The organism is [Mycoplasma] cavipharyngis (assembly GCF_042984175.1).
In the GTDB taxonomy this organism is placed as follows: domain Bacteria; phylum Bacillota_I; class Bacilli_A; order Mycoplasmatales; family Mycoplasmoidaceae; genus Mycoplasma_N; species Mycoplasma_N cavipharyngis.
The window spans coordinates 403,701-461,371 of record NZ_CP155569.1; the positions used below are offsets into that span (position 1 = coordinate 403,701).

At 25.6% G+C, this 57,671-nt stretch carries 61 protein-coding genes, 3 tRNA genes and 1 other RNA gene (2 of these 65 cut by a window edge); 56 read left to right on the forward strand and 9 right to left on the reverse strand.

Annotated features, from left to right (window positions below; genetic code table 4):
* The 27 genes from rplB to lon all read left to right on the forward strand — a co-directional run.
* Positions 1 to 719: the 3' portion of a 50S ribosomal protein L2 gene (rplB, locus tag MCAV_RS01595; protein ID WP_391592141.1), read on the forward strand. It extends 139 nt beyond the left edge of the window; the window shows 719 of its 858 coding nt (coding positions 140-858); its start codon lies beyond the left edge, outside the window; it ends in the stop codon at positions 717 to 719.
* A 27-nt stretch (positions 720 to 746) separates the two neighbouring features.
* A complete protein-coding gene (gene rpsS, locus MCAV_RS01600) occupies positions 747 to 1,019 on the forward strand; it encodes a 30S ribosomal protein S19 (RefSeq protein WP_391592142.1) in 273 nt (90 codons plus the stop codon).
* A gap of 25 nt (positions 1,020 to 1,044) precedes the next feature.
* Positions 1,045 to 1,512, forward strand: coding sequence for a 50S ribosomal protein L22 (gene rplV, locus MCAV_RS01605; RefSeq protein ID WP_391592143.1), 468 nt, complete (start codon positions 1,045 to 1,047; stop codon positions 1,510 to 1,512).
* A gap of 1 nt (position 1,513) precedes the next feature.
* Positions 1,514 to 2,308: a 30S ribosomal protein S3 gene (gene rpsC / locus MCAV_RS01610; RefSeq protein WP_391592144.1), complete on the forward strand. Its 795-nt coding sequence runs from the start codon at positions 1,514 to 1,516 to the stop codon at positions 2,306 to 2,308.
* A 19-nt stretch (positions 2,309 to 2,327) separates the two neighbouring features.
* A complete protein-coding gene (gene rplP / locus MCAV_RS01615; RefSeq protein ID WP_391592145.1) occupies positions 2,328 to 2,774 on the forward strand; it encodes a 50S ribosomal protein L16 in 447 nt (148 codons plus the stop codon).
* The gene (rpmC, locus tag MCAV_RS01620) at positions 2,774 to 3,130 is read left to right on the forward strand and encodes a 50S ribosomal protein L29 (RefSeq protein ID WP_391592146.1); all 357 of its coding nucleotides are present in this window, start codon (positions 2,774 to 2,776) and stop codon (positions 3,128 to 3,130) included. The genes rplP and rpmC overlap by 1 nt, the downstream gene beginning before the upstream one ends.
* A complete protein-coding gene (gene rpsQ / locus MCAV_RS01625; protein ID WP_391592147.1) occupies positions 3,130 to 3,423 on the forward strand; it encodes a 30S ribosomal protein S17 in 294 nt (97 codons plus the stop codon). The genes rpmC and rpsQ overlap by 1 nt, the downstream gene beginning before the upstream one ends.
* 35 nt (positions 3,424 to 3,458) lie before the next feature.
* Positions 3,459 to 3,827, forward strand: a complete 369-nt coding sequence (gene rplN / locus MCAV_RS01630) for a 50S ribosomal protein L14 (RefSeq protein ID WP_391592148.1) — start codon at positions 3,459 to 3,461, stop codon at positions 3,825 to 3,827.
* Between the two features lie 17 nt (positions 3,828 to 3,844).
* The gene (rplX, locus tag MCAV_RS01635) at positions 3,845 to 4,168 is read left to right on the forward strand and encodes a 50S ribosomal protein L24 (protein WP_391592149.1); all 324 of its coding nucleotides are present in this window, start codon (positions 3,845 to 3,847) and stop codon (positions 4,166 to 4,168) included.
* Between the two features lie 29 nt (positions 4,169 to 4,197).
* Positions 4,198 to 4,758: a 50S ribosomal protein L5 gene (gene rplE / locus MCAV_RS01640; protein WP_391592150.1), complete on the forward strand. Its 561-nt coding sequence runs from the start codon at positions 4,198 to 4,200 to the stop codon at positions 4,756 to 4,758.
* A 5-nt stretch (positions 4,759 to 4,763) separates the two neighbouring features.
* Positions 4,764 to 4,949 carry a type Z 30S ribosomal protein S14 gene (locus MCAV_RS01645; RefSeq protein WP_391592151.1) on the forward strand — a complete coding sequence of 62 codons (186 nt, stop codon included), beginning with the start codon at positions 4,764 to 4,766 and terminating at the stop codon, positions 4,947 to 4,949.
* A 27-nt stretch (positions 4,950 to 4,976) separates the two neighbouring features.
* Positions 4,977 to 5,390: a 30S ribosomal protein S8 gene (gene rpsH, locus MCAV_RS01650; protein ID WP_391592152.1), complete on the forward strand. Its 414-nt coding sequence runs from the start codon at positions 4,977 to 4,979 to the stop codon at positions 5,388 to 5,390.
* 50 nt (positions 5,391 to 5,440) lie between these two features.
* The gene (rplF, locus tag MCAV_RS01655) at positions 5,441 to 5,998 is read left to right on the forward strand and encodes a 50S ribosomal protein L6 (protein WP_391592153.1); all 558 of its coding nucleotides are present in this window, start codon (positions 5,441 to 5,443) and stop codon (positions 5,996 to 5,998) included.
* Between the two features lie 9 nt (positions 5,999 to 6,007).
* Entirely contained in the window at positions 6,008 to 6,364 is a 357-nt protein-coding gene (gene rplR / locus MCAV_RS01660; RefSeq protein WP_391592154.1) for a 50S ribosomal protein L18, read from the forward strand.
* 10 nt (positions 6,365 to 6,374) lie between these two features.
* Positions 6,375 to 7,094 carry a 30S ribosomal protein S5 gene (gene rpsE, locus MCAV_RS01665; RefSeq protein WP_391592155.1) on the forward strand — a complete coding sequence of 240 codons (720 nt, stop codon included), beginning with the start codon at positions 6,375 to 6,377 and terminating at the stop codon, positions 7,092 to 7,094.
* A gap of 21 nt (positions 7,095 to 7,115) precedes the next feature.
* Complete coding sequence (rplO, locus tag MCAV_RS01670) at positions 7,116 to 7,568, forward strand: 50S ribosomal protein L15 (RefSeq protein ID WP_391592156.1); 453 nt, start codon at positions 7,116 to 7,118, stop codon at positions 7,566 to 7,568.
* 221 nt (positions 7,569 to 7,789) lie between these two features.
* Positions 7,790 to 9,301 carry a preprotein translocase subunit SecY gene (gene secY, locus MCAV_RS01675; protein WP_391592157.1) on the forward strand — a complete coding sequence of 504 codons (1,512 nt, stop codon included), beginning with the start codon at positions 7,790 to 7,792 and terminating at the stop codon, positions 9,299 to 9,301.
* Positions 9,302 to 9,403: 102 nt separating this feature from the next.
* Entirely contained in the window at positions 9,404 to 10,051 is a 648-nt protein-coding gene (locus MCAV_RS01680; protein ID WP_391592158.1) for an adenylate kinase family protein, read from the forward strand.
* 122 nt (positions 10,052 to 10,173) lie between these two features.
* The gene (map, locus tag MCAV_RS01685) at positions 10,174 to 10,935 is read left to right on the forward strand and encodes a type I methionyl aminopeptidase (RefSeq protein WP_391592159.1); all 762 of its coding nucleotides are present in this window, start codon (positions 10,174 to 10,176) and stop codon (positions 10,933 to 10,935) included.
* A 62-nt stretch (positions 10,936 to 10,997) separates the two neighbouring features.
* The gene (gene infA / locus MCAV_RS01690) at positions 10,998 to 11,219 is read left to right on the forward strand and encodes a translation initiation factor IF-1 (RefSeq protein WP_391592160.1); all 222 of its coding nucleotides are present in this window, start codon (positions 10,998 to 11,000) and stop codon (positions 11,217 to 11,219) included.
* Positions 11,220 to 11,417: 198 nt separating this feature from the next.
* Positions 11,418 to 11,531, forward strand: coding sequence for a 50S ribosomal protein L36 (rpmJ, locus tag MCAV_RS01695; protein WP_391592161.1), 114 nt, complete (start codon positions 11,418 to 11,420; stop codon positions 11,529 to 11,531).
* 98 nt (positions 11,532 to 11,629) lie between these two features.
* On the forward strand, positions 11,630 to 12,088 hold the full coding sequence (locus MCAV_RS01700) for a 30S ribosomal protein S13 (protein WP_391592162.1): 459 nt from the start codon (positions 11,630 to 11,632) through the stop codon (positions 12,086 to 12,088).
* Positions 12,089 to 12,097: 9 nt separating this feature from the next.
* On the forward strand, positions 12,098 to 12,469 hold the full coding sequence (rpsK, locus tag MCAV_RS01705; RefSeq protein ID WP_391592163.1) for a 30S ribosomal protein S11: 372 nt from the start codon (positions 12,098 to 12,100) through the stop codon (positions 12,467 to 12,469).
* A gap of 50 nt (positions 12,470 to 12,519) precedes the next feature.
* Positions 12,520 to 13,506 carry a DNA-directed RNA polymerase subunit alpha gene (locus MCAV_RS01710; protein ID WP_391592164.1) on the forward strand — a complete coding sequence of 329 codons (987 nt, stop codon included), beginning with the start codon at positions 12,520 to 12,522 and terminating at the stop codon, positions 13,504 to 13,506.
* Positions 13,507 to 13,537: 31 nt separating this feature from the next.
* A complete protein-coding gene (gene rplQ / locus MCAV_RS01715) occupies positions 13,538 to 13,897 on the forward strand; it encodes a 50S ribosomal protein L17 (RefSeq protein ID WP_391592165.1) in 360 nt (119 codons plus the stop codon).
* Between the two features lie 221 nt (positions 13,898 to 14,118).
* On the forward strand, positions 14,119 to 15,009 hold the full coding sequence (locus MCAV_RS01720; protein WP_391592166.1) for a hypothetical protein: 891 nt from the start codon (positions 14,119 to 14,121) through the stop codon (positions 15,007 to 15,009).
* A 456-nt stretch (positions 15,010 to 15,465) separates the two neighbouring features.
* Complete coding sequence (gene lon, locus MCAV_RS01725) at positions 15,466 to 17,940, forward strand: endopeptidase La (RefSeq protein ID WP_391592167.1); 2,475 nt, start codon at positions 15,466 to 15,468, stop codon at positions 17,938 to 17,940.
* Between the two features lie 159 nt (positions 17,941 to 18,099).
* Here the strand turns inward: lon and rnpB are convergent.
* An RNA gene (gene rnpB, locus MCAV_RS01730) (RNase P RNA component class B) lies at positions 18,100 to 18,515 on the reverse strand.
* A gap of 277 nt (positions 18,516 to 18,792) precedes the next feature.
* Here rnpB and dnaK point away from each other — a divergent pair.
* The 7 genes from dnaK to MCAV_RS01765 all read left to right on the forward strand — a co-directional run bounded on the left by dnaK (position 18,793) and on the right by MCAV_RS01765 (position 25,971).
* Positions 18,793 to 20,646, forward strand: a complete 1,854-nt coding sequence (dnaK, locus tag MCAV_RS01735; protein ID WP_391592168.1) for a molecular chaperone DnaK — start codon at positions 18,793 to 18,795, stop codon at positions 20,644 to 20,646.
* A complete protein-coding gene (locus tag MCAV_RS01740; protein WP_391592169.1) occupies positions 20,630 to 20,941 on the forward strand; it encodes a hypothetical protein in 312 nt (103 codons plus the stop codon). The genes dnaK and MCAV_RS01740 overlap by 17 nt, the downstream gene beginning before the upstream one ends.
* A gap of 405 nt (positions 20,942 to 21,346) precedes the next feature.
* Positions 21,347 to 23,341, forward strand: a complete 1,995-nt coding sequence (pepF, locus tag MCAV_RS01745) for an oligoendopeptidase F (RefSeq protein WP_391592170.1) — start codon at positions 21,347 to 21,349, stop codon at positions 23,339 to 23,341.
* Positions 23,342 to 23,391: 50 nt separating this feature from the next.
* Positions 23,392 to 24,318: a type I phosphomannose isomerase catalytic subunit gene (locus MCAV_RS01750; RefSeq protein WP_391592171.1), complete on the forward strand. Its 927-nt coding sequence runs from the start codon at positions 23,392 to 23,394 to the stop codon at positions 24,316 to 24,318.
* Between the two features lie 248 nt (positions 24,319 to 24,566).
* The gene (rplM, locus tag MCAV_RS01755) at positions 24,567 to 25,010 is read left to right on the forward strand and encodes a 50S ribosomal protein L13 (protein WP_391592172.1); all 444 of its coding nucleotides are present in this window, start codon (positions 24,567 to 24,569) and stop codon (positions 25,008 to 25,010) included.
* Positions 25,011 to 25,050: 40 nt separating this feature from the next.
* Entirely contained in the window at positions 25,051 to 25,470 is a 420-nt protein-coding gene (rpsI, locus tag MCAV_RS01760; protein ID WP_391592173.1) for a 30S ribosomal protein S9, read from the forward strand.
* 42 nt (positions 25,471 to 25,512) lie between these two features.
* Entirely contained in the window at positions 25,513 to 25,971 is a 459-nt protein-coding gene (locus MCAV_RS01765; RefSeq protein WP_391592174.1) for a hypothetical protein, read from the forward strand.
* A 119-nt stretch (positions 25,972 to 26,090) separates the two neighbouring features.
* Here the strand turns inward: MCAV_RS01765 and MCAV_RS01770 are convergent, their stop codons facing one another.
* Positions 26,091 to 26,651: a ferritin-like domain-containing protein gene (locus tag MCAV_RS01770; protein WP_391592175.1), complete on the reverse strand. Its 561-nt coding sequence runs from the start codon at positions 26,649 to 26,651 to the stop codon at positions 26,091 to 26,093.
* A 322-nt stretch (positions 26,652 to 26,973) separates the two neighbouring features.
* On the opposite strand from MCAV_RS01770, the gene MCAV_RS01775 reads away from it, so the two are divergent.
* The 3 genes from MCAV_RS01775 (at position 26,974) to MCAV_RS01785 (ending at position 30,948) form a co-directional block, all read left to right on the forward strand.
* The gene (locus tag MCAV_RS01775) at positions 26,974 to 28,506 is read left to right on the forward strand and encodes a sugar ABC transporter ATP-binding protein (protein ID WP_391592176.1); all 1,533 of its coding nucleotides are present in this window, start codon (positions 26,974 to 26,976) and stop codon (positions 28,504 to 28,506) included.
* 5 nt (positions 28,507 to 28,511) lie between these two features.
* Entirely contained in the window at positions 28,512 to 29,924 is a 1,413-nt protein-coding gene (locus MCAV_RS01780) for a sugar ABC transporter permease (RefSeq protein WP_391592177.1), read from the forward strand.
* Positions 29,925 to 30,048: 124 nt separating this feature from the next.
* Entirely contained in the window at positions 30,049 to 30,948 is a 900-nt protein-coding gene (locus tag MCAV_RS01785) for an ROK family protein (RefSeq protein ID WP_391592178.1), read from the forward strand.
* 99 nt (positions 30,949 to 31,047) lie between these two features.
* Here the strand turns inward: MCAV_RS01785 and MCAV_RS01790 are convergent.
* Positions 31,048 to 31,139: transfer RNA gene (locus tag MCAV_RS01790), tRNA-Ser, on the reverse strand.
* Positions 31,140 to 31,301: 162 nt separating this feature from the next.
* On the opposite strand from MCAV_RS01790, the gene MCAV_RS01795 reads away from it, so the two are divergent.
* Positions 31,302 to 31,377 (forward strand) — tRNA-His (locus MCAV_RS01795).
* Positions 31,378 to 31,441: 64 nt separating this feature from the next.
* Here the strand turns inward: MCAV_RS01795 and rplI are convergent.
* Positions 31,442 to 31,891 (reverse strand): 50S ribosomal protein L9, encoded by a 450-nt coding sequence (gene rplI / locus MCAV_RS01800; RefSeq protein ID WP_391592179.1) that lies wholly within the window; start codon positions 31,889 to 31,891, stop codon positions 31,442 to 31,444.
* A 357-nt stretch (positions 31,892 to 32,248) separates the two neighbouring features.
* On the opposite strand from rplI, the gene MCAV_RS01805 reads away from it, so the two are divergent.
* Together MCAV_RS01805 and MCAV_RS01810 are read left to right on the forward strand one after the other, a co-directional pair.
* Positions 32,249 to 33,100, forward strand: a complete 852-nt coding sequence (locus MCAV_RS01805; protein ID WP_391592180.1) for an NINE protein — start codon at positions 32,249 to 32,251, stop codon at positions 33,098 to 33,100.
* A 54-nt stretch (positions 33,101 to 33,154) separates the two neighbouring features.
* Positions 33,155 to 33,228: transfer RNA gene (locus MCAV_RS01810), tRNA-Thr, on the forward strand.
* A gap of 63 nt (positions 33,229 to 33,291) precedes the next feature.
* Here the strand turns inward: MCAV_RS01810 and MCAV_RS01815 are convergent.
* From MCAV_RS01815 to MCAV_RS01835, 5 genes are all read right to left on the reverse strand, one after another.
* Positions 33,292 to 33,711, reverse strand: a complete 420-nt coding sequence (locus tag MCAV_RS01815; protein ID WP_391592181.1) for a hypothetical protein — start codon at positions 33,709 to 33,711, stop codon at positions 33,292 to 33,294.
* A 268-nt stretch (positions 33,712 to 33,979) separates the two neighbouring features.
* The gene (locus MCAV_RS01820) at positions 33,980 to 35,647 is read right to left on the reverse strand and encodes a hypothetical protein (protein WP_391592182.1); all 1,668 of its coding nucleotides are present in this window, start codon (positions 35,645 to 35,647) and stop codon (positions 33,980 to 33,982) included.
* Between the two features lie 276 nt (positions 35,648 to 35,923).
* Entirely contained in the window at positions 35,924 to 37,414 is a 1,491-nt protein-coding gene (locus tag MCAV_RS01825) for a hypothetical protein (RefSeq protein WP_391592183.1), read from the reverse strand.
* Between the two features lie 238 nt (positions 37,415 to 37,652).
* Positions 37,653 to 38,321 (reverse strand): hypothetical protein, encoded by a 669-nt coding sequence (locus MCAV_RS01830; RefSeq protein ID WP_391592184.1) that lies wholly within the window; start codon positions 38,319 to 38,321, stop codon positions 37,653 to 37,655.
* 379 nt (positions 38,322 to 38,700) lie between these two features.
* Positions 38,701 to 40,578 (reverse strand): P68 family surface lipoprotein, encoded by a 1,878-nt coding sequence (locus tag MCAV_RS01835; RefSeq protein ID WP_391592185.1) that lies wholly within the window; start codon positions 40,576 to 40,578, stop codon positions 38,701 to 38,703.
* An 823-nt stretch (positions 40,579 to 41,401) separates the two neighbouring features.
* Here MCAV_RS01835 and MCAV_RS01840 point away from each other — a divergent pair.
* The 16 genes from MCAV_RS01840 to MCAV_RS01915 form a co-directional block, all read left to right on the forward strand.
* Entirely contained in the window at positions 41,402 to 42,082 is a 681-nt protein-coding gene (locus MCAV_RS01840; RefSeq protein WP_391592186.1) for a hypothetical protein, read from the forward strand.
* A gap of 62 nt (positions 42,083 to 42,144) precedes the next feature.
* On the forward strand, positions 42,145 to 43,275 hold the full coding sequence (locus MCAV_RS01845; RefSeq protein ID WP_391592187.1) for a hypothetical protein: 1,131 nt from the start codon (positions 42,145 to 42,147) through the stop codon (positions 43,273 to 43,275).
* Between the two features lie 86 nt (positions 43,276 to 43,361).
* Entirely contained in the window at positions 43,362 to 43,931 is a 570-nt protein-coding gene (locus MCAV_RS01850) for a hypothetical protein (protein WP_391592188.1), read from the forward strand.
* A gap of 20 nt (positions 43,932 to 43,951) precedes the next feature.
* A complete protein-coding gene (locus MCAV_RS01855; RefSeq protein WP_391592189.1) occupies positions 43,952 to 44,497 on the forward strand; it encodes a hypothetical protein in 546 nt (181 codons plus the stop codon).
* Positions 44,478 to 44,711 (forward strand): hypothetical protein, encoded by a 234-nt coding sequence (locus tag MCAV_RS01860; RefSeq protein ID WP_391592190.1) that lies wholly within the window; start codon positions 44,478 to 44,480, stop codon positions 44,709 to 44,711. The genes MCAV_RS01855 and MCAV_RS01860 overlap by 20 nt, the downstream gene beginning before the upstream one ends.
* A 157-nt stretch (positions 44,712 to 44,868) precedes the next feature.
* Positions 44,869 to 45,606: a hypothetical protein gene (locus MCAV_RS01865; RefSeq protein WP_391592191.1), complete on the forward strand. Its 738-nt coding sequence runs from the start codon at positions 44,869 to 44,871 to the stop codon at positions 45,604 to 45,606.
* A 437-nt stretch (positions 45,607 to 46,043) separates the two neighbouring features.
* Complete coding sequence (gap, locus tag MCAV_RS01870; RefSeq protein WP_391592192.1) at positions 46,044 to 47,051, forward strand: type I glyceraldehyde-3-phosphate dehydrogenase; 1,008 nt, start codon at positions 46,044 to 46,046, stop codon at positions 47,049 to 47,051.
* 30 nt (positions 47,052 to 47,081) lie between these two features.
* The gene (locus MCAV_RS01875) at positions 47,082 to 48,314 is read left to right on the forward strand and encodes a phosphoglycerate kinase (protein ID WP_391592193.1); all 1,233 of its coding nucleotides are present in this window, start codon (positions 47,082 to 47,084) and stop codon (positions 48,312 to 48,314) included.
* A 59-nt stretch (positions 48,315 to 48,373) separates the two neighbouring features.
* Positions 48,374 to 49,345: an aldo/keto reductase family protein gene (locus MCAV_RS01880; protein ID WP_391592194.1), complete on the forward strand. Its 972-nt coding sequence runs from the start codon at positions 48,374 to 48,376 to the stop codon at positions 49,343 to 49,345.
* 194 nt (positions 49,346 to 49,539) lie between these two features.
* Positions 49,540 to 50,628, forward strand: a complete 1,089-nt coding sequence (locus MCAV_RS01885) for an aminopeptidase P family protein (protein ID WP_391592195.1) — start codon at positions 49,540 to 49,542, stop codon at positions 50,626 to 50,628.
* Positions 50,621 to 51,850, forward strand: a complete 1,230-nt coding sequence (locus MCAV_RS01890) for an aminotransferase class V-fold PLP-dependent enzyme (RefSeq protein ID WP_391592196.1) — start codon at positions 50,621 to 50,623, stop codon at positions 51,848 to 51,850. Before MCAV_RS01885 ends, MCAV_RS01890 begins: the two co-directional genes overlap by 8 nt.
* Before the next feature lie 383 nt (positions 51,851 to 52,233).
* Entirely contained in the window at positions 52,234 to 53,418 is a 1,185-nt protein-coding gene (gene tuf / locus MCAV_RS01895; RefSeq protein ID WP_391592197.1) for an elongation factor Tu, read from the forward strand.
* A 331-nt stretch (positions 53,419 to 53,749) separates the two neighbouring features.
* On the forward strand, positions 53,750 to 55,201 hold the full coding sequence (locus MCAV_RS01900) for an FAD-dependent oxidoreductase (RefSeq protein WP_391592198.1): 1,452 nt from the start codon (positions 53,750 to 53,752) through the stop codon (positions 55,199 to 55,201).
* Positions 55,202 to 55,324: 123 nt separating this feature from the next.
* Entirely contained in the window at positions 55,325 to 56,020 is a 696-nt protein-coding gene (locus tag MCAV_RS01905; protein ID WP_391592199.1) for a chromate transporter, read from the forward strand.
* Positions 56,021 to 56,111: 91 nt separating this feature from the next.
* Entirely contained in the window at positions 56,112 to 56,810 is a 699-nt protein-coding gene (locus MCAV_RS01910; RefSeq protein WP_391592200.1) for a chromate transporter, read from the forward strand.
* Between the two features lie 246 nt (positions 56,811 to 57,056).
* Positions 57,057 to 57,671, forward strand: the beginning of a protein-coding gene (locus MCAV_RS01915; protein WP_391592201.1) for a CTP synthase. 1,002 nt of this gene lie beyond the right edge of the window; 615 of the gene's 1,617 nt are visible here — the first part of the coding sequence; the start codon lies at positions 57,057 to 57,059; its stop codon lies off the right edge, out of view.

The following is a 57,671-nucleotide window of genomic DNA, read 5'->3' on the forward strand; positions in this document are numbered from 1 at the left end:
CAGGTAAAATTACAACACGACATCATGGTGGTGGACATAAACGAAAATATCGTGAAATTGATTTTTCATACAATAAAACTAATATTCCAGCAACAATTAAAACAATTGAATATGATCCTAATCGTACCGCTTTTATTTCTTTAGTGGCATATCAAGATGGAACTAAACGTTATGTTTTAAACTCTGATGGCTTAAAAGTTGGTGATGTTATTGTTTCTGGTTATGAAAATATTGATATTAAACCAGGTAATTGTTTACCATTAGGACAAATTCCTGAAGGTACTTTTATTCACAGTATTGAACTAACTCCTAAAAAAGGAGCACAATTAGTGCGTGCAGCAGGTTCACAAGCTCAAGTTTTAGGTCGTGATGAAACTAATAAATATGTTCTTGTGAAATTACCATCTAATGAAGTACGAAAATTTTTATTAAATTGTCGCGCAATAATTGGTCGAGTATCTAATTTAGATCATAATTTAGTTAATTTAGGTAAAGCTGGTGCTTCAAGAAGATTAGGAATTCGTCCAACTGTTAGAGGTTCAGCAATGAATCCTAATGATCACATTCATGGTGGTGGTGAAGGTCGAAGCCCGATTGGTCGAAAGCAACCACGAACTCCTTGAGGTAAACCACATATGGGTGTTAAAACACGGTTGAAAAAGAAACCATCCAATTCTTTAATTGTTAAATCACGCCACGCTAAATCAAAACGTAAATAAAAATAATAAGGAAATAGTTTTATATAAATGTCAAGAAGTAGTAAAAAAGGTCTTTTTGTAGAACCTAGTTTATTAAAAAAAGCAATTAATATGCAAAAAGCTGAAAAGAAAAAACCAATTAAAACTTGATCACGACGCAGTACAATTTATCCTGAATTTGTTGGTTTAAATTTCGAAGTTCACAATGGTCGATCATTTGCTAAGTTTTATGTAACTGAACATATGGTAGGTCATAAATTAGGTGAATTTGCTCCAACTCGAGTTTTTAAAAACCATACATTAGCTAAAACTAAAAAATAATTTAAGAAAGAAGAAAAATTAATTTATGCTTGCTAAAGCAATTCAACGTAATGTGCGAGTTTCAGCTAAAAAAGCAACATTAGTATGTGCATTGATTCGAAATCAAAACGTTAAAGAAGCATTTAAAATTTTGGATCATAGTCAACAAAAAACAGCTACTTTTCTTAAAAAACTTTTAGGTTCAGCTGTTGCTAATGCTGTTAATAATCATGCTATGAATGGGAATGATTTATATGTTTATTCAGTTGTTGCTAATCAAGGTCCAACTTATAAAAGAAACATGCCACGAGCAAAAGGACGTAGTGATATAATGCGTAAACGTTCAAGTCATTTAGAAGTAATCGTTTCAGATAATCCTAATGAAAAAACAGAAAGTAATAAAAAATTGTTAAAACCTAGAGCACACCAACATAAATATCAAAAAGATCAGTTAGCTCAAAAAGCAATTGTTGTTGAAAAAACAGTTGTTAATACTAATAAGGAGGTGAAATAAAATGGGTCAAAAGGTTAGTCCAAACGGTTTAAGATTTGGTATTAATAAACAATGAATTTCCCGTTGAAATGCTTCTAGTGATCAACAGACTGCACAATGATTAGTTGAAGATGAAAAAGTTCGTTTATATTTTGCTAAAAGATATAAAAATGCTGCAATTGAACGAGTTGAAATTGAACGAATTCTTGATTCAAAAAATCTGCAACAATTTTTTGCTTATGTTTATGCTGTACAAATTGGTGTTTTATTAGGCCGAGCTAAAAACCTTGATGGGATTGAGCGTGATTTAAAACGAATTGTTGGACGAAAAACGATTGTTAAAGTAATTGTCAAACCTGTTCCTAATCCAGCAGTTAGTGCACAATTAATTGCCCGTGAAATTGCTGATGCAATTCAAAATCGGATTTCATTTCGTAGTGCTCAAAAATCAGGAATTAAAAAAGCGATGAATGGTGGTGCTAAAGGAATTAAAACTCGAGTTTCTGGGCGTTTAGGTGGTGCTGAAATTGCTCGTGATGAAGGTTATTCAGAAGGAATTGTGCCACTATCAACCCTAAGAGCTGATATTGATTATGCTTTTGAAATTGCCAAAACCACTTATGGGGTAATTGGAGTTAAAGTTTGAATTAATCGTGGTTTATACTTTGGTAAAGGTTTTATGCCACAACCTGCACCAGTTGCAAAAGCACATCGCACTAACCGTCATGATCGTCGTAGCAGTCATCACTCTAATCGTCCAGTAGTGCAAACCCAAGCAACCCAATCTGAAGTTGGATTTGTTGAACAAAAAGGATAATAAATAGGAATTTGATAATATGTTGCAACCTAAAAGAGTTAAATATCGCAAGCCTCATAAAGTTAGTTTTAATGGACCTGCTAAAGGTAATTCCTATGTTGTTTTTGGTAGTTATGGTTTAGCAGCTGTTTCTGGTGCTTGAATTAGTGCTAGACAAATTGAAGCTGCTAGAATTGTGATTTCTAAAAAAATGGGTAAAACTGGCAAAATGTGAATCCGGATTTTTCCTCATATGTCATTAACTAAAAAACCTTTAGAAGTTCGTATGGGATCTGGTAAAGGAGCGCCTGATCATTTTGTTGCTGTAGTTAAACAAGATACAATTATGTTTGAAGTTGATGGTTTATCAGAAGAAGTTGCTAAATTAGCTCTAAAACTAGTTGGAAATAAATTACCAATTAAAACAAAAATTGTCCAAAGAAATCATAAATTAAACACAACTAGTCTAGCAGAGGTGAAACAATAATGTTAATTAAAGATCTACGTCAAAAGAAAGATGATGAATTAAAACTATTAGTTGTTCAATTACGAATTCAATTAATGGAAAATCGTTTTCAAGCTGCTCAAGGACAATTAACTAAAACGCATTTAATCAAAGAAATTCGTAAATTAATTGCTCGTGTTCTTACTGTTTTACATGAACGAAATTTGCGAATGGATACTAAAGATTATCACCGTTTTAATCAAATGATTATTGCTGAAAATCAAAAGGCTCAAGCAGCAGTTGGTGAAGAGAAAAATCAAGTATCATTTACTGAACGAATTAAAAGTAAATTAGGTGGATTAAAAATTAAACAATCAGAAAGTAGTGAGCAAAAATAATGAATCAAATTGAAAAAGTTAATCATAATTCAACAATAGTAACTAAAAAATATCGTAAAGTTTTAAAAGGATTTGTTGTTTCAACTAAAAATTTGAAAACGATTGTTGTTAAAGTTGAAAGTAAATTTAAACACCCGTTGTATAAAAAATTAGTTATTCGTCATAAAAAATATCATGCTCATGATGAACACCAAAAAGCTAAAGAAGGTGATTTTGTTAGCATTATTGAAACAAGACCTTTAAGTGCTTTAAAAAATTGACGCTTGAACAAAATTTTAATTGAAGCAAAATAATTAAAAAAAGAAATTAAGATAAGGATTTTTAAATAATGATTCAATTTATGACAAAAATGAATGTTGCAGATAATACAGGTGCTAAAAAGGTTGGTGTTATTAAAGTTTATGGTGGATCAAAAAGACGTTATGCTTCTGTTGGTGATGTTGTTTTAGTTTCAGTTAAAGCAATTTCAACTCATTCTAATGTTAAACGTGGTCAAATTTTTAAAGCAGTTGTTGTTCGAACTAAAAAAGAAATTCGTCGTCCTAATGGCATTATTTTAAAATTCGATGATAATGCTTGTGTTTTAATTAAAGATGATAAATTACCTAGAGGAACAAGAATTTTTGGTGCTGTAACCCGAGAATTAAGAGAACGTGGTTATAATAAAATTTTATCTTTAGCTCCAGAAGTGTTATAGAAAAGGAATTAAGTTTGATGAAAAGAATTATCAAAGGTGATATGGTACGTGTCATTTCTGGAGAACATAAAGGTAAAGAAGGTACAGTTTTATCTGTTTTTCCTAAAGAAGGTAAAGTCATCATTGAAGGTGTTAATTTAGTTAGTGTTCACACTAAACCTAATCAACAAAATAATGAAAGTGGCATTATTAGTAAAGAAGCTAAATTAGATTGATCTAAAGTCACTTTAGTTAATAAAAAATCAAAACTTGTTTACACTAAAATTGGTTATGTGATTGAAAACAATAAAAAGCAACGAGTTGATCGCAAAACAGGATTAGCAATTTTAAAAAATAAGTAATTTAAGAATAAAAAAGAAATCACTATTTTATGTCTAATTTAAAACAAAAATATAATAATGAAATTGTTTTTGCATTACAAAAAAAGTTGCAGTTAAAATCAATTATGCAAGTTCCTAAGTTAGAAAAGGTAATTATTAATATGGGAGTTGGTGATGGTGCATCTGATGCTAAATTACTTGAAGCAGCAATGAATGAACTCAGTTTAATTACTAATCAAAAACCAATTAAAACAATTGCTAAAAAATCAATTGCGGCTTATAAAATTCGTGCTGGACAAGCAATTGGAACTAAGGTAACATTACGCAATCACAACATGTGAGCGTTTGTTGAAAAACTTTTTAATATTGCCTTACCACGAGTACGTGATTTTAGAGGTTTTAGTACTAATAGTTTTGATGGTTGAGGTAATTTTACTTTAGGAATTAAAGAACAGATCATTTTTAATGAAATTGATTATGATCTTGTTAAAAAGATTCGTGGAATGGATGTTACATTTGTGACTTCAACTGATGATGATGCTCAAGCGTATGAACTTTTATTAAGTTTAGGCTTACCGTTTGTTAAAAAAATTAAAAAGGATGCTAATTAATAATTATGGCGAAAAAATCACTTAAAGTTAAACAAAAAAAGCATCAAAAATTTAGTGTGCGAAATTACACTAGATGTCAGCGATGTGGCCGTTCTAGGGCGGTATTTAATCGTTTTGGCATTTGCCGTCTATGCTTTAGAGATTTAGCTTATAAGGGAGCAATTCCTGGTGTTAAAAAAGCATCTTGATAATCAACTTGAAATAATGAGGAAAAACTAATGCATACAGATCCAATTTCAGATTTATTAGTCCAATTAAAAATGGGCATTAAAGCACGAAAGAGCAAAATTCAAATTGCTGGTTCACGCTTAAAATTAAGTATTGTTGTTTTATTAAAAACAGAAGGTTACATTCAAGATTTTCGGATTCAACGTGAAAAACGTAAAGGTAATAAACCAATTAATAAATTTATCATTATTATTTATTTAAAATACTGTGAAGGCAATTCTTCAATTAATGGTTTAAAACAAATTTCCAAACCAGGATTGCGTGTTTATGCTCCAGCAAATAAACTACCAAGAATTTTAAATGGTTTAGGAATTGCCATTATTTCTACTAATAAAGGACTAATGTGCGCTAAACAAGCCAAACGTTTCCAAATTGGTGGTGAAGTCTTAATGTATGTTTGATAAATAATGATAATAAATAAATTTAGTAAAAAAACAAGAGAAAGGAATTATTTATGTCAAAAATTGGTAATCGTCAATTAACTGTGCCTAATCATATTAATTTGGTTATTAAAGAAAATTTAATTAGTTTGACTCATAATAATTTAGCAATTGAAATTAAATATAATCGTCATTTAGTTAAAGTTAATTTTGAAAATCAAATAATTACAACTAATAAAGTTAATAATTCAAAAGATGCAAAAATGCAATATGGAACAATTAATTCTTTAATTAAAAACGCTATTGTTGGTTTAGTTAGTGGTTTTAGTAAAACTTTAAAAATTACTGGTGTTGGTTATAAGGCTAATGTTGCTAATAATAAAGTAATTTTAACTTTAGGCTATTCTCGCCCAATTGAAGTTAATATTCCTGATGGAATTATAGTTGATTTAATTAGTCCAACTGAACTAAAAATTAGTTCACACAATAAAGAGTTATTAGGTGAATTTGCTGCTAACATTCGTAAATGACGTAAACCTGAACCATATAAAGCCAAAGGAATTGCTTATTCAGATGAAATCATTTTACGTAAAGTTGGTAAAACATCAGAAGGTGGTAAAGGAAAAAAATAAAATTAACGTATGAAAAACATTAATTTAAACCGTAAAGCTAAAGCCGCTTTAAGACACAAACGAATTTTAAAAGCAATTCGTTGTAGTAATGAGCATAAACGAGCACGTGTTGTTAAAACTAATGCTCACATTTATGTTCAATTAATTGATGATGTAACTAATCGGGTTTTATTTTCAACTTCTTCACTGCAATTAAAATTAAAAAATGGTAATAAAGAAAATGCAGCAAAAGTTGCTTTGGAATTTGCTAATCAATTAAAAAATCATCAAATTCAACAAGTTAGTTTTGATCGTGGTGGTTCTAAATACCATGGTCGTGTTGCAATTATTGCTGAAACTTTGAGAGAAAATGGAATTAAAGTTTAAAAATTAAAATATGAATACAAATAACGAACAAAAAACAATTTCTAAAACCAAATCATCAACTGATCAAACTAATTCAAAACCTGTTTCACAAAACAATCAAGTTTCTGATGCTAAAGCAGCTGCAATTGCTGCAATTACTAAAACAATTGGTAAACCAAACAAAATTCATCCCACTACTAAAACTAAAAAAGGATTACACTCATCAAGTGGTTCAAGTAAGCCAGAGAGAAAATCAAGTGCTAATAATAAACCAAAACAAGAATTTGAAGAAAAATTAGTTGCTTGAAAAAGAGTTTCTAAAACAACTAAAGGTGGTCGTCAAGGTCGAATTTGAACTTTAGTGGTAGTTGGCAATCGAAAAGGTTCAATTGGTTATGGAATTGGTAAATCAGAAGAATTTCCTGATGCTATGAAAAAAGCAGTTAAAAATGCGTTAAAAAATGTTGTTAAATTTAAAATTAATGCTAATGGTACAGTTTATCATGAAAATATTGGCAAACATTGTGCGTCATTAGTTTTAATTAAACCTGCTAAAATTGGAATTGGCATTATTGCTGGTGGCCCAATTAAAATGGTATTAGAATTAGCTGGATTTACTGATATTTATTCTAAAAATCTAGGTTCATCTTCAGCAATGAATATGGTTCAAGCAACTATTAAAGCATTATTGAAACAACATACACCCGCTGAAATTGCTAAATTACGCGATAAAGCAATTACTGATTTATAAGAAAGTAAAAAATTAAATTTTATGTTACATCAACTAAAAGCTAATCCTAAAGCACGTAATCATCGTACTAAACGTGTTGGTCGAGGTTTTGGTAGTGGGATTGGTGGTCGTAGTACTAGAGGTACAAAAGGACAAAAAGCCCGTAAATCAGGTAATGTTCGTTTAGGTTTTGAAGGTGGTCAAACTCCACTTTATGTTCGAGTTGGCAAAATTGGTTTTAATAATCATAATTTTACTACTAAAGTCAGTGCAATCAGTTTAAACCAATTAAGTTATTATCCTGATATTAAAAAATTTGATCTTGAAAAACTAATTGAATTAGGTTTAGTGAAAAATCGTAATTTTGGTCAAATTAAAATTATTGGTAATATTAAATTAACTCAACCACTAGAAATTAGTGCCCATGCTTTTTCTAAAGGTGCAGCCTCTGCAATTACAGCTGCTGGTGGTAGTGTGATTGTGTTGAAAAAATAATTAATTTTTAATTTTAAAATAATGATTGATTAAGTTAAAATTGAATTTATTAAAAAAACAAATTAAATCTTTTATTTATAATGATAATATTGTTAGATATATGATCTTTAATTTGTTTTAGCAATTTTAGTTTAATCAATTATTTTTAATAATTGTTATCAACTTTGATTAATGTTAGAATTAATCAATATATAAAAAAATAAAATATATAAGTTTTAATCTTGAAATCTTTTGAAAATAAAACAACATCTAATTTTTTTAAAGTTCTTCAGAATCGTGAAGTATTAATTGCTATTGCTTCAACTGTTTTATTGTTGAGCTTATTTCAGTTTGGTGCTCATATTACTGCTCCATCCTTAATTATTCCAAATGCTAATGCTTCAACTGCTGGATCACCAGATGTTTTAGGTCTATTGAACTTATTAGGTGGTGGTGGTTTAAATCGGGTTAGTTTATTTGCTGTTGGAATATCACCTTATATTACAGCACAAATTATTATTCAAATGTTATCAACTGATATTATTCGACCATTATCAGAGTTAAAAAAATCTGGAGAATTAGGTCGAAGAAAATTAGAACTGTATACAAGATTACTTACTTTACCATTTGCAATTGCTACTGCTTATGGAGCATTAGTTTTAGTTTCTAATATCCAATTAGTTAAATTTGTTGTTAATGGATCAAGAGTTGATAATTTATCACAAGTTCCTGCTGGACAGCAAGTTTTATTAGTTCTTCTATTAGTTGCAGGAACTTATATCGCTTTATTTTTAAGTGATATTATTTCTAAAAAAGGTGTTGGTAATGGTCCAACATTAATTATTATGTCAGGGATTATTTCTTCAATCCCGCAAAATTTAGCAGCTTCTTTTTCCTTTTTTTCACTTCGTGCGATTGGTGAAAATAGTGTTTTTATTACCATTGCTACATTTATTATTTATTTATTCTTTTATTTTGTTTTATTATTTGTAATTACTTTTATTAATGGTGCGTTGCGTAAAATTCCAGTGCAACAAACTGGTCAAGGATTAGTTAAAAACGCTGAAGATTTACCATTTTTACCAATCAAAATTATTCCTGCTGGTGTTATTCCTGTCATTTTTGCTAGTTCATTATTAGCAATTCCTGGAACTGTTGCTGAATTTATTAGAACTTCAGATCCTTCTGGTTATAGTTTTATTCAAACTTATTTAACATTAAATAGTCCAACAGGATTAAGCATTTATGGTATATTAATTGTTGCTTTTTCCTTTTTTTATTCTCATATTCAAGTTAATGCTGAAGAATTAACAGAAAATTTTGAAAAATCTGGTCGCTTTATTCCTGGAATTAGTATTGGTTTAGCAACTTTTAATCATATTCGCCAAATTGTTAATCGGGTTAACTGGTTAGGCGGACCTTTTTTAGCAGCAGTTTCTGTTTTACCTAATGTTCTAACAATTACTACTGGAATTCCTTCTAATGCAGCATTAGGAGGAACTGGAGTAATTATTTTAGTTACTGGATCAATTCAATTTTGAGAAGCAATTAAATCAACTTCAACTTCTATTTATTATCGTACGCAGAAAAAAGTGTTACAAGCCAAAGTTCATTCTAATTCTGATCTTTTATTAGCTGAAAGTTTAGCTTTAAAAAATAATAACTTTGTTCCAAAAGAATCATTATTTCCTGTTAATTCTGATCATAAATCACTTAAAGACGATCATTCTGATGAAGATTGAACAATTTGATAATTTAATTGATAAAAAATTCTTAAGATATTAAAATCAATCATTAAATTAAAAACTAATCAAAATTATAAAACCCTAGTACTTTTAACTTAAAATATAATATTTATGAAATTTATTTTGCTTTTAGGCGCTCCTGGTGCTGGTAAAGGATCAATATCTGAATACTTAGTTAAACACCATAACTTTATACATGTTTCTACAGGTGATATTTTTCGCCAATTAGCTAATAAAAATAATAAATTAGCTAATCAAATTAAAAAAATTCTTGCTGCTGGTCAATTAGTTCCTGATAGTTTAACCAACCAATTAATTTTAGATCATCTAAAACAACTAGAAAAAATTAATTATGATCAATATGTTGTTTTAGATGGTTATCCTCGCACCCTATCACAAGCTAGTTTTTTTCAACAACATTTTTCTTTAGATCGTGTTATTGTTTTAAAGTGTAGTCAAGATCAAATTATTTTTCGATTAACAAACCGTTTAGTTTGTGAAAAAGGTTTGCACACTTATCATATTGTTAATAAACCACCAAAATCACCATATGTGTGTGATATTGATCAATCAATGTTAATTCAAAGAAAAGATGATCAAATTGATGTTATTCTTCACCGTTTACGTGTCTATCAAACCCAAACGGCTAGTTTAATTGAATTTTATAAACAATTGAATTTAGTCATTTTTGTTAATGCTGATCAAAGTATTGAACAAACAATTAATGAAGTTAATAGTGTTTTAAATCTGAAAAAATAATAAATATGTTATAATTTCCCTTGTATTTTTTGCTATGTTTTAACATAATATTAAATACAAAGCAAATTCTGTGAAATTTTGTTGTTAATTATTTTTCATGATCAAAAAAGTTATTGTCATTAATGATTTATCTTAAAAACACTGATCAAATTAATCAAATTAAAGCTGCTGCTGAATTGTGAAAAGAAGTAATTGCAGTTTTAAAAAAAATGATTACAGTTGATCATTCACCACTTGATTTATCAAACACAGCTGAAAAAATGATTAGAGCAGCAAAAGGTGAATGTGCTTTTAAAAATTATCATGGATTTCCAGGAAATTTATGTATTTCAGTTAATGAAGTAGCAATTCATGGTATTCCTAGTAAAAAAAAATTTTTAGCAACAGATAAAGTAGGAATTGATTTAGGTGTCAAACTAAATGGTTATTTTTGTGATGCAGGGTTTAGTCAAATTGTTGATCCAGCAACTAATCTAGATTATCAACGATTAGTTGATCATACCCATCAAGCTTTATTAGTTGGCATTGCTGCTGCTAAAGCTGGTAATTATACTGGTGATATTACTGCTGCAATTAGTAATTATGTTGCTACTAATTGTCCTGAATATCATATTTTAGATGATTTTTGTGGCCATGGTTGTGGTCTTAAATTACATGAAGATCCATTTATTTTAAATAAAGGTATGACAGCTAATACTGGAGTTAAATTGGTTCCTGGAATGATTATTTGCATTGAACCAATTCTTACTGATCAAAAAGATGGATCTTATATCATTGATCCTAATGATCACTGATCAGTCAAAGTAACTAATAATCATAAAGTGTGTCATTTTGAACACATGATTTTGATTTTAGAAAATGAAACAATTATTCTTACAAAATAGAATTAATCAAAAAATTTTGTTTTTGTTATAATATTTAACATTTGAAAAAAAGGGAATTCAACTTGAGCGATCAAAACGATAAAATTAAACTACGTGGTGTGGTTAAAGAATTACTACCAGAAGGTAGTATTTTAGTTATTTTAGAAAATAACGCTAAAGTTATTTGTCGTGTTTCTGGTAAAATGCGACAAAATAAAATTAATATTTTACCTGATGATAAAGTTGATGTTGAAATGTCATATTATGACTTAACAAAAGGACGAATTGTTTATCGTTACATTTAAATAAACTAATCTTAAAAAATCAATTTAATTAATTTCAATTAGTGATCAAAATCAAGCAATGGCTTCATTTTGGATTATTTAATTATTAATAGTAAGATTTTCTAGTTTGATTTTTTTAAAATAGTAATGTTAAACGATTTGTTTTATTAAACAAATATTATCCACTACTTTAAACTTTAGAAAGAAAAAGCAATCAATATGAAAGTTCGTGCATCTGTAAAACAAATATGCAAAGATTGTAAAATTATTAAACGAAAAAAACGTGTTTGTGTTATTTGTAAAACACCAAAACATAAACAACGTCAAGGATAATTTTATAATTTAATCAAAAAATTATTAATGATCATTTTTATTGTATGATCTTATAAAAACTAATCAAAAATTTTTCAATGAAAGGATTTTAAGCCAATATGGCTCGACTTTTAGGAGTTGATATTCCCAACAATAAGCGTTTAGTTGTTTCTTTAACTTATATTTTAGGTGTAGGACCAACTGCTGCTCGTAAAATTATTCAAAAAACAATTACTGGTCATACTAAACCAGTAAGTAATTTATCTGAAACTGATAAACAAAAAATTCGTGCTTTAGAAAATGTTCGTGTTAAAGATTTAGATAAAGAAATGTTTGCAGAAATTCGTAAAGCAATTGCAGCATTGCAAAATAGTAAAGATGAATTTCCATTATTACTAGAAGGTGATTTACGAAAAGAAATTAGTATTAACATTAAAAATAAAATGGAAATCGGTTCTTATCAAGGCATCAGACATCGTCGTGGTTTACCTGTAAGAGGACAAAGAACTAGAACAAATGCTAGAACTCGTAAAGGACCTAGAAAAACTGTTGCTAATAAAAAAATGGAAAGTAAATAATCATTAATTATGGCAAAGAAAAAGAAAAAAAAGTTGAATAGTCCAAACGGATTTGCTTACATTCATTCAACAATTAATAATACTATTATTACAATTACTGATGAAAATGGTAATGCAATCGTTTGAGGATCAGCAGGAACAATCGGTTATAAAGGAACAAAAAAATCAACACCATATGCTGCTGGTTTAGTTGCTGAACGGGTTGGTAAAGAAGCTTATAGTTTAGGATTAAAATCAATTGGTGTTAAAGTTAATGGTACTGGTGGTGGTCGTGAAGTAGCAATTCGTGCCTTAAAAAATGTTGGCTTTGTAATTCATGAAATTGCTGATGTTACTCCTTTACCACATAATGGTTGTCGTCCACCTAAACGCCCACGTTAATCATTTATAAATTCTAAATATCTCACAAGAAAGATTTGATCTATTTTTATATGCAAAAGTTTTCAAAATATCGCATTGAACCTAAAATTGATGCTAATGATCCTAATTTAGGAACTTTTACTTTTTATCCTTTAGAACAAGGATTTGGTACAACTTTAGGCAACGCATTAAGAAGAGTTTTATTAAGTTCAATTCATGGTGCGAGCGTTTTTGCAATTAAAATACCTAATGTAACTCATGAATACACTACAATTAAAGGTGTTTTACAAGATTTAATTCATATTGTTTATAACATTAAAAAACTAGCTATTAGTGTTAATGAGCGAATTGTTGATCATGATGATTTAGTTTCAAGAGAAATTGAAAATTGACCTATTTTGAAAATTAATCATAAAGGTAAAGGAATTGTTTATGCTCGTGACATTATTTGTCCCGCGGGCTTTGAAGTATTAAATGGTGATTTAGAAATTTGTGAAGTCACTGAAAATGTTAGTTTTAATATGGATTTATACACTACTGTTGATCGTGGTTATCGTTCTTTTAATGAGAATCGCGAACTAATTAATAGTATTAACATTATTGCAATTGATTCTAAATTTTCACCAATTTTACAAGTAGGTTATAAAGTTGATCAACAAAAAACAAGTAAATGAGGTATTAGTGAGAGTCTTGAAATGAAAATTGCTACTAATGGTACTATTAGTGCATCAAAAGCAATGTCATTAGCTGCTAAAATTTTAACTTCTCATCTTGAACCAATTATGAATATTGATCAAGAAGTTTCAGCACTAGAAATCATTCGTCAAGAAGAAGAACAGCAAAAAAAGGCAATTTTATCAACTCCAATTGATGAATTAGAATTAACAATGCGTTCGTTTAATTCACTAAAACGTAATGGAATTCACACAATTCAAGAATTAATTGATCGACCTAAATCAAGTGTGGAACAAATTCGTAATTTAGGTAAAAAATCTTTAAAAGAAATTATGCGCAAACTTGCTGATCGTAATTTAACTTTTAATGATGAAACAAAATAATTTATTTAGTAGGAAAAACAATTATTTTTTTATGTCATATATTAATAAAAAAGGCAGAACTTCAGCAGTTAATAAGATGATTAGTCGTCAACAAGTGTCTGATGTTTTATCATACCGTCAAATTATCACAACTCATACTCAAGCAAAAATCACTCAAGTTTTTTTAGAAAAATTAATCACTTTAGCTCGTAAAGATACTTTAGAGTCAAGAAGAAAAGCAGCAAGTTTTTTACTGAAAACAAAAAAATTTAGTAAAGATGAACTATTGCACCAATTATTTAGTGTTATTTCACCTGAATATGCTGATCGCAATGGTGGTTATTCTCGTGTCTTAAAATTAGATAGACGTCAAGGTGATAATGTTGAAATTGCTGTTTTACAATTAGTTTAATTGTTTTTAATGATCCAGTTGATATTTTGCTTGCTTGTTTAGTAATCAAAGTAAAATCTACTATTTCAGATTAGAAAACGATCTCAAATAATTATTTTGGGATCGTTTTTACTTTCAAATTAAATTTTTTAATAATCAAAACAATTAAGCAACTTTATATTAGATATAATTAAGTAATATTAAAAATTTAAAAATAGGGATGATCAAAACAATTAAAATTTATGGAATTAAGTTTAGAACAACAAACTAAATTGCAGTATAAAATTATTAAATTAATTACAACAAAATTTAACTGTAATGAAGAATTAATTGATAAATTTCAATTTTTATCACGTCGCATTTGTAGTTGAGTAATTGAATTTAGTATTAAAGATGATCCCCAATTATATTGTTTAAGATGAAATTTATTTAAATCAAAAACTAATTGGTTAAATGAATATTATTATTTAAAAACTAGTGGTTTAGATCAACAATATCTTTATTTTGATCCTGAAAATGGTAATTACATTAAAAAAAAGGTTCCTGGTCAAAGTTTAGCAACTTTAAAAATGAATCGAGAATTGTGAATCCAATTAATGAAAACATTAGTAGAATTTCATGAACAAACTAATTTAGCTAAAAAATTATTTAATTATTCAGCTTATAATACTTATTTAAACCAAAATTCACCACTAACAACAGAAGATTTAGAATTATTTTTAAAAATTGCTGAACAAAACACTAGTTTACCTGTAGTTTTTTCTCACAATAGTCTTGATTTAGAAAATGTTTTATATGATGGTGAGAAAATGCAATTAATTGATTTTGAATGAGTTGCTTATAATAATTGTTATTCAGATTTAGCAAGTCTTATTGTTGATCAAAATTTAGATGAAGCAACATCATTATTTTTATTAGAGCAATATAATCGTTTTGCAACTAAAAAATTAAATCCTAAGTTATTATGACAATTTGTTTATTTTAATGCTGCAATTGCTTATCAATGAGCAGTCAATCAAGAAAGAGAATATAATTTACAATCACTTAATAGTTATAAAAAACGTCATTATAAAATTATGCAACAAATTAAAAAAACTTATAATTTAAGAAATCTGTTAAAAAATAGTAAATAATTATTAAATTTATTTTTTTAAGTGATATATTGTTTATTTAATCTTCTTAATTGGTCATTAATAATTATTGATGATTTAATTATCTAATTTAAATATCAGTAATAAAATTAGATCCTTTTTAAGTTCTTAATAGAATTTAATAAACTTTGAAAAATTCTGCTTTTTTTAAAAATTACTAATAATAAATGATTATAAAGTTATTATCAAATCAAGATTAATTAACCAAATTTCTTCAAAAATCAAAAAGCAAAAATAAAACATAAGAAAATTAATTTTTAATGTAAAATTTTAGCAGTCTAAGTATAAGTTTGCTAATAGAACAAATCTTAGCTTTAATTAATAAAAAGTTAAATTCAAAGATCAAATTAATATTATTGATTAAACTAATTGCAAACAATAAAATAATATTAGTTGAAAAATTGAAATGATAGATACAAGAAAATAAATAATTTGAATATGAAAGAAACTTCTTTACCCGTATTAATATCACGAAATTCGGTTGTTTTTCCTGGTGGAATTCAAAAAATTGAAATCGGTCGTAATATTTCAATCGAAGCAACATATTGGGCTGAACAGAAATATAATAATGAAATTATTATTGTTTGTCAGCGTGATTATGATAGTGATTTTCCTGAACCTGATGGTCTTTATCAAATTGGTACTTTATGTAAAATTATTAATAAAAAATTAGATAAAGATAATGCTTTATCAATTGAGGTTCGAGGAATTCATCGAATCAAAATCGAGAAAATGGTGTTTGCTCCTGCTAATCCTGATCTAGTTTCTGAAGAAATCACATGATCTTTTAGTAAAGATAGTGAACTAACTTTTAAAACCGATGCTTTTTGATTGTGCAAATATAAAATTATTAAAGCGCGCAATAAAGCCAAAACTAATGTTGAAGCGGCTCATTTACAAGATTTAGTTTTTAATTTATTAAACCGAATGGAAGAATTATTAGGTGATGAGGACTTTAATTATCAGCAAGTACGAGAATTTGCTAGCAATCATGCTGATAAAATTTCTCACATTGTTGATTTATGTGCCCAAATTTGACCAGTTGATTCAGAAAATATAGTAGCTGTTAAGCAAAAATGATTAGAAAGTTTAGACATTAATCAACTAATTGATTTGATTTTGTCATATGAAACAATTCCTGAAGCCCAAAAAAACGCAATTGATGAATCAATTTCTCGTAAAGTGCACGCTAATATTAGTCGTCAACAAAAAGAATTTTATTTACGAGAACGAATTAAAGTAATTAAAGAAGAATTAGGTGATAGTCCTAATCGCGATGATGAATTAAATCAAATTCGAGCTCGCTTGAAAAAAGAACCATTTCCCCAAAGAATTATTGATAAAGTCACATCTGAACTAAATAAGTTAGAATATACCGCTTCTTTTTCTAATGAATCAATTATTTCTCGTAATTACATTGATTGGATTATGAGTTTACCATGGTGAGAAGAAACTAAAGCTGAAGTTAATTTAGAAAATGTGAAAAATGTTTTAGATCAAAATCATTATGGTTTAGAAAAAGTCAAAGATCGCATTCTTGATTTTTTATCAGTGCAACGTCGTAAAGGTTCAAAAGCTAGTGCAACTATTATTTGTTTAGTTGGTCCTCCTGGTGTTGGAAAAACTTCTTTAGTTATTTCAATTGCTGAAGCATTAAAACGCAAATTTGTTAAAGTTTCATTAGGTGGTGTTTCAGATGAATCTGAAATTCGTGGTCATAGAAAAACTTATATTGGTTCTATGCCAGGTCGAATTATTAAAGCAATGAAAAAAGCAGAAGTTTTAAACCCAGTATTTTTATTAGATGAAATTGATAAATTACGTTCTGATAATCGTGGTGATCCTGCTGCTGCTTTATTAGAAGTTTTAGATCCATCACAAAATAAACATTTTTCTGATAATTACATTGAAGAAGATTATGATTTATCTAAAGTGATTTTTATTGCAACAGCTAATTATGAAGAAAATATTCCTGAAGCTTTATATGATCGTATGGAAGTAATTAATTTAACTTCTTATACTGAACGAGAAAAAATGGAAATCGCTAAAACTCATTTAATTCCTGAAATTTTAAAAGAAAACAACATTAAAAAAACTGATTTAAAATTTAGTAGTGATGCAATTCATTACATTATTGCACGATATACACGTGAAGCTGGAGTAAGACAATTACGTCGGTTGCTTGCTACAATTGCTCGAAAATTAGTTCGTGCTCAAGAAAATGATCCTAAACATAAAGAAACAATTGATATTGATGCTGTTCGTAAACATTTGAAAAAAGAAATTTATGAATACAATGTGAAAGATCATGTAGCTCCAGTTGGTGTTGTTAATGGTATGGCATACACTGAATTTGGTGGTGATTTACTACCAATTGAAGTGATTTACTATAAAGGTACAGGTAAAATTATTATTACAGGGAACTTAAAAAAAGTGATGCAAGAATCAGTTTCTGTTGCTTTAAGTCATGTTCGAGCGAATGCTAAAACTTATGGTTTAGAAAAAATTAATTTTGAAGAAATTGATTTAAACGTTCATGTTCCATCAGGTGCAGTTCCTAAAGATGGCCCATCAGCTGGTGTGACATTAACAACAGCAATTATTTCAGCATTAAGTAATAAACCAGTTGATTCAAGTATTTCTATGACTGGAGAAATCACCTTGCAAGGCAAAGTTTTAATTATTGGTGGAGTGAAAGAAAAAGTAATTTCTGCAGTCCGTGGTGGGGTTAATAAAATCTTTTTACCTAAAGATGATGAACGTTATTTAGATGATGTTCCTGAAGAAGTTTTATCTAAAATTGAAATTATTTTAGTTAAACATTATTCAGAAATTTTTGATCACATTTTTGTTAAATCCAAAATCAAACCAATTACTAATAACAAACAAGCATTAACTAAAACGATTAATTAAGTTTAGAATTAATTAGATCAAATAAATGATATAAAAAGGAGTGAAAAGTTAATTTTTACTCCTTTTTTTTACTGTTTTTAATTACTATACTAATAGTTAATAACAAATCAATAAAAAAACCAGCATTCTAATTAGCTGGTTTTTTTTATAATAATTTGATTTGATAAGCCATGTTTTGTAAGTTATTTTGAAATAACTTGTTAATTATTAATCTAACTTTAATTCATTTATGATCCATAACTGAACTAAAATTTCATCTCGCAATTAATTTTTCTATTGAGATGATTCCCTTACCAACATTTAGGTTTCTCACTTGTGGAGTTTACCGCGTTTCACTTGCTCATTTCTAAGCAATTCGTCACTGTGGCACTTTATAAATGCTAAAAATCATGATGTTAATTACATTTTAGATAGTTAGCACGTCATCATGAAAAAAAATTTTCACGTCAAGTTTTATTTTTTATTTACTTGCACAAACACTACTAGCATTTCAGCATAGTGTGAGCATGGACTTTCCTCTAACTTAAATTTAATTTTTAATTAACTAAATTTTAAGCCAGCAATTAACTTAAATCAAATATTAATGGTAGATATTATAGCAAAAATTTATTTTTAGTTGTAATAATTTTAGTTTTAAGACTTAAGAATTAACATTCTTAAATAAAAAAATGTTAAATTTTTGAAAAAAAATTAGCAAATTAAATAAAAGAGTGCTAAAATTAGCAGCGTTAGTATTTAACTGCTAATTAAAAATATTAGTAAATTTAATAATTTTTATTCTAAATATATTAAAAATTAATTTCAGTTAAAAAGACATATATAAAAAAACTGAAATCATTGTAAAGGAAAAAGATGAATCGAAATATTATCATTGGTATTGATTTAGGAACAACTAATTCTTGTGTAGCTGTAATGGAAGGTGATAAACCTGTTGTTCTTGAAAACCCTGAAGGTAAGCGTACTACTCCATCTGTTGTAGCATTTAAAGGCAAAGAAGTAATTATTGGTGATGCTGCTAAACGACAAATGATCACTAATAAAGATACCATTCATTCAATTAAACGATTAATGGGAACTGATAAAAAAGTTAGTGTTGATGATAAAAAATATTCAGCAGAAGAAATTTCAGCAAAAATTTTGACTTACTTAAAAAATTATGCTGAAAAAAAATTAGGTCACAAAGTTACTAAAGCAGTAATTACTGTTCCTGCTTATTTTAATGACGCACAACGAAATGCTACTAAAAACGCTGGTAAAATTGCTGGATTAGAAGTAGAACGAATTATTAATGAACCAACTGCTGCTGCATTAGCATATGGTTTAGATAAAGTGAATCAAGAACAAAAAATTTTAGTTTATGATCTTGGTGGTGGAACTTTTGATGTTTCTGTATTAGATATGGCTCAAGGAACTTTTGAAGTGTTATCAACTTCAGGTGATAATAATTTAGGTGGTGATGATTGGGATCAAAAAATTATTGATTGATTAATTACTGAAATCCGTAATGAACACAGTATTGATTTAACTAAAGATAAAATGGCAATGCAACGATTAAAAGATGCTGCAGAAAAAGCCAAAATTGATTTATCAGGTTTAACATCAGTTCAAATTCTTTTACCATTTTTATCAATGAGTCATGGTCAACCATTAAATGTTGATAAAACTTTAACTAGAACTCATTTTGAAAATTTAACTAAAGATTTATTGAACCGAACTATTAAACCATTAGAAGACGCTTTAAAAGAAGCAAAAATTGAAACTAGTGAGTTAAACCAAGTTTTATTAGTTGGTGGTTCAACAAGAATGCCTGCTGTTCAAGCAATGGTTGAAAAAATTACTGGTCGCAAACCAAATTTATCAATTAATCCTGATGAAGTAGTAGCATTAGGTGCTGCTGTACAAGCTGGAGTTTTAAGTGGATCAGTTAAAGATATTTTATTATTAGATGTTACTCCATTAACTTTAGGAATTGAAACTCAAGGTGGTGTTGCTACTCCTTTAATTAAACGTAACACAACAATTCCAGTATCAAAATCACAAATTTTCTCTACTGCTGTTGATAATCAACCAGCTGTTGATGTTCATGTTGTTCAAGGTGAACGTCCTATGGCAAGCCAAAATAAATCATTAGGTAATTTTAATTTAGGTGGAATTGAACCAGCACCAAGAGGTATGCCCCAAATTGAAATTACATTTTCAATTGATGCTAATGGGATTTTAAATGTTACTGCTAAAGATAAAAAAACTGGTAAAGAACAATCAATTACTATTACTGATTCTTCAGGATTAAAAGAAGAAGATATTAATCGCATGATTAAAGAAGCTGAAGAACACGCTGAAGAAGATCAAAAAATTAAAGAACGTACTGAAATTAAAAACGAAGCTGAAACTTGAATTAATATTTTAAGTAAACAACTTGAATCTAAAGAAGCTGAAAAATTATCTGCAGAACAAAAAACTGAAGTAACAAAACAAGTTGATGAACTAAAACAATTATTAAAAGATGAAAAATATGATGAATTAAAAACCAAAATTGATTTACTAAAAAAAGTTAGTGAACAAATGGCACAACAATTCATGCAACAACAAGCAGCTCAAAACCAACAACGCACTCCTGAAGATATTCCTGAAAAAGATGCTGATTTAAATGAGGCTGAAATTGTTGAAGAAGTAACAGAACCTAAAGAAAATGATCCAAAAAAATAAATTGTGAGAGACAATTAGTCCAACTAAAAATTATTTGTTAGTAAGAATAGAAAATGATGTGCCAATTTTTAATCAATCACTTATTTTAGAAACAAATAATCAAGAACAATTATTTGAAGTTGGCATTGTTCTAAAAACTGGTACAAACGTTCCAAGTTCTTTTTATGATGCTAATAAAACAACAACAGTGATGTTTAAAAAATATTCTGGTACTAGTTTTCAGTTAAGTGACAATCATAATTATAAAATTATTGATTATCAAGATATTATTGCAACGATCCATTTTGATGAATAATTAATTTGCTTTATAAATCATATGAAAACTTTATTAATTTCAGACAATTTCATTTATTGTTTGATTTAATAAAGTTTTTTATTTTTATTATTTATGATTGATTAATTAATTTGATTTTGATGATCAACTTAATAAAAAGCAAGTAAAAAAATTAATTTTTATTAAAACAATTATTATAAAATTAAGCATTAGAAAATTAAAATAATAAGTTTTAATTTTGCATTATTTAGAATTAGATTAATTGTTTTATAAAATAAAATTTATTTAGTAAAAAATTTTCTAATCATTAAAATAGTATTTATTTAAAATATAATTCAATTTGATTAAGAAAAAGTTAATTAATAATTTGATAAATCATTTTTAACAATTAAAAAAATTTATTAATAATAAGAAAGTAGTTTTACCTTGAAAGATAAATATACATGAGATATTGAACATCTATTGAATAATCAACCTTATGAGGTTTTAGAAAATGAATATATTAAAGAATTTGAAATTTTAGTAAAATTATTTCAACAAAATCCTTTTGATTCATTTCAAAAATTTCATGATTTTTTAAAACAAAGAGAAAAAATCACTCTTTTATGAAATCGTCTTGGCAATTATTTAAGCAATAGTAACAACATTGATTTAAGTAATTTAGAATTTATTAGTAAAATCAATAGTTTGCAATTTAAATTATTACCATTAGAAAAAATTATTGCTAATTATGATAATGCTGTAATTAAATATAAAACTAAAATTGAAAAATATTTACAAGATGAAAAATTAAAAGAATACCAATACAGTTTTCACCAATTATTTCGTTATGAACCACATATTCTAAGTCCTGAAATTGAAAAGTATAATGCTAATTTTGCGCCATTATCAGGTGCATATGAACAAATTTTTTCAGGCATGATTGATCGTGATTTAAAATTCCCTGATGCAATTGATGCTAAAAATGAAAAACACCAACTTAATAATCGTGCTGATTTAATGCGATTATTAAAAAATGAGGATCGTGTTTTACGTAAATCAGCATATGTTAGTTGACATGAAACAATTTATAACTACCGTGAAACTTTAGCAACAACTTTATATTACACTTATTTAGATTATAACTTATCTGCACGAGTGCGTAATTTTCCAGGTTATGTTGCATCAAGTGCGTTTGCTGATCAAGTAACACCTGAATTTATTCAACATGTTTATCAAGAAGTATTAAAATATGCTCCACTTTATCAAAAATTTTATAAATTAACTAAAGCGGTTTTAAAAGTTAGATATAACTTAGATAAAGTTGAAGCTTGAGATCGTTATATGTCACTTGATAGTGATGAAGAAAATTTTTCAATTGAAGATGCACAAGAAATTGCTAAAGAAGCATTAGTAGTTTTAGGTGAACAATATGTTAAAAATATTCAACGTGCTTTTGATGAGCGTTGGATTGATTGAAAACCACAACCAAATAAACGTGGTGGTGCTTATTGTATTGGAGGAACTAGAGGATTAAGCAAAATTTATATGTTATTAAATTACAATGGTAAGTTAAATGATGTTAGCACTTTAGTTCATGAAATGGGTCATGCTCTACATGCTGTTGAATATTCTCAACACCAAACCATTTATGCATCTAATAGTATTTTCTTTGCTGAAATTGCATCAACTGCTAATGAAATTTTTTTAACTCATTATTTACTAAAAAAATATCATGATCATCCTGCTAAAAAATTATCAATTTATTATGAATTAATTGGTGGTTTTTTTAGTACAACAACAAGACAAATTATTTTTTCAGAATTTGAATGAAAATCTAATGAATTAATTAATTCTGGTCAACCTTTTAATTCTGAAGTGGCAATGAAACTTTATCAAGAAATTATTAAAAAACATGAAGGTGAAAAAAAAGAAATAACTGATTTACAAAAAAAATCATTAAGTACAATTTTAACTATTCCTCATTTTTATAGTTCAGTTTTCTATGTTTATAAATATTCAATTGGTGAAGTGGTTGCGATTTTAGTTGTTGATAAAATTTTAAATGGTAATCAAAAAGAAATTGATCAATACTATACTTTCTTACGATCAGGTAATTCAAAAACACCATTAGATACAATTAAATTATTAGGAATTGATTTAACTAAATCTGATCCATGAGAACAATGTGGCAAAGTTGTTAGTCAATGAATTGATCAATTTGAAACAATTGCTAATCAAGTTTATTTAAACCAAGTAGATGATTCATTAACAACTGATCAAAAACCTAAAAAAACAACAACTAAAAAATCATTAACATCAAGTACTAAAACAACAATTAAAAAAGTTGCAACTAAAACAAAAAGTAATGCTACTAAAAAACCAACAACAGTAAAAAAACGATCTAGTAGATCAAAAAGTAGTAGTAAAAATGAAAAATAATTGATGTGCTTTTTTAAGTTAATTAATTTAAATTAACAATTAATTTTTTTATGAATCAAGAAGCTAAATTAATTAAATTTTTGTTTTTTAAACCATATTTACGTCAGACAGTTTGGGGTGGAACTAATTTAAAATCAATTTATTCAACTAATTTAGAAAATATTGGTGAAGCATGATTAATTTCTGCTTATCCTAATTGTTCAAGTATTTGTTTGAACCCTGAATTTTTCAATTGCTCTTTAGAACAAATTTATCAACAACATCAATATTTATTCGCTAATTATCAACAACCATATCCTAATTTAATAAAACTAATTGATACAGTAGATGATTTAAGCATTCAAATTCATCCAAACGATCAATATGCTCAAAAGCATTATCAATCATATGGTAAAAATGAATTTTGGTATGTTTTAGCAAATAATGGCAATCCTTTTTTAATTGACTATTGTGAAAATGATTGTCAAACAGTTTTAAATAAATTAAAAAATCATGATTTTACTAATTTATTTGCTTATGTTAATTTGATAAAAGATCAAAGTATTTATATTCCAGCAGGAACAATTCATGCTATTCCTGCTAAAACAATGGTTTTTGAAATTCAACAATCATCGGACTTAACTTTTCGGATTTATGACTATGATCGTACTTATAATCAGCAAAAACGACAATTACACCTTAAAGAAGCAATTGATTGTTTAATTCCTAAACAAAAACGAATTATTTATCAACCAAATGATACTAAATTAATTAATAACCAATATTTTTGCTTAGAAAAAATTATTGCTTCAAAAGAATATCAAAAAATTAAATTTCAAAATTTTGCTTGACTAGAAATTGTTGTCATTAGTGGTCAAGGTTATATTGATCAATATCCAATCAAAACTGGAGATGCTTTAATTATGACAAACTTATTTGAAAATAGTTTTGATTTAAAAGGTGATGCAGTAATTTTAGTTAATACAGTAAGACAATAAGAAGAATTAAAAAAAGCGAATGAGAAATCAAAAAAATTGAAATTTTATTAAAAATTCTTTATAATATATTAGTTTATTAATCTTAATTTTAATAGTTAAAACGTGTGATCCAATTTGATTTTAATTTAGCAAAGATTAACATCAATTGTAATTAGTTATTTTTTTAATAAAATACTAATTATTATTTTTCAATTAATGTTATTTAATGATCAAAATCAATATAAAACGCAAGAATTTTTAATTTTTTTATGAAAACAACAATGTTAAAAAAAGCAACAGCATTAAATCGACGTAAATGATATGTAATTGATGCTAAAGATCAAATTTTAGGTCGGTTATCAGTTCAAGTTGCTAATTTGTTACGAGGTAAAAATCGTCCTGATTTTACTCCTAATCAAGATTGTGGTGATTTTGTTATTGTTATTAATGCCAAACAAATTCGTCTTTCTGCTAACAAAGCTGATAAAGAGCGTTGATATCGTCATAGTGGTTATGTTGGCGGCTTAAAATCACGCACTGGCAGAGAAGCAATTGAAAAAAAATCAGTTGAATTAATTCGTAAATCTGTTAAGGGCATGTTACCAAAAAACAATTCACTATCATTACAACTAATGCATAAGTTATTTGTTTATGAGGATGATACTCACAAACACCAAGCACAAAATCCGGTTATTTTAGAATTATTAAATTAGTCATTAATTTTTCAATCGATCAAAATAAAATTTATTTAATATGAATCAAACTAAATATTATGGTTTAGGCCGTAGAAAATCATCAGTCGCTAAAGTTTATTTAACTTCAGGTACTGGAAAATTTAAAATTATTCAACGAACTTCTGGTGAAATTGTTACTAATAAAGATGTTAGAGAATATTTTTGAAATCCATTTTTAATTAAAGATTTAAAACAACCACTAATTGTGACAAATCAAGCAGATAAATTTGATATTGAAGCTCAAGTAAGTGGTGGGGGTTTTAGTGGACAAACTGGAGCGATTCGTTTAGGAATTGCTCGAGCATTAATTGCTTATAATTCTGAATTAAAACCAAGTTTGAAAAAAAATAATTTAACTAATCGTGATCCACGTTGTAAAGAACGTAAAAAGTTTGGAAAATATGGAGCACGTCGTTCACCTCAATTCACTAAACGTTAGTTGATTAAAGTTTTTTATTTTTTTGAAAGTATTAGGATTAAAATGGTTCAATCAGTTGATAAAAAAATAAACAATTTGTTTAGTCATCAAGCAGAATTTATTTTTAAAGATATTATTTATAAAACTTTTACAATGCATGATGACTTGTTTATTATTTTTGCTAGTTTAAATCATTACTTGAATCATTATTTAAACAAATTTCAAGATCAAGATCATGAATCTAAAGCAACTTATCTTAAGTGTTTAAATATTTTTAAGTTTAATGAATTATTTGCTAATCATCCACCTTGTGAAATTCATTCAGATCCTAAATTGTTTCAATTAAAATTAAAACAAAAATGAAAACTAAAATCTGCATGCAAAAAAGCAATTAAAGCACATAATTGAGAATTATCAAAAAATGAAAAAATGTATGATTTAATTTATAAAGAAATTCATAAGTATCTTAATATTTTTCTTAAAATGACTAAATATGTTTTAATTGAAAATGATATTAATTAAATTGTTGTTTTTTTAAATAATTACTATTTAATTGCAAAAAATAAAACAAGGTTTTAATTACATTTAAAATCTTGTTTTTTTTTATTTATATTAAGTTTGAATTAATTTATATTTAATAATTAATGATGATGATGATGATCTTGATCATTTGTTGCATGATGATGGTATTTTCGATCAATTTTTGCTAACATTAAATCAGTTGTTAGTAAATCATTAGAATTATTAAATGCATCAGTAATTTCAATGCATTTTTTTTCTTCAATAATTTGATCTTTAACAAAATGTTCAATGAAATAAAAAGTTGCAGGATCTTTTTCAGCAATTGCAACATTAGCAATTTCAACCATAATATTAGATACTTGAGCTTGATATTGACTTAAAGCAGCAATAATTTCTTGAGGATGATTAAATGGTTTTTTTAATTTGATTAATGCTAAATCATTTGTTTTTGCTCAAGAATCACGAGAATCTAAATATTGATAAAAAACTTGAGCATGTTCTAATTCTTCTTTAGCTCAATTTTGTAATAGGTGTGAAAAATTAGTCATACCTAAACGATCAGCTTCAGCAGCATATTCAAAAAATAGCATCGCTGTTGCAAATTCACGATTATACTGATCATTAACTAAATTTCAAGTTTTAGAACCACTAAAGTGCATTAAACCTTTTGGATTTTTCATATTATTTCCTATTAAAGATTAAAGATAATTTTTGTAATTATTAATTTTATCATAAAATAATTTAATCAATTTTATTGATTATTTTTTAAATGATAAATTGAAATTAAAATCAAAATTTAATCAAAATTTTTAATCCATTATTTTTATCAAAAATATTAAGCATTAATTTTGAGAAATAAAAGATTTTTTTCAAAAAATCAACTTAAAATTAAATCTGATTAATCATTTATATTTACTATCAAACATTTTTTAATAATTTAGAAGGAGAATTAAAATTAAACTTATATGGATAATATTATTTTAATTAAAGTTAGAGTTTATCATGATCGATAATATTTTAGAGTTACATAAGATAACTAAAAAATTTGGTCCTGTCATCGCTTTAGATAATGTTTCATTCAATATTCCAAGAAAAAAAATCATTTCAATTGTAGGAGAAAATGGTGCTGGCAAATCAACTCTTTTAAAAACAGTTTCTGGTGTTTATGCTCATGATTCTTATGAAGGAGCAGTAATGTTTGATCAGAAATGAACGCTTTTTAAAAATGTTAAAGATTCAGAAAAACTAGGAATTGCTATTATTCACCAAGAATTATCAATCGCTCCGAATTTATCAATTTATGAAAATGTTTTTTTAGGTAATTTAAAAAATGTTTTTGGGATTACTGATTGAAATTTCATGATTAGTAATGCTAAAAAATATTTGGATATTGTTGGTTTTCCTGAAATGAATTTAGAAATTGCAGCTGGAAAATTAAATGTTGCTCAACAACAATTAATTGAAATTGCAAAAGCATTAACTAAAAATGCTAAATTAATCATTTTTGATGAACCAACTTCTTCATTAAATGAACGAGAAAGTTTTATCTTATTAGATTTAATGAAAAAATTACGTGATGAACAAGGCATTACTTGTGTTTTTGTATCACATAAACTAAAAGAAGTCGAATATGTTTCTGATGAAATTGTTGTAATTCGTGATGGTAAATTTATTTCCCAATATGATAATGAAAAAGAATCAATTTCAGAAGCACAATTGATTAAAGATATTGTTGGGCGTGATTTAGAAAATAAATATCCTAAAAGACCAGATCGTTCTACTATTGGTAAACCAATTTTAGTTTTAGAAAATTATACTGTTAAAGAAATTTCTAGTGGTAAAACTGTTGTTCAAAATGCTTCAGTTCATTTAAATCAAGGTGAAATTTTAGGTATTAGTGGTTTAGTTGGTAGTGGTAGAAGTGAATTATTTTTATCAATGTTTGGTCATTCATATGGTGAGAGAATTAGTGGTAAAACTTTTTATAAAGGTTCATTAGTTAATTTCAAATTACCTAGTCAAGCAATTCAAGCTGGAATTATGTATGCTTCTGAAGATCGTAAAAATTTAGGATTAATTCAAAATTTTTCGATTCATCGTAATATTGGTGATGCATCAATTCATTTGTATTCGAATTTTTTTAAATTTATTTATGATAAAAAATTAATTATTAATTCTCAAAAATTAAAAGAAAAAATTCAAATTAAAACAAAAAATTTAAATAATAATGTTGATTCACTTTCTGGAGGTAATCAACAAAAAGTTTTAATTGCTAAAGCATTATCAACTAAATTTGAAGTTTTAATCATTGACGAACCAACTAAAGGGATTGATGTCGGCTCAAAATATGAAATTTATAGCATTATTTTTGAATTAGCAAAAGCAGGAAAATCAATTGTTGTTATTTCTTCTGAACTTGAAGAACTATTAGGCATTACTGATCGAATTTATGTCATGAATCAAGGAAAAGTTAAAGGGGAAATTTTAACTAAAGATGCTACTTCTGAAAAAATCATGCACATTGGAATTACTTAATATTTATGGATAAAAAAGAAAACAAATTTAAAAATTTTGATGATTCAGTCAAAACCAATAAATCATTTATTGGTGGCATTTCAAGTTTAATTGATCGCATTACGATTTTTGATAGTATGTCAACTGCGATTAAAAATTGTCATAAAAAATTGCACAGAAGTTTTGAGCCACTGATTAGTAGTGTTAATCATGTTTTTAAACCAGTAATTGATTTTAAACACCAAGTGATTGACAAATCAGTTATATATCGTATGTTTAGTAATAGTTTACGTAAATATTCGATGTTTTATGTAGCGTTTTTAATTCTTTTAATATTTTTAATCTTAACTCAAGGAGCAATTTTAAGTCCCAATAATTTCACTAATATTATTTTAGGTCAATATACTTACATTTATTTTTTAGCCTTTGGGATGCTATTAGTAATTGTTAGTGGTAATATTGATTTATCAGTGGGAAGTTTAATGGGGTTTTTTGCAACGTTAACGGGTTGAATTCTCACATTAACGGGAAATGGCTTTGTTAGTGTTATTTCAGTGATTGCTATTGGTATTCTAATCGGTTTTTTTCACGGTTTTTTAATTGGATATTTACGAATTCCTTCTTTTATTGTTACTTTAGGAGGATTATTGTTATACGCTGGGTTGCAAAAATATATTTTAAGTGAAGCAGCTGAATCATTTAATTTCACTATTCCTGCTAGTTCTTCATTTGTTCAAGCGATTAATAATTCTATTTTTGATTATCAAGTTGGTGAATCACTTTGAATTGTTGCTTTATTAATTTTTGTTGTTTTAGCAATTATTCTAGTTTTACTTTCATATCATACTCGAATCATTAATAAACGTTATAATTTATTAAACCCTCCTTTATGAATGTTTATTACTACTAATGCTTTTAAAGTAATCTTTACTTTAGTCATTGGAATTTTAATTAGTTTATCTAATTTTGGCTTAAGATGAAAAATCATTTATTTAATTGTTGGTTTAGTATTATTTATTTTCATTACTAAAAAAACAGTTTTTGGTCGTAATGTTTATTCAATTGGTGGTAATCGCAAAGCAGCTGAACTTAGTGGGATTAATGCACGTAAAACTACTTTGTATGTTTTTGTCATTATGGCTGTATTAGTTGCTTTAGCTAGTTTTCTTTATCTTGGTAGTTTCCTTTCAGTTACAGGAGAAACTGGTTTAGGAGATGAATTAAATGCAATTTCTTCAGTTTTCATTGGTGGAGCTAGTGCTTATGGTGGAATTGGAACAGTTGTTAATACTTTTTTAGGATCAATTATTTTAACAATTATTGATTCTGGATTTAATAATTTAAGTGTTCAAAACAATTTAAGATTCATTATTAAAGGAATTATTTTAATTTTAGCTGTTGCTTTAGATGTGATTTCTAGTAAAAAACGTCAAATTTAATTAAGTAAAAATAGATGATGACGTTTTATTCAAAACAATAAAAAGAAATAAATTAAAAAAGCAACAATTAATTATTTGTTGCTTTTTCTTATCAAATTAATAAATTGCAAAAAGAAAAATAAAAATGAATCAAATAAAGCATAAATATGGATCTATTGACATTGGTGGGACTAATGTTCGTTTTGCATTAATTGATAACAACCAAATCGTTTTTTTTCAAAAATTTCATGTTGATCAAAATTCACCACTAAAAACTTTAACACCAGTTTTTGATTTGATTAAAAAATATCAAGTTAATGTTTTAGGTGTAGCTTGTCCAGGACCAGCTAATTATGAGCAAGGAATTATTATTGATCCACCTAATTTACAAGGTTGACATCATTTAAATTTAAAACAATTAATTTTTGATTCAACAGGAATTGATAAAGTTGTATTTGAAAATGACGCTAATGCTGCTGCTTTAGCAGTGCATTATCATTTTAAGCAAACAGAAAAAGATACAACCCAATTTTTTACAATTTCTACTGGTTTAGGTGCTGGTTTAATTTATCGTAATCAAATTTTTGTTGGTTATAATCATTTAGCTCAAGAAATTGCTAAAGTGCCATTAGCACCTTTTGATACTGATCAAGTGTTTCATCTATCACCTCATGCTTTAGAATTGTTTGCTTCTGGTACTGGTATAGTTAATCGCGCTAAAACTTTAGGCTTAAATTTAGTTACTCCCCAAGCAATTTTTGCTAATTATGATCAAAATTTAATTGCTAAACAAATAATTGATGAAGCAATAGTAACTCTTTCACATTTGTTTGCAACATCAATGGCCTTTTTTGCTCCTAATTTAATTGTAATTGGTGGATCTATGGGAATACATAACCAATGATTTGTTAGAAAGGCGTTTGATCAAGCCAAATTATTAACATGATCAAATCAATACCAACAAGTTCGTTTAGAATTTGATAGTTTAGGAGATAATTTAGTTTTATTAGGCTTAAATCATTTAATTCATGCCAAATATAATTAAAGATTTTCAATTGTTGTTAAATTAAATCAATAGACATAAAAAACCCACTAAATAAAACAACTATTTAGTGGGTTAGTTTATTATTTTTTATTGATAAAATGGCGGAAGCTAAGAGATTCGAACTCTTGCGCAGGAATTATCCCACCTAACACCTTAGCAGGGTGCCCCCTTAACCACTTGGGTAAGCTTCCAATAAATTATTAACAGTATTATTTAATTATATCATTATTTTTAAATCTTAATTAATAATCATTAATTGATTAATTAATATATTTGTTTTCTAAAAAAAATTATATTAAAAGATAATTTAATTAATTAAAAAAATGTTATAATATAATACGTTGTTTAATATGGCGATTGTGGTGAAGTGGTTAACACTCCTGATTGTGGTTCAGGCATTCGCGGGTTCGATTCCCGTCATTCGCCCCATTTTTTAATATAAAAAATACTTCTTAAGTTTGCCTACTTGAGAAGTATTTTTTTTAATTAATTTTTATTTACTAGCTTGAACTGTAAAATTTAAAGTAGCAACAACATCTTTTGTTAAATAAATTTTAACTTGATGTGCACCAATGCCAAAAGTTTGACGATCTTTAAAAGCATATTTTGATAATTCTAACTGGTGTTTTTCTTTTAATTCTTTAATGATGTGATGGTGAGAAATACGATGGTATTCTTTATGATTAGTTTCATTATATTTCAAATAAAAAACTAATTGTAATTTATCTAATGTTTGTTTTAATAAATTTAAAGCTAATAAATCTTCATCACGTTTTGTTAAAACGTTTAATAAAATTTTATCAATTTTACTTTTATTTTTTTCTGAATAAATTAGAGCTAATTTTTTAGCAAAAAGAAAGTTTTTAGCAAAACCGTCTTTAACTTCAACAACTTGATGTTTTTTACCAACTTTAACAACATCTTCTAATAGAAAAACTTTCATAATTTTTTAATTTCTTACTTTTAAAAATAGATTTTTATAATAATTATAATAATTTGATTTAATCTTGATTTTAATAATGATTTTAAGATTAAGTAAATATCTTGTATATTATGAATTAAATTTAAGTATTTATTTTAAATGATAAATTTAATTAATAAAAATTATTTGATTTTAATTTGAAAATTAAGATCTTTTTAACTAGTTTAAATAATTAAGATTAAAATATAATTAATGACTTTAATTATTTTAAAAATAATTAATTTTTTATAACATTTATTATCTTTTATTAATCATAATAATGATTAAATTACTAATTGATTTTTATCAAAATTAATCATAATTAATTTACAAATAATAATGAATCAAATAATTGCTAAATTCAATTCTAAAAAAACTGATCAAAACCGAAATAATTTTTCATCTAAATACACAAGAGATTTTTTTCTAAAAATTCATAAATTTAAAGAAATTAATCCAGAAGAGAAGAAAATTAAGGGCTTTTTTGTTCAACGTGTTGTTATTTCATTAAATGATTTTGAAAATTTTTTACAAGGACAAGCTGCTCATTTAATTAATAAAATTATTATGGTAGCTCATGATAATAAAAGTAATAAAAATTATTTTTATTATGATTTACACCGTAAATTTTTTAGTAATGATGCTAATGTGATTGCCATTTTAAAAAAAATTAAGGCAAACTATCATAAAAAAAATTATCATAACAATTTTCAGTGCACATTATTTGGTTATGAATATAAAAGAAATTATTGTTGATCAAAAGATGAAAAATCACCTTTTTTCATTAAAAAAATCGATCTTAAATTTGATCAAAATCAATTTAATACAACACAATTTAATAATGGGCAAGAAATGAATAATTTAGATGGTTCTAATTCAGTCATTGCTAATAAAAAACAATTAGGTTTTTTAAACACGATTAATTCCACTCAAATCAATTATGATCAACACCAACAAATATGGTTAAGATCTAGATTTTGATTAATTTTATTATCATTATTATTTGGTTATTTAGGATTAGATCGTTTTTATGCAGGTTCAAAAATCTATGGTTGACTTAAATTATTAACTTTAGGTGGTTTAGGTCTTTGATGATTATTTGATTTAATGTTAGCTCTTTTTGGCAATATTAAAGATATTAATGGTTTTTTTATTGACAAATGAACGATTAGTTTCTTTAGTAAATATTAAATATTTAAGATTAATTAAATTTTTGTTATAATTGTTATCAATTCATTAAAATAAGCCGATTTAGTTTAGTGGCAAAACAAGACAATGGTAATGTCTAGAGAGCAGTTCGATTCTGCTATTCGGCACCATTTTATTAATATTAATAATAGTAAACCAGTTGGTAGCATTAGATTGCTTTCAACTGGTTTTTTTTATTTAATAAAAATTCGGTCATTAATTTTAATGTTAATAATATTAAATAAAGCAATTGGAATAATTCAATAATTGTGATAATTTTTAATTCATTGTTTTTGAATTTGATTAATGTTGGATCAAATATTAGTTACAACATTTTCAAAATTCATTTCAATTAAAACAAAAGTAAATTCTAATTCTAAGTTTTTAGTAATAAATTGAAATTGACAAATAACATTGATTTCATCGATTTTAGTAATGTCATTAATAATATCTCAATCAGCTAAATTACGCATTCTAACAATTGAACTACGAAATTTTTCATATTGGTTGACAAAAATACGATGCACTCGAAAAAGCGGTTTATTCATTTTCGCTTTTTTAATTTGCAATTGTCATAAATATTTTCTTAATGGTGTTTGATACATATTTTGCATTAAATTGAAAAAAATGATTTATTGACATAAAAAAACCCCATAATCACGAGAATATGGGGTTGGCTAATTTCAATAATAAAGGAAAACTACTGGATCCAAATAATCTTTCTTATCATCTCCAAAAACCATTTTATGTATTTATGTATTACCACAATACATTTAATATTATATTAGAATATTTGCTAATAAATTAAAAAATTTTATAAATTAATGAGAAAAATAAATATTTTTTATTAATTAAAAGTTTAAATTGCTAATTTTAATGAAATTAATTTAACCGATTCATAAAGACAGAATTGAAATTTTTTGCTAAATCAGCAATTTCACTTGGTCTTAAGTTTTTATCTTTAAAAACAATTTCAATTTGTCTTGATAAATATAATTTCAAATAATCAAATAATTGTGGTGATGATTGTAATTTATTGTTAGATGCTAATTTAGTCCCATTAGGAGCAGTACCGTTTGCTAAAATACCAATTTGATCACTAGCATACTTAATTGTTTCAATTGTAAAGCCTGCAATCGTTTTTTTAACTGATTCAATTCTTTGTGAAAAATTTAGACTATTTAATATTTCATCAAAGTTTTTTAAATCATTTTCTGAAATATCATTAAATATTGTTTCTAAACTTTTGATAACGATTCTATTATCTTTATTTGCATAAATTTGATTTAAATTAGCGATTGAAGTATTCAGTTTAGGATTATTTTTTAATAATTCCATGCGAATAGTATCGTTTGTAATAGCTTGATCTTTAAATTTATCAATCACTTCTTTTAAATTATTGAAAAATTGTTCACTTGTTAAATCTTTAATACTACTAGAATCATTTGGGTTTTTTAAAAAATCATTTACTTTTTTTTGATCTTCAGGATTTAATTGTTTAATTAATTCTGGAGTTAATTTTTTAATTAATTCAGGACTTAATTCATTCAACTTAATTAAACCATTTTTTAATTTATTAATTAAGTCTTCAGATGATCCTAGATAATCTTCTAATTTTTGAGCATCACTAAAATTAATTGTTGTTTGATTTGATTTTTTGATTTGTTTAATTGTATCAATTAGATCATTAACTGGTTTATATGATTTAACATCAAATAAATCACGTACATTTTGAAAAATGCCAGTAAACAAAGATTTAGCAGTGTCTAAATGTTGGTATAAAACAATTAAACCAATAATTCTTTCATTTGATCTTTTTAAATTAGAAAAAAGATTAACACGATTGAAAAATTCTACTGATCAAATTGAATTAATTGCTTTTAAAGCACTATTAATATTATCTTTTAAACTATTATGAGTTATTTTTTTAACTAAATTTCCTTGATTAAATTTAGCTAATGCTCTTTTTCCATCATTTGAATCAAGTCAACTTAAAAAACGTGTTTTTAATTTTTCTGGATCAAAATTAGTTAAACTACTATCACTAGTAAATGCAGTAGTTATTTGAAACATGGATGTCATTGTTCCAGTTAAAGTAAAACTAATTGGTAATAACATCATTGATTGTAAAAGCGCAGTACCTAAACGGTGAATAATTTTTCTTTTCTTTTGCTTTGTTTTGTTTGTAAGTAAAAACAAACGACGTAGAAAAAGACAATAAATAATTGTTAAAAGAATATTTAAAATGACTGCAGCAATAATATAAGTAATAACCACTAAATAATCTTTTAAAAAGAATAAAATTGGTTTTTGATACTGAACATAAGGTTTGGCAACTTTGTTTAAATAAGACTGAATTGTTGAGTTTGTATTAAAAAAATGATTCAATTGGTTTGATATTTGATTAAAGAAAATAATAAAAAACCCAAACAACAATAAATTTAAAATTCCATAATATAAAACTTTTTTTCAATTAGAAAAAAATCCTGTTACAAAACCAAAAATAGTCAGTCCAAAAAAGAAAAAAATAGTAATGATAATATAGTTCATAAAATATTGTTTATACCTTTTTTAAGCTGATTTTTTGAAATATTAATTAATTTATATTAAGAATCATAAATTAATTATGTTATTGAATAATAAAACTTTAGAAAATAAAACTATGATTGATAATAATTTGATTAATTACTATAAAACATTGTTTTCACTAATTTTCATTATCAATAAATTATTGAACTTATTGATAATCAAACCCTACTTACTTCAACTAATGATTCAACACAATTTAATAACTTTTAATATTGAACAATTTTAAATAATAGTAATTTATCTTCTTAATGATGTTGATAAACTAACTTTAGTTGTTAAACTAGTATTATTAAAAGGATTAAATCTAATTAACCCGTTTGGTTTTGATTCTTTAATGAAGAATAATGATACTGGTAATAATCCAATTATTATTGTTAATAAAGCAAAATAAGCAATTGGACTAACATCAACAACTATTGCTAAAATAACATTGACTAAAGTAAATCCTAAATAACCCATACCTCAAATAATACCAAAAAATAATCCCATTCGTTTTGGTGTTGCATTAGGTAATTCATAAGGATTATTTAAAAGTGGTCCTTGAATCCCTCAAACAACAACACCAAATAAAAATCCAAAAACTAAATATAGACTAACATGACCGTGAACATTACTAATTATTGAAAGAATGTATAATAAAACTCCAATTGCAGTCACTGTAATCATAAAAGGTTTTCTTTTAAAACTAGTTTTAGTAAAACGACCAATACTAAAAGCACCAATTAAAATTCCTCCAACAAATAAAACTGCTCATGGTCTAACCCATTGACCTGGTGTAGTTAGAGCAGTATTGCTAATTGAATCTGCAAATGGCCCTGTATAAACAGTAGTATCGCCGTTTTTTATTCCTAGCAATGAATTTATCGCTGTAACATTAGTACCTACAATCGGCATTACAGCAGCAACTAATCAAATAGTATAAACTACAATTCAAGCTCATGTGTTTTTTTCACGCATTAGTGAAAAAATAGTATCATCACGGACAACTTCTTGCTCTTCTTTTGTCTCTTCACCAGCTCTTTGAATATCAAAATTAAGCCCAAGAACAATATAAGCTAATAATGGAATTAAATTTAATAAGGAAAATGCCAAACTAAAATAAAACCAATTATCACCTGTTTGTAAAAAAGTAGTAATACTTGGACTAATAAAAATAGCTGTAGTGATAATAAATCCCATATTAAATCCAAAAGGATTAATGGAAGAAAAAATCGCTTTTTGTCGTTGATTTCTTAATGTTTTAGCCAAAACCGGTTGTAATAAAACGATTAAAGTAGTACCACCAACCGCCATAAACAAACGAAAAATAATGAATAAAGCATATCCAGCAACACCACTTCCTGATTTTGCAAGGGCAAAACCAACACCAACTGATGGAATGGCCATCACTAATAAGGTTAAAGCTAAAAGCGCAGCATATCTATGGGTTAATTTAACAATTAAATAACCAATTAAAAATGATCCTATTCCTCTACCTGCAGTAATTCCATAATTAACAGCTTGTGAAACTGTTGAATCAACTTTAGTTCCAAAAAAGGCATTAGATCATCCTATATCACCATTACCTTGAGTATAACCTGCAGAAAATCATGCTGTAATGAATAAGAAATATCCAAAAAGCAAAATTGCTCACATTAGTACCCCACGTCCAAAAGGAAGTTGAGCGACTAATTTTTCTTTAGAATAACTTTTTTCTTGAAATGAATCACTATATTTTCTTGCAAACATAAAAAGTCTCTCATAAATAATTTGTTTTCTATTTTAATGCGATTAATTCAGCCAATAAGAATTAAAAACTAATGATAAAAATATTAATTAAATATATTTTTCGCACCACCATAATTATAAATAATTAATATTAACTTAGATCAAAAAATAATTGATCAAAAATTTTCAACTATTTAAATAGTAATATATTTTTAATAACAATAATTTTTAAATAAAAAATAATTAATTATTAACTTTTTTAAAATAAATTATTATTGTTAGTAAATGAATTCACTACTAAGAAATATTTAATGTTTTGTTCTAAATCATGATGATTTTGAACTTGTGATTGATCATTTAGTAAAGAAGATAAACTAACCAATTTATGTTCTTTTTGATTATTCTTTTTAAAAAAAGTTTTTTGATTCAATGAAGTGTTTTGATTTAGACGAGTTATTGAACCAGTTAATGAAAAACTAAGAGGTAATAATAATACTGATTGTAATAAAGCAGTCAAAACGCGGTCATATCATCTTTTTTCAATTTTTTCTAATTTTTTACGTCTTAATGCTTTACGAAAGAAAATTAAATGAAGTATTATTAAAACAATATTTAAAACAACAAAAGATAAAAAGTATACTAAAACAAAATAAAACTGTTTCAAAAAAGATGAAACTTGATTAAATGACTTAATGTCAAATGCACTATCAACTAAAGATCCTTTTTTAGCATTAAAAATTAAACTCGGATTAAGCAATTCAACTAAATTAACTGAAATTAATGGTAAAAAAGCAATGAAAAAAATAAATAAAGTTAAATTAAATACTCCATAATAAACTACTTTTTTCCAACTTGAAAAATATCCTCAGATTAATCCTGCAAGTGTTAATACAACAAAAAAAATTATTGGAATGTATTTTGATCACATAACAAAACAATTGATACTTTCTTGAACAATACATTTTAATATTAATATCTTATCTTAATATTTTTAAATAATCAAACAAAATAAAACTGTGTATTACTCATTAATAGTGATAGTGAAAACTAAACTTAATTTTCAATATCTAAATAAAATATATTACATAAAATGAAAAAAATCGATTTTAAAAACCAACTATTAAAACGTTCTTCTATTATACCAAATTAAGTTTGAATTAAGAAATTTATAGTTAAAACATTAGTTTTATAAAAAAAACATCTTTATGACTATACTATTAAAAATAATAAAACTAACCCCTTTTAAATCAATTTTGATTAAATTAGGAGTTAGTTTTTAGTTTTATTTTAGAATTTTGTTTTTAAATTTATTTTTGAGCGTTAATATAAGCGATTTCAATTCGATTATTTTGTTTTCTAATTCCATTAATGAAATTTTGATAACTTTCTAATTTAGCACTACTTTTTAAGAAAAGATTGATTGTTGATGGAATTGCTAAACGTAAATCATTAGCAGTTTGATTAGCAGGATCTAAATATGGCACATAAGTTGTGTTATTTTGACTAGCTGATTTAAATAATTGATATGCTGTTTTTGCAGCGGGACTATTTAAAATTAGTTCTTTATCTTTATTAGATGGATTACTATTTTCTGTTTTATTATTAAAAAATGATTTAGCAGAAGGAACATATGATGATTTTAGAGCATAGTCTTCAGCATAAGAAACACTAGTTTTTTGATTAGTGTTATATAAATATTCTGTATTATTTGTAAAAAGTCATTTAATAAATAATCTAGTAGCACGGTTTGCTACTTTATTGTTATTTAAATTAATCCCAATAATATGACCACCTTGTAAAACATATGAATTTTGAGTTGTTGTACTTTCTGAATTTTTTAATGGTTGACTTAAAGTTAAAACATCTTTATCAGTTAATTGTTTGTCTTTATTAGGAACTTTTTGTTTATAACGAGCATTTGAACCCATAGAAATAGCGATTTCTAAATTAGCAAACCGAGTATTAATGTTGTCATCTTTATTAACAACATAACCATATCCACCATTTTTTGCTACTTCATATAATTTATTATAAGCATTTTGAAAAGCTATGCTTTGTTCAGTGCCATTTTTAAAAAAGGTATATTTAAAATCTTCATTAGCTTTAGCATGATCAGAACGATTTCATAAATATTTTTTATAATCATGATTTAATTGATTAAAAGAATAATTATATAAAAATGATACAGGTGCATCAAATTGAAGCATTCTTGCACGATCTTTTAATTGTGTTTCTGTGTTACTAGCAGTTGAAGTTGCACTACTAGAATTTTTAGCAAGTGAATAAGGAAATGAAGCAGCTAATTTTGCAGCTAAATCAACTAATCCATCTCAATTTTCAAAAACTGATTTTTTTAAAACGTAATTATCAAATTTTTTCTCGTTATTCTTTTTATATTCACCATAAATTTTTTGTACTTTATCTTCTAAACTAGAATTTGTATATGTTGTTGTACTAGTTGTTGATTTTGTATCACTACTTGTAGTCGATTTTTTCTCAATACCAAATTCTTTTTTAAATCATTCAGTAGAAGTACTGTCAATAGTAACACTAGTTTCTTTCTCAAGCACTTTATTTAACAAATATTTTAAGACTGGTTTGTTTAAATAAAGAATTTCTGAACTTAAACCAATTGGTAAAAGATAAAGCCCTTTATCTTGACTATCAATCCCATAAATGTTTTGATTAACTTTTAAAAATTGATCTGAAACTAAATTAGTATCAAATTTATCTGATGCTAATGTTACAGTTTTATTATTAACTTTAATAGTATTATTATCTTTATTATAAGTATCTTGACTTAAATCTAGTTGGCCTGAAACTGATGCTAATCCTGAAACTACTGGAGGATAATTTAAGGTCAAATTCGGTACATTACTTCAGTTTCTGATTGTGATATTTCTAATAATATTAGTTGCAACATTGTTATAACCATCACCTTGAGAATTGATTTTAACTGGTAAATATCCTTGTTCTTGTTTGGCAGCAGTCTTAATTTCATTATTGAATTTTTCAGCAATTTTTTGAAGGTTTTGAAAACGTCGATCACTTGAAGTTCATGGTAAACCAATAAGAACTTCTTTAGTATTAACAGAACTACCTGAAGAACATGCAGCAAGTAATAAACTAGCAGAAACAGTTGGAATTAAACTAGCAAATAACAATTTTCGAATTGAAATTTTCATTTTTATATTGATAAAGTTGAATATCTTCTTTTCTTTTTTTAGTTAAATTGATTATTAAAAAAATAGTTTTTAGAATAAAAAAAACAACACAATCTAATAACTAGATCGTGTTGTATAAAAATAAAATGAGTATTTTAACTTGCTGCAGAAATAAACTTAGCAGCCGAAAATTTACTGATTTAAGAATTTTAATCATATTGACTTCAATTTTAAATTCAATTTAAACTGTTTAGTATCATATCAAAAAAAGTTTCAAATTAATAAATGATTTTATTTTTTCGATTAAAAAATTGTTAATAAAATATTATTAATTTAAGAATAATATTTAATTTATTATTAATAATTGATTATTTTTCATTTTGATTAATGATTTTTTGATTAAAATTAATAAAGATCAAAACTAGAAAATATTTAAGATATGAGAGATTTTGCAAATATTTATGAATTTAGGAAAACAATTATTAGATGATAATAATTTAAAAATCAAAATTAAAACAGAACAAGATATTTGAAATTATGATCTTTTTTCTTAAAAAAATTTCAAAACAACAAAAGATTTTGGGTTTTTAGTTTCTTACCTTTTATTAATTGTCTTTTTTTCTGCATTGATTTTCGCTTTTGTTTGTATAAAACTCTTTTAAATCGAATTTTTGCAGTTGATGTTTTATTTAAAAAAATTCTTCTAGTTTTGATTTTTTACTATTTTTTTATTCTTTCATTTTTTCTTTTATCTATTTATTTCTTATTTTTTTTTGTTAATAAAAATCAATTATTAACAATTAGAAATTTTGAACTATCTTTTTATCTCTATTGTGGAATTTATTTGTTTATTAGTTCATTAGTTTTTGGCATTATTATTTTCAAATTTAAAAATAATGTTATTGAAGATTATAAAAAATTTTCATTAAAAAAACTTGGTGTTGATTTTAATAAATATTTAATAACTAATAATCATAGACAATTAGAATCAATTTGAGAAAAAGTTAATCATAGTAGTTTCTTATCTTTTTTTTGTAAAAAAATATTTTTTTTCTCATGAATTGATATTCAATTTCAAGAACTTAAAGATTTAGTTGAAGTTGATAGCAATTTATCTAAAAAATTTGCTTCATTAATAGAAACAAGATGAAATATCAATCCTAAGAGCATTGAAGAACATAAAGATTATTTTGTACTTCATATATTTGCATTAAGATTAGTGAACTTTTTATGAATTTTTTGTTCATCATATTCAGTTTATTTTATTAATAAATATAATGATATTAATAAAAATTCGATTAAGTTACATCAAGCAATATTTGTGTTACATTGAATTATTTCTTGAACAGCAACAATTTTATTAATGATCTTTTTTTATTGATCATTTATTTATTATCCAAGCGAACGAATCAATCACTATGCTATTTTAGTGGTAGTTATTTTTTTAGGCTTTAACGCATTAAGAAATATTTTATTAAGCCTGTTTTATCATTTATTTTTAAAAATCAAAAAGAAAAATAACTAATTCTTATTTTGTATTCAAAAATGTTTTTAATGAATAGAAAATAGAATGAATTTGTAACATATATGAAATCACAAGAACAGTTATTGCTAAATCATGATAGTAAAAATGATAATTTAGTAATCAAAATTAATACTGAAACAGATCTTTGAAATTATGATCTTTTTTTCTTAAAAAAATTTCAAAATAATCAAACTTTTTGAGTATTTGCTTTTTTACCATTTATTAATTTTGTTTTTTTCTGTTTTGATTATCGTTTTTATTTACATAAAACCCTTTTAAATCGCAATTTTGCTATTAATATTTTTTATAAACAACTTTATTTGATTGGTTTTTTTTATTTTCTTTCAATTGTTGGATTTATTTTATCTTTATGAGGTTATTTTTATTACTATTTTAGTGATCAAAATCAATTACCACCATCTTTATCTAAAGAAACGCTTTTTTATTTAATTTGTAGTTTAAACTTATTTTTAAATTGTTTTGGATTTGGTATTACTATTTTTTGGTTTAAAAAAAATATTATTAAAAAATATCAAAAATTTACTTTTGATCAAATGAAAATTGATTTTAGACATTATTCATTAGTTAGTAATAATCAACAATTAGCAATTCTTTGAGCAAAAACTAATCAAGCACCTTTTCTATCTTTTATTTCTAAAAAATTAATTCGATTTTCATGATTGGATTTAAAATTTGAAAAATTTTTATCTTTTATTAATGTTAATCCTGAATTAGTTGAAAAATTTGTTTCAAAACGTGAAACAAAAACGAATTGATATAAACAACAATATTTATTCACTGAACAAAATGATACACTTAGAACTCGTAGATTAAGTATTTTTTGAATTTTTTGTTCATCATATGCAATTTATTTTATTAATAAATATTATGAATTAAATAAAAATTCGATTCGTTTAAATTTAATAATACTTATTATTCATTGAATTATTTCTTGAACAATTATCATTTTATTTATTTACTTTTTATATCAAAATTTAAATCTTCTTATCATTGCTAGAAATAGTGTAAAAAGTGATTCTTTAGAATTAGACTTCAGATTTAAATTAGTATTAATAATAGTAATTGTTTATTTTGCTCTTGGTCTTCTAAGACATTTATTTTATGTTTTGCTTTATCAATCAGTTTTAAAATTAAAAAAAGATCGATCAAAAAATAATGATTGATATTTTTAATTTTTGATTGAATTATTTAATTAAAATTGTTTATAATATACATTCACCTTATAATTTTTATAATTTAAATTAAGAATTTTAATAAAATGAAAAAAAATAAAAAATTTATTAATTTTGCAGTTTTATTTGTTGCTTGTTCTACTTCTTTTAGTGCGTTAACTGTTTTACCTAATAAAAACACATCTAATATTGTTAGTGTTAATTCAGAAACTTCACATTTTAATTTATCTAAATTAGAAAATCATTCTTTTAAAATAGATCAATCACAAAGAAAAGAATTTCGTGAAAAGTTTAATTCTCAAATTTTTGGTTCTTTAAATCAAAAAATAATAAAAAGAGAAACTTCTGAAATTAGATTAGATGATTTTAAAAAAAATTCAGTAATATTTGAAAATAATCAAGATAATAAAAAAATAGTTGAACCTAACAAATTAGTTACTAAAGAAGCATCAAAATATTTTGATAAAATTTTGGATAATAAATTTAACTATAATGATTTATTTAAAATTGCTGAAAAAAATGGTTATTCAAAATCAAAACTTCAAAGTGAAATTGATAAAACAATTTCACTAAATAATTCATCAAATAAAATAAGCTTGCTAAAAAACATTAATCCAATCAATCAAAAAAATTGACTCACTCTAGTTCGCGAATAATTGATGTTAGAGTTAAATCAATGTTGCAAAACATAAGAAAAGCAGGGATAGATTCAGCATATTTTGCAGTTGCTTCTGCTGCAGTTGCTGCTGGTTATTGAGTTGCTTCTTGATTTTTTGGATTAACTATCCCCAGTGCTACTGCTGCTACTGCTCAAGTAGTTACTTTTGGAGTTGAAGGCTTAGTATACGGAGCTTTTTATGAAATTTGAAAAAATGATAAAAATTATTTATTACTTTATGATAGAATCGGAGATTTTCAAATTGTAGAAACTTTGTATAAATTTTACAAACTAAAAGATGATTTAAAAAATATTAAAAATACTTATTTTAATTTTATAAGAAGTTTTAAAACTGCAGTATTTGCTCTTAAAACAACAACTAATTTAATTAAGTTAGGAATATATTCAACAGCTTGAGCAGCACCAGTAGGTTTAGCATTTTTAGTTTTAGCAGATTTAATAATACAAGTTACTAGTTTAGTTTTATCTTTAAATTTATATAAGAATTTTTTAGTTAATATTAATCAAAAAATATTTATCATATATGAAAGCAACATTAGATAGTAATAGTAATAATAATGATTTGTTAATCAAAATTAATACTGAAACAGATCTTTGAAATTATGATCTTTTTTTCTTAAAAAAGTTTCAAAATAATAAAACATTTTGAGTATTTGCGTTTTTACCCTTTTTCAATTTTATTTTTTTCTGTTTAGAATATCGGTTTTATTTGTATCAAACCCTTTTAAACCGTAATTTTGCTGTTAGCATTTTTTAATAATCGAGTTTGATTAATTGGTTTGTTTTATGTGATATCTCTGATTTGCTCTTTTGCTTTAGTTCAATTATATTTCCCTTTTTATTTTACTGAAATTAATAAATTGCCATCCAATTTATCAAAAGAAGCCCTTTTTTATCTTATTTGTAGTTTTTGTATGTTGTTTAGTTCATTAGTTTTTGGTATGATTATTTTTAAATTTAAGAGTAATATTATTAATTGATACAAAAAATTTTCATTAAAAAAAATTGGCATTGATTTTAATCAATATCAAATAGTTGATAATAATCAACAATTAATTACTCTTTGAGAAAAAACTAATCAAAAACCATTTTTATCATTTTTTTGAGAGAAAATAATTGGATTTTCATGATTGGATTTAAAATTTGAACAATTTTTAGCACTAATTAAAGTTGATCCTAGTTTATCTTCTAAATTTATTTCTAAACGTGAAGTGAGAATGAGTCGTTTTCATCAACAAAATGAAGGTGTTGTCGGTCTTTTTTCAATTAGTAGTAGAATTAGTAGTTTTCTTTGAATTTTTTGTTCATCCTATTCACTATATTTTGCTAATAAATATAGTGAACTTAATAAAAATTCACTAAAAATTCATCAAATAGTATTAGTAATTCATTGAATTATTTCTTTGCTAACAACAATTTTATTTATTGTCTTTTTTTATCAAGCATTAAATAATGTTTATACACCAATTATTAAAGAAGCTCAAAGTAGTCAATTAGGTGATTTTACTTTAATTTCAAATATTTTTCAACATTTATATATTACTTTTTTTATAGGTTTAGCAATTTTTTTAGCTATTGGTGCACTAAGAAATATTTTGCTTATTTCAATTTATCATGTTCTTTTAAAACAAAAATCGAACTTGAGAAAATAAAGTTAACTAAAAAACAAACTTTTTTAATAAGTTTGATTATTAATTTAAATTTTTTTCATTTTTATGTTAATATATATGTGTTAGTTTTCTTGATAATACTAGTTTGAAGAAAATTAACAGGCAATAACAAGAAATGTTAGCATACCGAGATAAGAGTTTATCTCGTACAAAAAGGGCTAAAGGCCCTTTATTTTTTTGCCCTTTTTAGTTATTTTGAATGCTTAATTTAACTAAAAAATCAGTTTTATTACTTATTTTTGATCATAATAAATTGATTAAGATTTCTAATTTTTTGATCATAATTAAAAATTGATAAACCTATGAATGAAAATCTAGTTTTTAGATATATGTATATGTTGATATAATTAAAGCATTGATTTTCAAATTATTTTTTTGAAAATCATCAAAATTATATTTGGATTGGAAAAAAAAATTATATGAATAAAAAAGTTGCTATTAATGGCTTTGGACGAATTGGTCGGTTAACTTTTCGCACATTATTAACTCAAAAAGGAATTGATGTTGTAGCCATTAATGACTTAACTGATGCAAAAACTCTTGCTCATTTACTAAAATATGATAGTGCTCAAGGTATTTTAAAAGGTTTTTGTGTTGAAACTGAAGGTGATAATTTAAAAATAATTAATCATCAAACTAATGCAGTAACTTTAGTGCCTGTTTACTCTGAACGTGATCCTAAAAATTTACCATGAGTTAAATTAGGAGTTGAAGTTGTTTTAGAATGTACTGGTTTATTTACTAAAAAAGAAGCTGCTGAACAGCATTTGATTGCTGGTGCTAAAAAAGTATTAATTTCAGCACCTGGTACAGGTGATATGAAAACAGTTGTTTATAATGTTAATCACGACATTTTAACTCCATCTGATCAAATTGTTAGTGCTGCTTCATGTACAACTAATGGTTTAGCTCCTGTAGTTTATTTTTTAGATCAAGCTTTTGGAATTAAATCAGGAACAATGACTACGATTCATGCTTTTACTGCTGATCAACGGCTTCAAGATGCACCTCATAGAGATTTACGTAGAGCACGTGCAGCAACAGCATCGATTGTACCAACAAGCACTGGTGCAGCCAAAGCAATTGGTTTAGTAGTACCATCATTAGTAGGAAAATTAGATGGAATTGCTCATCGTGTGCCTGTAATTGCTGGTTCATTAATTGATTTAACTTTATTTTTAAATCAATCTGTAACTGCACAAGAAGTTAATCAATTACTAGAATCAAAAGCAAGTGAATCATTTGCCTATTCAAAAGATCCATTAGTATCTGCAGATATTATTGGTCATACTGCAGGTTCAATTTTTGATTCTTTATTAACTAAAGTTCAACCAACTGGTGAAGTTCGTGTTTTTGCTTGATATGATAATGAATCATCATACGTTCATCAACTAGTTCGTACTTTAGTATATATGAGTCAATTATAATTTTGTTTTATTTTTAGAAATTAAATTATTATGAAATATCATAAAAAACAAATTACTGATCTTGATTTAGCTAATCAAGTTGTTTTAGTTAGATTGGATTTAAATGTTCCAATGAAACAAGGTCAAGTTGTTGATCATACAAGAATTGTTCAATCTTTGCCAACTTTGCAATATTTAATTAAAAATAATTGCAAAATTATTGTTTTAAGTCATTTATCACGAATTAAATCTCTAAAAGATAAAACTGGTGGTGAAAAAAGTTTAGCACCAGTTGCTAAAGTATTAGATCAAATGTTAGATACTCCTGTTTTATTTTGTTCTGAAAATACTGGTGATCGAGTTATTCAAGCAGTAAAACAATTAAAACCAAAAGAAATTTTAGTATTAGAAAACACTCGTTATCAAGATGTTAATGATCAAGGTGAAATTGTTAAATTAGAATCAAAAAACGATTCTAAATTAGCCCAATTTTGAGCTAGTTTAGCAACAGTTTTTATTAATGATGCATTTGGTACAGCACATAGAAGTCATGCTTCTAATGTTGGAATAGCAACTTATCTTAAAAATTCAGCAATTGGCTTTTTAATTGATCAAGAATTAGTTAATTTAGCTAAAGCATGTGATCAATATACAAAACCATTGATCGCTGTATTGGGCGGTTCTAAAATTTCTGATAAATTAAAAGTAATTAATCAAATTGCTAAAAAGGCAGATAAAGTTTTAATTGGTGGAGGTATGGCTTATACCTTTAAAAAAGCCCAAGGTTATGATGTTGGTGATTCATTAATTGAAGAATCAATGATTGAATCATGTCATCAAATGTTAGAACAGTGAAAAGATAAGTTAGTTTTACCAACTGATGCAGTTGTTAATGCTGAATTTGCTGATCTTCCTGGTAGAATTGTCAAATACCAAAAAGATGTTAATCTTTGAAACAATGATATTGGTTTAGATATTGGTCCTGAAACAATTGCTAATTTTTGTGCTATTTTAGATAGTGCTAAAACTGTTGTTTGAAATGGACCAGTAGGAGTGTTTGAATTTAGTAATTATCAAACAGGAACTCGTGCCATTGCTAATAAAATGCAAGAAATTACTAAAAACAATGCTTTTACTTTAATTGGTGGTGGTGATTCAGCATCAGCTTATCAACAATTTAATCAAGGTCAAGGAGTTAGTTTCATTTCTACAGGTGGTGGAGCTTCTTTAGCATACATGGAAGGACAAGATTTATTAGGTATTAGTGTTATTGCTAATAAATAATTTAAAAAAATTAGCAACTTTAATTATTAAAAACTAATGAAAGATTATTAAGAGATTAGATGGATCAAACAAATAAATCATTATTAGGATATGGGACTTATTTAATTAAAAATCAAAATATTGAAACATGAGTCCAATTATTAGAAACTGCTTATTTAGCAAAATATGATTATATTGATACTGCAAAACTTTATCAAAACGAAACAGAAATTGGGCATGCTTTAGAAGTTTTAAAAGCAAAATATGGCTTAAATTTTAATTTTAAAATCCAAACTAAAATTTGACCAAAAAATTATCCTAAAGCCCGCCAAGCAGTATTAGATTCATTAAAAAAACTGAAAGTAAAACAATTAGATTCGGTTTTATTACATTGACCAAGTCCTGATTTTGCTCAAGATTTATTAGCATGAGAAGCTCTAATTCAACTTCAAAAAGAAGGTTATATTAAATCAATTGGTGTTTCTAATTATCCAGCAAATATGTTATCCTTTTTTAGTGCAGTTACTAATCACAGTCCTAAATTTAATCAAATTCAATACAGTTTATATAATCAAAAATATAATTTAGCAGATTTTGAAGCTCTTAAAATTCATTTACAAGCATGACGTCCTTTAACTGATTCAATTCCAGATTTATCTAATGATCAAGTTTTAGTTAAAATTGCTAAAGAATTACAAACTGATCCCACTGCTATTGCCATTAGTTTTGTTAAAAGTCAAAATTTAGATGTTATTGTTAAATCAGTTAATCTTCAACGAATTGAAAAAAATGCTCAAGCATACCATCAAATTGATTTAAATCAATCACAAATTGTTAAATTAAAAGCAATTAAACGTCAAAATAAAAATTTTGTTTTTTGAAAACCATTTAATCAACCATTAAATGATCAAACAATTAGTCGTTTGAAAAAAAGAATGTTAATTTTAAATAAACGTAATAATAGTATTTTTTATTGGTTTTATTATCCAATTTATTATGCTTTAATTGTTTTTTATGCTTCTTTAGAAAGAGTTAAATCTTTTTTTAACTAAAGCATTATTATTATTATTAACTAAAAGAAAATTTTTAACTAATAGCAACCAAGAAATTAATGGTTGCTATTTTTATTGAAAAGAATTGTAAAAATAAGTTTAAATTTTAGTAATTGATATGACAAATTTAAACAAATAATTTTTTAGTATTTTATAATTAGATCTAATAATAAGAAAAAGATAAAATAAAAAACATGTTGAATCTAAAAAATTTTGAACAATCTAAAAAGATTTTAATACAAGAAATTAATCAAAATGATGCTGATGCTTTAATTATTAATTCCTTTCAAAATCGTTTTTGATTAATGAATTTTGAATCATCAGATGGTTTTGTGATCATTCAAAAAAATAATTTAATAACTTTTTTAATTGATGGACGTTATTATCAAAAAGCTGTTGAACAATTAGGTGAAATTATTAATGTTGTTTTATGAAAATCATTTGATGATTTAGCAAGTTTTATTAAAGATCAGGAATTAAATACTATTTTGATTGAAGATAGTTATACTAATGTCTTATTATTTCAAAAACTAGAAAATTGCGTTCAAGAAATTAAATTATTTTCTGCTCAAGGAATTAGAAGCAATAAGTATGAAAGTGAAATTTGTAATTTAATTAATGCTGCTGATATTGCTGTTGAAACAACTCAATTTATTCAAAAATATGCTAAACCAGGAATGAGTGAAAAAGAAATAGCTTTAGCAGCAACAATTAAAATGTTGAAATTAGGAGCTAGTAAAAATGCTTTTGAACCAATTGTTGCTTCAGGAATTAATGGCGCAAATCCCCATCATCATCCTACTGATAAAATTCTTGAAGAAAATGAAATGATTAGTTTAGATTTAGGATGTATTTTAAATAATTATTGTTCAGACATGACTCGAACTTGAGCTGTTGCTAATACTAAATTACCTGAAACTTTAGAAAAAATGCATCAAATAGTATTACAAGCACAAGCCTTAGGATTACAAACTTGTTTGGTTGATCAAACTACTTACAATGTTGATATGGCATGTCGGAAATATATTAAACATCAAGGTTATGGTGAATATTTTGTTCATTCAACAGGTCATGGAGTTGGAATTGACATTCATGAATTACCCGCAATTAATGCTAATCCAATTTTTAAAAAAACTTTAACTAATGGTATGGTAATTACTGTTGAACCAGGAATTTATGTTCCTGGAATTGGTGGTGTTAGAATTGAAGATACAGTGGTGATTAATAATCAAAAACCAATTATTTTAAATCAAAAGGCTAGTCGTAAAGTTTATTTTGAATAACAAAAAATTATTAAAAACCCAATTAAATCATCAAACAAATCTTTTACTATCACAAATTAATAAACTAAAAGAACAAATGGGTCATACTAATAAACTAAATCATATTTATTATTTTGATCATGCTGCAACTTCATTTAAACCTAAAATTTTTTTAGATGGATTAAACCAAAAATTAGATGATGATAATTTAGTTCAATTAAAACAACGTTTTATCAATTGTGCAAGTTTATGAGCACAATGCTTAAAAACTAATCAGCAAAATTTGTTTTTTACTAATAATACAACTTATGCCATTAATTTCATTGCCTATTTTTTAGAAGATAAACTTAGTTCATCTGATCAAATTCTACTTAATTATCATGAACATTCATCTAATTTGTATCCATGACAAGAATTAGCTAGAAGAAAACAATTAGAATTAGTTTATTTTCCTTATGATCAAGAATTAACAATCACTAATATTTTAAAAGCAATCACACCTCATACAAAAATTATCCCGATTGCTAATTCATCAAATATTACGAGTTTTTATATTGATATTATTGCTTTAGATCATTCAATCAAAAAAATTCGTCCTGACATTATTTTAGTAGTTGATGCAACACAGTTTTTATCAAAAAATCATATTGATTTAACTAATAGTAAAATTGATTTTTTAGTTGGTAGTTTTCATAAGTTATATACTGGTTTTGGCGTTGGTTTTTTTTATGCTAATGATCAATACTTAGATCAAATTCATTATTCTAAAATTGCTAATTTTGTTTTAAATACTCAAAATTTTTTAAATAATTTTCGTGTCATTGATTTATTAAGTTTTCTAGCTACAGAAGAATTTTTAAAAATTTGATCACAAGAAAAAACAATTGCATTAATTGATGCTTATGAACAGTTTTTAATTAATTATTTTATTGATCATTTCCCAAAAAATGATCATGGTTTTCAAATTTTAAACCAGACAAAAGATCATTTAAGATATTTAATTTTGACCCATGAAAAATTTGTTAGTGAAGATTTAGTAAAATATTTTGCTCATTTTAACATTATTGTTGCATCAGGAATTGGTTGTGCTAAATTTGCTAATTTAATTTATCAAACAAAAAATATTATTCGTATTTCATTTAGTTTTTTTAATACATTAGCTGAAATTAATTTTTTATTAACTAAAATTGCTGCTTTTAGTGAAACTGAACTAATTAATTGTTTATTATTGACAAATTCTTAAAAAACCAACAAATTGAAAATTTTTTGATTAAAAGATTGATTTTTAATTAAAGTTATTATAAAGCGGTGATTTTTAAGATTTTTATTATTAAAAATTAAGCAAAAATTCAAAAAAAAATTGATTTTATTAAATTTAATATATATAATTTCTAAAGAATTAATCTAATCAAATTAAAATGTGGCATTTGATTTATTAAAATGAAACAATTTAATGAAAAAAAGTTAATTAATTCGTTTGCAGTTTGAGAAGTAATCAAAATAAATTATATTTTAATTATTAAAATTGGTTACTATTTCCTAAATGGCTTAAATATAGGATTCAAACAAAAATTATAAATATTTAATTAGTAAATTTTTAAAGGATTTTAAAATAAATTTAAAGTTATGGCAAAGAAAAAGTTTGATCGTTCTAAAGACCATGTTAACATTGGGACTATTGGCCATATTGATCATGGAAAAACAACTTTAACAGCTGCAATTTGTACTTATTCAGCTAACAAAGGTCTTGGTGAAGCGCGTGATTATGCATCAATTGATAAAGCTCCAGAAGAAAGAGCTAGGGGTATTACAATTAATACAACTCACGTTGAATATGAAACAAATAAACGTCATTATGCACACGTTGACTGTCCTGGACATGCTGATTATGTTAAAAACATGATTACAGGTGCTGCTCAAATGGATGGTGCGATTTTAGTTGTTTCAGCAACTGATGGACCTATGCCACAAACTCGTGAACACATTTTATTAGCACGCCAAGTTGGTGTTCCTAAAATGGTTGTTTTCATGAATAAGTGTGATATGGCAAATGATCCAGAAATGCAAGATCTTGTTGAAATGGAAGTTCGTGAATTACTTACATCTTATGGTTTTGATGGTGATAATACTCCAGTTGTTAGAGGTTCTGCTCTAAAAGCATTAGAAGGAAATCAACAATATAATAATTCAGTTCAAGAATTATTAGATGCTGTTGATTCTTACATTCCTTTACCTGCTAGAGAAATTGAAAAACCATTCTTATTACCAGTTGAAGATGTTTTCACTATTACTGGTCGAGGAACTGTGGTTACTGGTCGTGCTGAACGTGGTAGATTAAAAGTTGGTGATGAAGTAGAAATTATTGGATTACGTGATACTCGTAAAGCAGTTGTTACTGGAATTGAGATGTTTCGTAAACAATTAGATGAAGTTTTAGCAGGAGATAATGCTGGGATTTTATTACGTGGTATTAATAAAGATGATGTTGAACGTGGTCAAGTTTTAGCAAAACCAGGATCAATTACTCCTCATAAAAAATTTAGAGCACAAATTTATGCTCTAAAAAAAGATGAGGGAGGACGTCATACTCCATTTGTTAAAGGATATCGTCCACAATTTTATTTCAGAACAACAGATGTTACTGGTAGTGTTGAATTAGCAAAAGGTTCAGAAATGATTATGCCTGGTGATAATGCAGAAATTGTTGTTGAATTAATTAGTAAAGTTGCTTTAGAAAAAGGTTCTAAATTCTCAATCCGTGAAGGTGGTAGAACTATTGGTGCTGGAACTGTTGTTGAAGTTTTAGAATAAGTTTTTTATCTAACATTTTTTAAAAAAAATTAATTTTTATCATTTAGAAAATTCCCATTGACTGCAGATGGGAATTTTTTTATTTAATTAATTTTGATCTGTTCATTATTTTTAATTAAATATAAATTTAAAAAGATTATAATAGTTACTGTTCAAGTCTGATTTTAGATTTGATTGGTTTTAATTGAGTTTTTTAATCAATATCAGAAATGTTTAAAAGAATAAAAATGTTATAAATTAAGAAATGAGATCAAAATCAAAATAATTATTTATGCTATTTTTAAAATACTATTATTAAACAATAATAATATTTTAATGAAATGGAGTATTAATGAAGAAAAAAATTGTTGTTGTTGGAATTAATCATGCAGGTACTTCTGCAATTAAAACACTTTTAATTGAAAATCCTAATTTAGAAATTGTTGGTTTTGAAAAGGGTGAAACTAGTTCATTCTTAGGTTGTGGTATTGCTTTGGCTGTTGGTGGAATTGTTGATAATGTAAAATCACTTTTTTATTCAAGTCCAGAACAATTAAGTCAAATGGGTGCTAAAATTCACACCAAACATTTTGTTCATGAAATTAATTATCAAGAAAAATATGTTTTAGTTGAAAATTTAACTACTAAGTCAACTTTTAAAGAAAGTTTTGATGTGTTAATTTATGCTGGTGGTTCATGACCATTAATTATGCCTTTTCATAAACCAGAATATAAATCAGTTAAATTATGTAAAACTTATGAACAAGCATTAGAATTAATTGAAGATGCTAAGAAAAACAACTTAAAAAATATTGCAATTTTAGGTGCTGGTTATATTGGTGTCGAATTAACAGAAGCTTTTGCTAAACTTGGCAATAAAAACGTTACTTTAATTGACATGGAAAATCGAATCATGCCTAGATATTTTGATGTTGAATTTACTGATCAAGTTGAAGCATCAATGAAAGCAAGTGGCGTGAACTTGTTGATGTCACATAAAGTTAATCAATTAGTAACTGATAATGATAATCGTGTGATTGCTCTAAAAGCAGAATGCACTCAAACTCAAAAAATTGAAGAAGTTCCAGTTGATTTACTGATTTCTTGTGTTGGTTTTGCACCAAAAACTGAAATTCTATTAAAAACATTACCAAATTTAAAAACATCAAGAAATAAAGCGATTGCGATTAATGAATATGCTCAAGCATTAGATCAAAACAATCAACCAGTTCCTGGTCTATATATTATTGGTGATTCAGCAGCTACTTATTATATTCCAACTAATAGTCATGAAAATGTTGCATTAGCAACTAATGCAGTTAAGTTAGGAATTGCAGCTGCATCACACATTAATTCTGATGTTAGTGCTGAATTAAAAAAAGTTAAAGTTGATTCGATTACTGGAACTAATGCGATTTCTGTATTTGGCTATAGTTATGCGTCAACAGGTTTATCATTTGAAGCAACTAAAAGATTAAAAATTGATGCTGATTCTGCCTTCCATCATGGTAATGATCGTTGTGAATTTGTCAATGAATATAGTGATGTTAAAGTTAAATTAGTTTGAGAAAAAGCAACTAAAAAATTAATTGGTGCTCAAATTGGTTCATCTAAAGATCATCCTCATACTGAAACTATTTTTGTTTTATCATTAGCAATTCAAAAATCAATGACTTTATATGATCTATTAACATTAGATTATTATTTCCTACCTCATTTAAACAAACCACTAAATTTCATTTTGTGTGCTGTTGTTAAAGCTTTAGGATTAGCATTTAATGATCATTGTTATTTATGTTCTTAGTTGATAATTAATTGTTGATTCATCAATTTATATAATTTAGATAAAAAAGCGAAAGTATTTTTGATAAATATTGTTCGCTTTTTTGTCTATAATGAATTAAAATAGTTAATTTAATTTTTCATAATGAACAAAAAGAAAACGCAAAAATCATTACAATTGAAAAAATTTATGATTGTTTTTTGATTTATCATCAAAACTACTTTCATTGGTTTTGGCGGTGGTAATGCTTTATATCCTGTAATTCATAAATATGCTGTAAATAAATATCAATGATTATCTGAAGTTGAATTTGATAATATTGTGATTACTTCCAATCTTGTTCCAGGAACTAATGTGGTACAAGCTTTATCTTTTATTGCAATTAAACAATTAGGTTTTTTTCAAGGATTAATAGTTACCATTCTTGGTTTATTGCCTAATTTATTTTTAGCAATTGGGTTTTATTTTGTCTTAGACAAATTACCTAAAGCATATTTATTTACGATTAATATCGCTGTTATTACAGTAATTGTTGGAATTTTAATTGGGTTTTCGATTCGATATTTTAAACAGTCGCGTCAATCAATTAAAATGCCTTATTTAATCATTTTAATTTTAATTAGTTTTATTTTTTCCTTTTTTGTTCCTTCACCTTTTAATACTCCAGGAATTTTAATGATTGGTACTTTTTTGATTTTATTAATTTATGCATTTATTAAAGCTTTTAAAATTAAAAAAAGTGAATCATTAAATCATGCAAAACCAAAAAATACTAAAAAACTATCTTTTTCTTTTTTCAATCACAAAAAATTAAAAGGTGATAAAAAACTAGATCTATAATGAAGTTTTTTATTAATAATTAATTTTTTTAAAATATTTGATTAAAAATTGATTCCAATCAAAATGATGAATATATAAAAAAATAATAAATATGATTTTAGGAACTATATGATCTTTAATAGGTGTTTTTATCATTAGCATCATTGTTTTTGGTGGTGGTCAAATTTTTATTCCTTTATTTCAATCATTATGAGATTTGTTAAAAGATTATGGTAATTCTAGTCATTTGAATTCGATTGATTTTAAACAAGTAACTGATAATTTTATTATTGCATCAAATATTACTCCAGGAGTTGTTTCAACTAAACTAGCAGCTTTTACTGGATTTGTGATTGATAATGGTGGTTATATTGGAATAATTGTTTTACTTTTATGTTATTTAGTTTTTGTTATTCCAGCAGTAATTGTTATGCATTTTGGCAACATTTTATTTCATAAAATTAGTTCAAAGCATTTTAAAACTGTTATTGTTTATTTTCAACCGATTATTATTGGTATTTTATTAGCATTAGCATTACAATTATTTTTAGCAATTATTTTGCCACATTTTCAATTTAATAAAGATTTACTTACTGCTGGTAAATATGATCTTGGTAAATATTTGGGTAATCTTGAAAATCAAGATAAAAATCAATTTTTCTTTAATGGCTGAAGAATTTATGTTGCAATTATTTGATCATTTATTTTAGTAATTGTTACAGTAGTTTTATATTTAAAAAAAATCAATTTATTTTTTATTATTCTAATCGCAATTGTTTTTAGTTTGATTGTCTTAGAACCTTGATTGTAAAAATAATTGGGATTAAAAAAATTACTATTAACTTAAATATTTAGATTATTAATTGATTTTTCTAATTAAAATCAATGATATTTTTATTAAAATAAAGTTTTTAGGTATTTATTTTTGATCAATATCATTAATAATTAATTTTTGATCGAGACTAAAATGAATTGAAATTTAATAAAAATAACATCTTTTTTGTTTGTAGTTTTAAATCTTAGTTTAATAAACAAAAAATTAATCGAAGTAGGTTAAATGAACACTAAAATTATTGTCATTACTGGTGGTGTTTTTTCTTCACTAGGTAAAGGAATTATTGCTGCTAGTTTAGGTAGAATTTTAAAAGAAAAAGGTTTTCAAGTATCTGCTCTAAAACTTGATCCTTATTTAAATTTAGATCCAGGAACAATGTCGCCATATCAACATGGTGAAGTTTTTGTGACTAATGATGGGGGTGAGACTGATTTAGACTTAGGTCATTATGAGCGTTTTTTAGACCATAAAATTTCTAAATTATCTTCATTATCAGCAGGGAAAATTTATGATTTGGTTTTAAAAAAAGAACGTAATGGTGATTATAAGGGTAAAACTGTACAAATTATTCCAGATGTTACTAATGAAATTAAAGATCATATTAATCGTTTATTACAAGAAAATGCTGATTTAGATTTTTTAATGATTGAAGTTGGTGGCACAATTGGTGATATTGAATCATTACCCTTCATTGAAGCCTTACGTCAATTTAAAAATTCCTATAATAAATCTGATTTAATGTTTGTTCATGTATCACCATTAGTAACTATTGATACAATTGATGAAATTAAAACTAAACCAACCCAACATTCAATTAGATTATTAAGAGAATATGGT